At 68.2% G+C, this 56,448-nt stretch carries 54 protein-coding genes and 1 tRNA gene (2 of these 55 running past the window's edge); 46 read left to right on the top strand and 9 right to left on the bottom strand.

Going from position 1 to position 56,448, the window contains the following annotated elements; translation table 11 throughout:
- The 3 genes in view from secF to SNOV_RS09365 are tightly spaced (at most 24 nt apart) and all read left to right on the top strand, a layout consistent with a single transcriptional unit that may run on beyond the window.
- Window positions 1-237, top strand: the 3' portion of a protein-coding gene (gene secF / locus SNOV_RS09375; protein WP_013166681.1) for a protein translocase subunit SecF. 723 nt of this gene lie to the left of the window's left edge; the window shows 237 of its 960 coding nt (coding positions 724-960); the start codon falls outside the window, past its left edge; the stop codon is at window positions 235-237.
- A gap of 10 nt (window positions 238-247) precedes the next feature.
- A complete protein-coding gene (locus SNOV_RS09370; RefSeq protein ID WP_013166680.1) occupies window positions 248-625 on the top strand; it encodes an Mth938-like domain-containing protein in 378 nt (125 codons plus the stop codon).
- Window positions 626-649: 24 nt separating this feature from the next.
- A complete protein-coding gene (locus SNOV_RS09365; RefSeq protein WP_013166679.1) occupies window positions 650-1,510 on the top strand; it encodes a phytoene/squalene synthase family protein in 861 nt (286 codons plus the stop codon).
- Window position 1,511: 1 nt separating this feature from the next.
- Here SNOV_RS09365 and kdsA read toward each other — a convergent pair whose 3' ends face one another.
- Both kdsA and SNOV_RS09355 read right to left on the bottom strand, forming a co-directional pair.
- The gene (gene kdsA, locus SNOV_RS09360; protein ID WP_013166678.1) at window positions 1,512-2,372 is read right to left on the bottom strand and encodes a 3-deoxy-8-phosphooctulonate synthase; all 861 of its coding nucleotides are present in this window, start codon (window positions 2,370-2,372) and stop codon (window positions 1,512-1,514) included.
- A gap of 28 nt (window positions 2,373-2,400) precedes the next feature.
- Complete coding sequence (locus tag SNOV_RS09355; RefSeq protein WP_013166677.1) at window positions 2,401-3,417, bottom strand: KpsF/GutQ family sugar-phosphate isomerase; 1,017 nt, start codon at window positions 3,415-3,417, stop codon at window positions 2,401-2,403.
- Window positions 3,418-3,606: 189 nt separating this feature from the next.
- Between SNOV_RS09355 and SNOV_RS09350 the strand changes: the two genes are divergently transcribed.
- Complete coding sequence (locus SNOV_RS09350) at window positions 3,607-4,737, top strand: AI-2E family transporter (RefSeq protein ID WP_013166676.1); 1,131 nt, start codon at window positions 3,607-3,609, stop codon at window positions 4,735-4,737.
- A gap of 129 nt (window positions 4,738-4,866) precedes the next feature.
- A tRNA-Asp gene (locus tag SNOV_RS09345) sits at window positions 4,867-4,943 on the top strand.
- 132 nt (window positions 4,944-5,075) lie between these two features.
- On the opposite strand, the gene SNOV_RS22565 is transcribed toward SNOV_RS09345, so the two are convergent.
- On the bottom strand, window positions 5,076-5,951 hold the full coding sequence (locus SNOV_RS22565; protein WP_210160648.1) for a methyltransferase domain-containing protein: 876 nt from the start codon (window positions 5,949-5,951) through the stop codon (window positions 5,076-5,078).
- A 369-nt stretch (window positions 5,952-6,320) separates the two neighbouring features.
- Between SNOV_RS22565 and SNOV_RS09335 the strand changes: the two genes are divergently transcribed.
- The 40 genes from SNOV_RS09335 to lpxB all read left to right on the top strand — a co-directional run bounded on the left by SNOV_RS09335 (window position 6,321) and on the right by lpxB (window position 48,277).
- Window positions 6,321-6,590, top strand: a complete 270-nt coding sequence (locus SNOV_RS09335; RefSeq protein WP_244412913.1) for a hypothetical protein — start codon at window positions 6,321-6,323, stop codon at window positions 6,588-6,590.
- A 69-nt stretch (window positions 6,591-6,659) separates the two neighbouring features.
- Window positions 6,660-6,935: a DUF1488 family protein gene (locus tag SNOV_RS09330; RefSeq protein WP_013166673.1), complete on the top strand. Its 276-nt coding sequence runs from the start codon at window positions 6,660-6,662 to the stop codon at window positions 6,933-6,935.
- 351 nt (window positions 6,936-7,286) lie between these two features.
- Window positions 7,287-7,652, top strand: a complete 366-nt coding sequence (locus SNOV_RS09325; protein ID WP_013166671.1) for an NADH-quinone oxidoreductase subunit A — start codon at window positions 7,287-7,289, stop codon at window positions 7,650-7,652.
- On the top strand, window positions 7,643-8,221 hold the full coding sequence (locus SNOV_RS09320; RefSeq protein WP_013166670.1) for a NuoB/complex I 20 kDa subunit family protein: 579 nt from the start codon (window positions 7,643-7,645) through the stop codon (window positions 8,219-8,221). Before SNOV_RS09325 ends, SNOV_RS09320 begins: the two co-directional genes overlap by 10 nt.
- 14 nt (window positions 8,222-8,235) lie before the next feature.
- Window positions 8,236-8,850 carry an NADH-quinone oxidoreductase subunit C gene (locus SNOV_RS09315; protein ID WP_013166669.1) on the top strand — a complete coding sequence of 205 codons (615 nt, stop codon included), beginning with the start codon at window positions 8,236-8,238 and terminating at the stop codon, window positions 8,848-8,850.
- Window positions 8,851-8,865: 15 nt separating this feature from the next.
- The gene (locus SNOV_RS09310; protein WP_013166668.1) at window positions 8,866-10,065 is read left to right on the top strand and encodes an NADH-quinone oxidoreductase subunit D; all 1,200 of its coding nucleotides are present in this window, start codon (window positions 8,866-8,868) and stop codon (window positions 10,063-10,065) included.
- Window positions 10,066-10,101: 36 nt separating this feature from the next.
- The gene (gene nuoE, locus SNOV_RS09305) at window positions 10,102-10,974 is read left to right on the top strand and encodes an NADH-quinone oxidoreductase subunit NuoE (RefSeq protein ID WP_013166667.1); all 873 of its coding nucleotides are present in this window, start codon (window positions 10,102-10,104) and stop codon (window positions 10,972-10,974) included.
- A 10-nt stretch (window positions 10,975-10,984) separates the two neighbouring features.
- On the top strand, window positions 10,985-12,292 hold the full coding sequence (gene nuoF, locus SNOV_RS09300) for an NADH-quinone oxidoreductase subunit NuoF (RefSeq protein ID WP_013166666.1): 1,308 nt from the start codon (window positions 10,985-10,987) through the stop codon (window positions 12,290-12,292).
- 9 nt (window positions 12,293-12,301) lie between these two features.
- A complete protein-coding gene (nuoG, locus tag SNOV_RS09295; protein ID WP_013166665.1) occupies window positions 12,302-14,383 on the top strand; it encodes an NADH-quinone oxidoreductase subunit NuoG in 2,082 nt (693 codons plus the stop codon).
- Between the two features lie 13 nt (window positions 14,384-14,396).
- Window positions 14,397-15,419, top strand: a complete 1,023-nt coding sequence (gene nuoH, locus SNOV_RS09290; protein ID WP_013166664.1) for an NADH-quinone oxidoreductase subunit NuoH — start codon at window positions 14,397-14,399, stop codon at window positions 15,417-15,419.
- Between the two features lies 1 nt (window position 15,420).
- The gene (locus SNOV_RS09285) at window positions 15,421-15,684 is read left to right on the top strand and encodes a hypothetical protein (protein ID WP_013166663.1); all 264 of its coding nucleotides are present in this window, start codon (window positions 15,421-15,423) and stop codon (window positions 15,682-15,684) included.
- Between the two features lie 10 nt (window positions 15,685-15,694).
- Window positions 15,695-16,183: an NADH-quinone oxidoreductase subunit NuoI gene (nuoI, locus tag SNOV_RS09280; protein WP_013166662.1), complete on the top strand. Its 489-nt coding sequence runs from the start codon at window positions 15,695-15,697 to the stop codon at window positions 16,181-16,183.
- Between the two features lie 88 nt (window positions 16,184-16,271).
- Window positions 16,272-16,877, top strand: a complete 606-nt coding sequence (locus SNOV_RS09275) for an NADH-quinone oxidoreductase subunit J (RefSeq protein WP_013166661.1) — start codon at window positions 16,272-16,274, stop codon at window positions 16,875-16,877.
- 2 nt (window positions 16,878-16,879) lie between these two features.
- Window positions 16,880-17,188 (top strand): NADH-quinone oxidoreductase subunit NuoK, encoded by a 309-nt coding sequence (gene nuoK / locus SNOV_RS09270; protein ID WP_013166660.1) that lies wholly within the window; start codon window positions 16,880-16,882, stop codon window positions 17,186-17,188.
- A gap of 10 nt (window positions 17,189-17,198) precedes the next feature.
- On the top strand, window positions 17,199-19,127 hold the full coding sequence (gene nuoL / locus SNOV_RS09265) for an NADH-quinone oxidoreductase subunit L (RefSeq protein ID WP_013166659.1): 1,929 nt from the start codon (window positions 17,199-17,201) through the stop codon (window positions 19,125-19,127).
- Window positions 19,127-20,641 (top strand): NADH-quinone oxidoreductase subunit M, encoded by a 1,515-nt coding sequence (locus SNOV_RS09260; RefSeq protein WP_013166658.1) that lies wholly within the window; start codon window positions 19,127-19,129, stop codon window positions 20,639-20,641. The genes nuoL and SNOV_RS09260 overlap by 1 nt, the downstream gene beginning before the upstream one ends.
- Window positions 20,642-20,672: 31 nt before the next feature.
- A complete protein-coding gene (gene nuoN / locus SNOV_RS09255; protein WP_013166657.1) occupies window positions 20,673-22,100 on the top strand; it encodes an NADH-quinone oxidoreductase subunit NuoN in 1,428 nt (475 codons plus the stop codon).
- 2 nt (window positions 22,101-22,102) lie between these two features.
- Window positions 22,103-22,858, top strand: a complete 756-nt coding sequence (locus SNOV_RS09250; RefSeq protein WP_013166656.1) for a biotin--[acetyl-CoA-carboxylase] ligase — start codon at window positions 22,103-22,105, stop codon at window positions 22,856-22,858.
- A 71-nt stretch (window positions 22,859-22,929) separates the two neighbouring features.
- Window positions 22,930-24,558: a ribonuclease J gene (locus SNOV_RS09245; protein WP_417872111.1), complete on the top strand. Its 1,629-nt coding sequence runs from the start codon at window positions 22,930-22,932 to the stop codon at window positions 24,556-24,558.
- Between the two features lie 32 nt (window positions 24,559-24,590).
- On the top strand, window positions 24,591-24,995 hold the full coding sequence (gene mce, locus SNOV_RS09240) for a methylmalonyl-CoA epimerase (protein WP_013166654.1): 405 nt from the start codon (window positions 24,591-24,593) through the stop codon (window positions 24,993-24,995).
- A gap of 9 nt (window positions 24,996-25,004) precedes the next feature.
- Window positions 25,005-25,271: a DUF1467 family protein gene (locus SNOV_RS09235; RefSeq protein WP_013166653.1), complete on the top strand. Its 267-nt coding sequence runs from the start codon at window positions 25,005-25,007 to the stop codon at window positions 25,269-25,271.
- Window positions 25,272-25,705: 434 nt separating this feature from the next.
- A complete protein-coding gene (proS, locus tag SNOV_RS09230; RefSeq protein WP_013166652.1) occupies window positions 25,706-27,028 on the top strand; it encodes a proline--tRNA ligase in 1,323 nt (440 codons plus the stop codon).
- Between the two features lie 132 nt (window positions 27,029-27,160).
- Window positions 27,161-28,384 (top strand): lipoprotein-releasing ABC transporter permease subunit, encoded by a 1,224-nt coding sequence (locus SNOV_RS09225; protein WP_041783124.1) that lies wholly within the window; start codon window positions 27,161-27,163, stop codon window positions 28,382-28,384.
- Window positions 28,385-28,393: 9 nt separating this feature from the next.
- The gene (locus SNOV_RS09220; protein ID WP_013166650.1) at window positions 28,394-29,083 is read left to right on the top strand and encodes an ABC transporter ATP-binding protein; all 690 of its coding nucleotides are present in this window, start codon (window positions 28,394-28,396) and stop codon (window positions 29,081-29,083) included.
- An 85-nt stretch (window positions 29,084-29,168) separates the two neighbouring features.
- Window positions 29,169-29,624: a hypothetical protein gene (locus SNOV_RS09215; RefSeq protein ID WP_013166649.1), complete on the top strand. Its 456-nt coding sequence runs from the start codon at window positions 29,169-29,171 to the stop codon at window positions 29,622-29,624.
- A gap of 307 nt (window positions 29,625-29,931) precedes the next feature.
- A complete protein-coding gene (dnaE, locus tag SNOV_RS09210; protein WP_013166648.1) occupies window positions 29,932-33,381 on the top strand; it encodes a DNA polymerase III subunit alpha in 3,450 nt (1,149 codons plus the stop codon).
- A gap of 93 nt (window positions 33,382-33,474) precedes the next feature.
- The gene (locus tag SNOV_RS09205) at window positions 33,475-34,320 is read left to right on the top strand and encodes a sulfotransferase family protein (RefSeq protein ID WP_013166647.1); all 846 of its coding nucleotides are present in this window, start codon (window positions 33,475-33,477) and stop codon (window positions 34,318-34,320) included.
- 191 nt (window positions 34,321-34,511) lie between these two features.
- Complete coding sequence (locus SNOV_RS09200; protein WP_013166646.1) at window positions 34,512-35,513, top strand: 30S ribosomal protein S2; 1,002 nt, start codon at window positions 34,512-34,514, stop codon at window positions 35,511-35,513.
- A gap of 123 nt (window positions 35,514-35,636) precedes the next feature.
- Window positions 35,637-36,560 carry a translation elongation factor Ts gene (tsf, locus tag SNOV_RS09195; RefSeq protein WP_013166645.1) on the top strand — a complete coding sequence of 308 codons (924 nt, stop codon included), beginning with the start codon at window positions 35,637-35,639 and terminating at the stop codon, window positions 36,558-36,560.
- Between the two features lie 146 nt (window positions 36,561-36,706).
- Window positions 36,707-37,441, top strand: coding sequence for a UMP kinase (gene pyrH / locus SNOV_RS09190; protein ID WP_013166644.1), 735 nt, complete (start codon window positions 36,707-36,709; stop codon window positions 37,439-37,441).
- A gap of 147 nt (window positions 37,442-37,588) precedes the next feature.
- A complete protein-coding gene (gene frr / locus SNOV_RS09185; protein ID WP_013166643.1) occupies window positions 37,589-38,152 on the top strand; it encodes a ribosome recycling factor in 564 nt (187 codons plus the stop codon).
- A gap of 46 nt (window positions 38,153-38,198) precedes the next feature.
- Window positions 38,199-38,966: an isoprenyl transferase gene (locus SNOV_RS09180; RefSeq protein ID WP_013166642.1), complete on the top strand. Its 768-nt coding sequence runs from the start codon at window positions 38,199-38,201 to the stop codon at window positions 38,964-38,966.
- Window positions 38,967-38,969: 3 nt separating this feature from the next.
- Complete coding sequence (locus SNOV_RS09175; protein ID WP_013166641.1) at window positions 38,970-39,791, top strand: phosphatidate cytidylyltransferase; 822 nt, start codon at window positions 38,970-38,972, stop codon at window positions 39,789-39,791.
- 146 nt (window positions 39,792-39,937) lie between these two features.
- On the top strand, window positions 39,938-41,083 hold the full coding sequence (rseP, locus tag SNOV_RS09170; protein WP_013166640.1) for an RIP metalloprotease RseP: 1,146 nt from the start codon (window positions 39,938-39,940) through the stop codon (window positions 41,081-41,083).
- Window positions 41,084-41,271: 188 nt separating this feature from the next.
- The gene (bamA, locus tag SNOV_RS09165; protein WP_013166639.1) at window positions 41,272-43,740 is read left to right on the top strand and encodes an outer membrane protein assembly factor BamA; all 2,469 of its coding nucleotides are present in this window, start codon (window positions 41,272-41,274) and stop codon (window positions 43,738-43,740) included.
- Between the two features lie 88 nt (window positions 43,741-43,828).
- Entirely contained in the window at window positions 43,829-44,893 is a 1,065-nt protein-coding gene (gene lpxD / locus SNOV_RS09160; RefSeq protein ID WP_013166638.1) for a UDP-3-O-(3-hydroxymyristoyl)glucosamine N-acyltransferase, read from the top strand.
- Between the two features lie 4 nt (window positions 44,894-44,897).
- Window positions 44,898-45,398 (top strand): 3-hydroxyacyl-ACP dehydratase FabZ, encoded by a 501-nt coding sequence (gene fabZ / locus SNOV_RS09155; protein WP_013166637.1) that lies wholly within the window; start codon window positions 44,898-44,900, stop codon window positions 45,396-45,398.
- A complete protein-coding gene (lpxA, locus tag SNOV_RS09150; protein WP_013166636.1) occupies window positions 45,395-46,222 on the top strand; it encodes an acyl-ACP--UDP-N-acetylglucosamine O-acyltransferase in 828 nt (275 codons plus the stop codon). Before fabZ ends, lpxA begins: the two co-directional genes overlap by 4 nt.
- The gene (locus SNOV_RS09145; protein ID WP_013166635.1) at window positions 46,197-47,090 is read left to right on the top strand and encodes an LpxI family protein; all 894 of its coding nucleotides are present in this window, start codon (window positions 46,197-46,199) and stop codon (window positions 47,088-47,090) included. The genes lpxA and SNOV_RS09145 overlap by 26 nt, the downstream gene beginning before the upstream one ends.
- Window positions 47,087-48,277 carry a lipid-A-disaccharide synthase gene (lpxB, locus tag SNOV_RS09140; RefSeq protein ID WP_013166634.1) on the top strand — a complete coding sequence of 397 codons (1,191 nt, stop codon included), beginning with the start codon at window positions 47,087-47,089 and terminating at the stop codon, window positions 48,275-48,277. The genes SNOV_RS09145 and lpxB overlap by 4 nt, the downstream gene beginning before the upstream one ends.
- A gap of 493 nt (window positions 48,278-48,770) precedes the next feature.
- Here lpxB and gltA read toward each other — a convergent pair whose 3' ends face one another.
- Entirely contained in the window at window positions 48,771-50,081 is a 1,311-nt protein-coding gene (gene gltA, locus SNOV_RS09135) for a citrate synthase (protein WP_013166633.1), read from the bottom strand.
- A 237-nt stretch (window positions 50,082-50,318) separates the two neighbouring features.
- Window positions 50,319-51,755: a glutamate--tRNA ligase gene (gltX, locus tag SNOV_RS09130; protein ID WP_013166632.1), complete on the bottom strand. Its 1,437-nt coding sequence runs from the start codon at window positions 51,753-51,755 to the stop codon at window positions 50,319-50,321.
- Window positions 51,756-51,912: 157 nt separating this feature from the next.
- On the opposite strand from gltX, the gene SNOV_RS09125 reads away from it, so the two are divergent.
- Complete coding sequence (locus SNOV_RS09125) at window positions 51,913-54,294, top strand: ComEC/Rec2 family competence protein (protein ID WP_013166631.1); 2,382 nt, start codon at window positions 51,913-51,915, stop codon at window positions 54,292-54,294.
- Here SNOV_RS09125 and lexA read toward each other — a convergent pair.
- The 4 genes from lexA to SNOV_RS09105 all read right to left on the bottom strand — a co-directional run.
- Window positions 54,288-54,986, bottom strand: a complete 699-nt coding sequence (gene lexA / locus SNOV_RS09120) for a transcriptional repressor LexA (RefSeq protein WP_013166630.1) — start codon at window positions 54,984-54,986, stop codon at window positions 54,288-54,290. The two genes, SNOV_RS09125 and lexA, sit on opposite strands and share 7 nt — an antisense overlap.
- A 192-nt stretch (window positions 54,987-55,178) precedes the next feature.
- A complete protein-coding gene (locus SNOV_RS09115; protein ID WP_013166629.1) occupies window positions 55,179-55,877 on the bottom strand; it encodes a GntR family transcriptional regulator in 699 nt (232 codons plus the stop codon).
- An 83-nt stretch (window positions 55,878-55,960) separates the two neighbouring features.
- Window positions 55,961-56,353 carry an oxalurate catabolism protein HpxZ gene (gene hpxZ / locus SNOV_RS09110; protein ID WP_013166628.1) on the bottom strand — a complete coding sequence of 131 codons (393 nt, stop codon included), beginning with the start codon at window positions 56,351-56,353 and terminating at the stop codon, window positions 55,961-55,963.
- 57 nt (window positions 56,354-56,410) lie between these two features.
- Window positions 56,411-56,448 carry the 3' end of a molybdopterin molybdotransferase MoeA gene (locus SNOV_RS09105; RefSeq protein ID WP_013166627.1) on the bottom strand. It continues 1,177 nt past the right edge of the window, so the window shows 38 of its 1,215 coding nt (coding positions 1,178-1,215); its start codon lies beyond the right edge, outside the window; the stop codon is at window positions 56,411-56,413.

The raw sequence follows: 56,448 nt of genomic DNA, 5'->3' as shown, positions 1-56,448 counted from the left end.
TCGGTCATCACCCATGTGACCGTCACCCTGGCGTTGCTGGCGCTGGTGCTGTTCGGCGGGCGGGCGATCCACTCCTTCTCGGTGACGATGATGTTCGGCGTGGTGCTGGTCGGCACCTACACCTCGATCTTCATCGCCTCGCCGCTGCTGATCTATCTCGGCGTCACCACCCGCACCATGGCGGAGAAGGCCGAGGCGGCGGGACCGAACGCCAAGGCCGAGCGCATCACGCCCTGAGGGCGAGCGAATGGCGACACAGGACGCCCATCTGCCGCGCCAGGTGCCCATAGACGGCTATGGGCGCTGGTCGTTCCACTTCGCCGGCATGGCCTCGGATGGGTCAATCCTCGCGCTGCCCTCCGGCATTCATGCCTGGGCGCCGCGCGTGCCGGCGGAGATCGACGCACAGGCGCTGGCGCCCGTCTTTGCTGAAGCGGCGGCCATCGAGCTATTGCTGATCGGCACCGGCGCGGACCCCTGGCCGATCCCGGACGCGCTGCGCTGGCGGCTGCACGATGCCGGCATCGCTACTGACGCCATGCCCACCAGGGCGGCGGCCTCGACCTATAATGTGCTGCTGGCGGAAGGCCGCGCCGTCGCCGCCGCCCTGCTGGCGGTGCCTTGAGCCGGCGCTACGGACACTCTGGCCATGGACTACGCCGACATCGCCCATTGCACCGAGCTGGTGCGCGAGCTCGACCGCGACCGCTACATCGCCGACCTGTTCGCGCCGGCCGACGAGCGGGGCGCGCTGTTCGCGCTGCACGCCTTCAATGTCGAGATCGCGCGGGTGCGCGAGGCGATCACCAATCCCATGGCGGGCGAGGTGCGGCTGCAATGGTGGAGCGAGGCGCTGATCGGCGGCGCGCGCGGCGACGTGCGGGCAAACCCCGTGGCGGCGGCGCTGCTCGACACCATTCACGCCCATCGCCTGCCGCGCGAGACCTTCTTCGCGTTGCTCGATGCACGCATCTTCGACCTTTATGACGACCCGATGCCGACGGTGAACGACCTCGAAGGCTATGCCGGCGAGACCTCCTCGGCGCTGATAAGGCTGGCGACGCTGGTGCTGTCGAACGGCGAGGGCGTCGATTCGGCCGAGGCGGCGGGCCATGCCGGCGTCGCCTATGCGGTCACCGGCCTATTGCGCGCCTTCCCGATCCACGCCCGGCGCGGGCAATGCTACGTGCCGCTCGACCTGTTGAAGAAGCACGGGCTCACCCGCGACAACGCGGTGTCGGGGCGTGCCAGCCCGGCGCTGAAGGCGGCGCTCGCCGACATGCGGGCGCTGGCGCGGCGCCATTACGAGGCGGCGCTTGCCGCGCTCGCCGGCGTCGATCCGGCCGAGCTGCCCGCCTTCCTGCCGCTGATGCTGGTGCCGGGCGATCTCAGGCGCATGGGGCGGCCGCACGACCCGTTCAAGGCCGTACCGGCGATGCCGCCGCTCGCTCGCCTCTGGCGGCTCTGGCGCGGCGCGTCGGTGCTGCGGAAGGCCGTCGCGGCGCTCTAGTTCAGTTCGATCCGCCCTTGGCGACACGGTCGAAAGCCTGGAGCTTGGCCACCAGATCCTCGAACTGATTGAGCGGCACCATGTTCGGGCCGTCGGAGGGCGCCTTGTCGGGATCGGGATGGGTCTCGATGAACACGCCGGCGACGCCGACCGCCACCGCCGCCCGCGCCAGCACCGGCACGAATTCGCGCTGGCCGCCGGAGGAGGTGCCCTGGCCGCCCGGCTGCTGCACCGAATGCGTCGCGTCGAAGATCACCGGCGCGCCCGTCGTCTCCGCCATGATCGGCAGCGCGCGCATGTCGGTGACCAGCGTGTTGTAGCCGAAGGAGACGCCGCGCTCGGTCACCAGCACGTTGGCATTGCCGCTCTCGGTCAGCTTGGCGACGACGTTCTTCATGTCCCACGGCGCGAGGAACTGGCCCTTCTTCACGTTCACCGTGCGCCCCGTCGCGGCGGCGGCGATGAGAAGGTCGGTCTGCCGGCACAGGAAGGCGGGGATCTGGAGAACGTCCACCACCTCGGCGACCGGCGCGCACTGCTCGTGCTCGTGCACGTCGGTCAGCACCGGCATGCCGTACTTCTCGCGGATCTCGGCGAAGACGGGCAGGGCCGCCTTCAGCCCCATGCCGCGCTGGCCCTTGATCGAGGTGCGGTTGGCCTTGTCGAAGGAGGTCTTGAACACCACGCCGGCGCCGCGCCGCTGGGCGATCTCCTTGATCGCGGCGGCGCATTCGAGCGCGTGCTCGCGGCTCTCCATCTGGCAGGGGCCGGCGATCAGCGCCAGCGGCAGGTGATTGCCGAAGCTGACCTGCGCGGAGTTTGCCTCGCCAATGGTGACGATCGGGTTGGCGCTGACGCTCATGGAAATTCCTTAGGTGGCATGCGCGGCGTCAGAGCACGCCGGCGCGCAATATGTCGTGGATGTGCAGGATGCCGACCGGCGCGTCCTCGGCGACCGCGAAGACGACGGTGACGGGGCGGCGGTTCATCAGGCCGAGCGCGGCGCTCGCCAGATCCTCCGGCCGCACCACCAGCGGCGAGCGCGTCATCACCGCCTCGGCGGGCTGCGCCAGCAGGTCGGCGCTCATGTGCCGGCGCAGGTCGCCATCGGTGACGATGCCCGCCAGCCGGCCGGAATCGTCGAGCACGCCGCAGCAGCCGAAGCGCTTGCCGGTGATCTCGATCAGCACGTCACTCATCGGCGTGCCGAACCGTACCAGCGGCATCTCCGTGCCCTGGTGCATGAGGTCGGCGACCTTGAGGAGGCGCGCGCCGAGCTTGCCGCCGGGATGGAAAACGCGAAAATCGGAGGCGGAGAAACCGCGCCGCTCCAGCAGCAGCACCGCCAGCGCATCGCCGAGCGCGAGCTGCAGCAGGGTCGAGGTGGTCGGCGCGAGGCCGTTCGGGCAGGCCTCCTCGGCGCGCGGCAACACCATGCCGACGTCGGCGGCGCGCCCGAGCGTGCTCTCGGCGTTCGAGGTCATGGCCAGCAGCGGCACGGCGAAGCGGCGGGCGTAATGCACGACGTCGCTAAGCTCGGCCGTCTCGCCGGACCAGGAGATGGCGAGCAGCACGTCGTCCGGCGTCACCATGCCGAGGTCGCCATGGCTCGCCTCGGCGGCATGCAGGAACAGGGCAGGTGTGCCGGTGGAGGCGAGGGTGGCGGCGATCTTGCGGCCGATATGGCCGCTCTTGCCCATGCCGGTGACGATGACGCGCCCGCGCGCGCCCTCGATCAGCAGGGTGGCGCGCTCGATAGCGTCGCCGAGGTCGCCGTCGATCAGCGCGCCCAGCGCGGCGAGGCCCTCGGCCTCGATGGACAGCGTGCGGCGCACGCTTTCGCGCAGCGGATCGTCCCGGCGGGTGGTGCCGGCGGCGGGGGATTTCTGGGACTGGGCAATGCCCAAGGCCGTACTCCGTGTTCGTCGGCGCCCCGGCCCCGTGAAGGTGCCGGCGCGCCGGTCAGGGCCACGCCCGTGCGTGAATAAGCGCCAATCGGCCGCGATGCAATGGAAGCCGCCCGCGCGCCCGGGAACCGCGGTGGACGGCGCACGTTCTCACCTCACGCGATATGGCGGCGGGGCGAGGCAATAGACATGGACATGTGGCGGGGCACGGCGGGCCAGACGGTGGAGCGGGTGGCGGACGAGCCGAGGTCGGCCCGCATCGATCCGGCCGAGCACCGCAGCGACCGGCAGTGGCAGCGCGTCACCCAGATCGCCATCATCGCCACCGCCGTCATCGCCCTCGCCGCCGCCATGTTCGTCGCTCGCGCGGTGCTGATACCGATCGTCGCGGCGGTCATCATCGGCAGCGTCATCGGCCCCGCCATCGAGGGGCTGGCGAAGCGCGGCGTGCCTACCGCGCTCGCCTCGCTATTGATCGTGGCGGGCCTCATCGCCGGGCTCTACGGCGCGGCCGTGGCGCTGGCGGGGCCGGTGGCCGACTGGATGGGCCGGGCGCCGGAAGTCGGCGCCATCCTGCAGGAGCGCTTCGCCGCCCTCAAGCCGAGCCTGCAGACCGTCATCTCGCTGATCGAATCGATCCAGTCCATTGGCCGCGTCGCCGAGCCGCCCATGGCGGTGGAGATCGCCAATTCGCGCATGCTGGAGAGCATGGTGACGCTGGTGACCCCGGTGATCGGCGAGTTCATCCTGTTCATCGGCTCGCTGCTGTTCTTCCTGGCGGGGCGGGTGCAGATCAAGCGGCGCGTGGTGCAGGTGATGGGGCCGCGCTCGGCGCGGCTGACGGCGCTGCGCGTGTTCCGCGAGATCGAGGACCGTCTCGGCGCCTATCTCGTCACCGCGACCTTCATCAATATCGGCCTCGGCCTCGCCACCGCGCTGATGACCTGGGCTCTCGGCCTGCCCAACCCGCCGCTCTGGGGCGCGGCGGCCGGCGTGCTGAACTATGTTCCCTATGTCGGGCCGGCGGTGATGACGCTGATCCTGGCGGTCGCCGGCATCGTCACCTTTCCCGGAATCCTCGAGGCAATGCTGCCGGCGGCGTTCTTCCTGATGATCACCAGCATAGAGGGCCAGTTCCTCACCCCGCTCATCATCGGCCGGCGGGTGGCGCTCAATCCTTTCGCGGTCTTCCTGTCCATGGCGTTCTGGACCTGGCTGTGGGGACCGGCGGGCACCTTCCTCTCCGTGCCGCTGCTGATCGCGGCGATGGCGCTTGCCGACGCGCTGCTCATCAAGCGGCGTCCACAGCTCCCTGGCTGAGGTCGGGCCCTGGTGAGTTATGCCTTGGCGAGTTAAGCCTTGGAAAGCCGGCTGGACATGCTTGACACCCGGCGGGGGCTGCCTTAACACCCGCCGCACTCGACGCGCGGCCCGCTGCGGCCCGTCGTTGGGGGTGTAGCTCAGTTGGTTAGAGCGCCGGCCTGTCACGCCGGAGGTCGCGGGTTCGAGCCCCGTCACTCCCGCCATTCATCGCAATGACTTGCGTCGACTTCTACAAAATCCGCGACACTTTTCCGGCCGGCGCCGTGACACTTTTGGCTGCCGTTTGTTCTCTCGTGTGCCGAGCACGGTCGGGACAAAACCTGCAGCGATCCCCGCTAGCCGAACCATCGCAGGACCGGCGCGAGAACCCGCCAGGCGGTGCTCCCCTTGATTTGGGCAAGCTCGCCGTTTGCTCGCGCCAACTCGCCTTCCGCCCGAGCCCGTGCGGTATCCATCTCGATGACCCGCTGATCGAGTGCGTCGATAGCGGCTCTGATCTCTGCCACCTCGGAGCCGGCAGATGCAAGAGCCGCCTTGCTTCGCTCCAGCCGTTCAGCCAGCTCCGCGTTTGCCAACATGTCCCATGTGGCTCCGCTCTCCTTCTCCACGGCCATCGGATCGGCGAGCGCGATGTCGTGGATGTTCGCCGCCATCGTCTGGTCGGCGATACGTCCCTTGCGCTGCAGCGGCGGGCCGCCGGCCTTGCGGAACACCGCGATGAAATCGGCCCATCCCTCGGCCGCGGGGGCGGCGACGAAGGATTCCACCAGCTCGACCTCCATGCCGCGCCGCGTGGCCCACAGGGCCAGGGCGTGGCCGGCGTCGGGATAGAAGCGCCAGCAGTCGACCGGATAGCGGTGGAATGCGTGGTTGCCGGGTGCGTTGACGTAGAGCAGACCGCCCGGCTTCAGCACCCGGACCAGCTCCAGGAAGGTCTCCCAGAAGCACACGTCGTGCTCGAAGGCCGAGCTCGTGACCGCGACGTCGACGCTGCCCGCCTCAATCGGCAAAGGCTCCCCGGCGCCGACCACGAGATCGACGCCCTTTCCCGGCTCCATATCGATCCCGACATAGGTCGCTCCCGCCGGGCAATGGTCGCGGAGCGTGCCGTTCACATCCTGGCTGCCCAGCTCGATGATCTGCGAAAACTCCGGCCGCCAATATAGTTCGAAGAACTGGCGTCCATGCTCATAGGCAGTTCGATGCATCATCCCTCCAGGGGCGAGGTGCAAGACCAAGGATGGTTCCGTGCGGCACGGCAACGGCAGGCGATCCTGCCGCATCGGCGACCGTCATCCAACCGTCGATGGACCCTGCGAGCGGGACTGGTGTGATTGTAGTGCGTGGTCCGTGGCACGGCCAGCAAATGCCGCGCGATCGCCGGGCCGGTCGGGGAGTGATGCTTCAGCACATCGAGTCCGGCGCCGCGACGCGTCTGCCGCTTCACCTGACATCCCGATCTTTTGTTCGCGCCGGCCGCCTGCGCCATCTCGCGGCCCTGCCTGATCTGGCGTAGTTTCGCGCCGTCAACGGGGCCGCGGCCCCTCTGCGATGGCGAGGCGATCATGCGAACGGCTCTGTTGTCCCTCCCACTTGTGCTGGCGGCCATGCCCGCCCTGGCGCAGGACATGCCGAATTCCCTCGACATGACCTGCGCTGCCGCCAGCGCGCTGGTGCAGGAGCGCGGGCAGGTGGTGATGGCCACCGGAAGCGACTTCCAGCGCCTGGTCTCCGGCCCCGGCTATTGCGACGCGGAGCACAGCGCCACGCCGCGTTGGATTCGCACGGCCGACCAGAGCCAGTGCCTCGTCGGCTACTACTGCCGCGATCGCATGGACGACAGCCGCTGAGGCTCGCCCGACGTTGGCGGGTTGAACCTCCCTCGCTCCCGATCGTTGTCGGAAGAGAAGGAGGCGCCGATGCTGCACCATTCCGCCATGCCGCCGGACGACCTGCTGGAGCGCCGGGCCGTCCGCTTCCGCTTCCGGGGCGATCACGACCTCGTCGATTGCCTGGTGAGCTGGGACGCGCTCGACCGGCTGGAGAATCGCCCCGCCGCCGACCGCGCCGAGCGGCTCGCCCGCTTCGAGCAGTACCGCTCCCGCATCGAGGCGGCAGCGCTGCGCAAGCTCGGCGCGGGGCAGGGACCCGTGGCGCTCGATGCCGAGGACGTCCTCAAGACGCCGGACGCCTAGTGGCGTACCGCCGCACCGGGCCGGGTTCTTGCAAGCGGAGGTAATATGATCCGCTCGCGCAGGGGCGTCCGGCTGCCCCGTGCGGTCGTTTTCGTCGATGCCGGGGGCGCCAAAAAATATGCGCCAAATACCGCCAATTGCCTCTATTTCGGGTCGCGCCGGGGCTCCGTGCTCCCGAAAGGGCAGGGCTCGCTTGCACTCTGTGAATTCTGTATGCCAGACATGCCTGAATGGCTTCAGATGCCCTTGCCTCGGCTAGGGTGGTGCGATAAGCCTGCCCGCGTGCTTTGAATATTTCGCAACTGCGATAGCACGATCGATGACGTATGCTGGCACGGGAGGATCCCATCCATGAGCAGCCTGCTGCAGGATTATCTGCCCGTCGTCATTTTTATCGGCATCTCGGCGGTGATCGGCCTGGCTCTCCTCGTCGCGCCGTTCCTGGTCGCCTTCAGCCGGCCCGATCCGGAGAAGATGTCGGCCTATGAATGCGGCTTCAATGCGTTCGACGACGCGCGCATGAAGTTCGACGTCCGCTTCTACCTGGTCTCCATCCTCTTCATCATTTTCGATCTCGAAGTCGCATTCCTGTTTCCGTGGGCGATTACCTTCCGGGAGCTCGGCGGCTTCGGCTTCTGGTCGATGATGGTGTTCCTCGCCGTGCTGACCGTCGGCTTCGTCTATGAGTGGAAGAAGGGAGCGCTCGAATGGGATTGAGCGCGAATAGCCCGCTGGTTGCCCCCGCGGCCCGCGGCATCATCGATCCGAACACCGGCAAGCCGGTCGGTACCACCGATCCGTTCTTCGTCGAGGTGAATGCCGAGCTGGCCGACAAGGGCTTCCTCGTCACCGCGACCGACGAGCTCATCAACTGGGCCCGCACCGGCTCGCTGATGTGGATGACCTTCGGCCTCGCCTGCTGCGCGGTCGAGATGATGCAGACCTCGATGCCGCGCTACGACGTGGAGCGCTTCGGCTTCGCGCCGCGCGCGTCGCCGCGCCAGTCTGACGTCATGATCGTCGCCGGCACGCTGACCAACAAGATGGCCCCGGCCCTGCGCAAGGTCTACGACCAGATGCCGGAGCCGCGTTACGTCATCTCCATGGGCAGCTGCGCCAATGGCGGCGGCTACTACCACTATTCCTATTCGGTCGTGCGCGGCTGCGACCGCATCGTGCCGGTCGACATCTACATTCCCGGCTGCCCGCCCACGGCGGAGGCCCTGCTGTACGGCGTGCTGCTGCTGCAGAAGAAAATCCGCCGCACCGGCACGATCGAGCGCTGAGGGTTCGAAGCGAAATGGACGAGACGCTGACTGAGCTGGGCGCGCATGTGAAGGAAGCCCTGCCGGATGTCGTCGAGGAGGTGGTGGTCGCCTATGGCGAGCTCACTTTGATCGCCGACGCCGCGAAGGTGACCGGCCTGCTCACCTTCCTGCGCGACGACCCGTCCTGCAAGTTCGTCAGCTTCATCGACGTCTGCGGCGTCGACTGGCCGAAGCGCGAGAAGCGCTTCGACGTCGTCTACCACCTGCTGTCGCCGACGCTGAACGCGCGCATCCGCGTGAAGGTCGAGACCGACGAGACCACGCCGGTCGCTTCCGCCACCGCGGTCTTCCCGGGCGCCTTCTGGTTCGAACGCGAGGCGTTCGACATGTACGGCATCATGTTCTCGGGCCATCCCGAGCTGCGCCGGATCCTGACCGACTACGGCTTCGACGGCTATCCGCTGCGCAAGGACTTCCCGACCACGGGCTTCGTCGAGGTGCGCTACGACGACGAGCGCAAGCGCGTGGTCTACGAGCCGGTGAAGCTCGCGCAGGAGTTCCGCAACTTCGACTTCCTGTCGCCGTGGGAGGGGCCGGAATACGTGCTCCCGGGCGACGAGAAGGCCACCGGCCCGAAGGCGGGCTGAGGCGAGGACGAGAAGATGAACATCCCCGCCAAGGTCGATCCCAACGTCCGCAACTTCCAGATCAACTTCGGCCCGCAACACCCTGCGGCGCATGGCGTTTTGCGTCTGATCCTCGAGCTCGACGGCGAAATCGTCGAGCGCGTCGATCCGCATATCGGCTTGCTCCACCGCGGCACCGAGAAGCTGATCGAGGCCAAGACCTATCTCCAGGCCGTGCCCTATTTCGACCGGCTCGACTATGTCGCGCCGATGAACCAGGAGCACGCCTTCTGCCTCGGCATCGAGCGCCTGCTCGACATCGAGGTGCCCAAGCGCGGCCAGCTCATCCGCGTGCTCTATTCCGAGATCGGCCGCATCCTCTCCCACATGCTCAACGTGACCACGCAGGCGCTCGACGTCGGCGCGCTCACGCCGCCGCTGTGGGGCTTCGAGGAACGTGAGAAGCTCATGGTGTTCTATGAGCGCGCCTCCGGCTCGCGCATGCACGCCGCGTATTTCCGGCCGGGCGGCGTCCACCAGGACCTGCCGCGCGCGCTGATCGAGGACATCGCCGCCTGGTGCGACACTTTCGGGCCGTTCATGGACGACCTCGAAGGCCTGCTCACCGACAACCGCATCTTCAAGCAGCGCAATGTCGACATCGGCATCGTTTCGCTCGAAGACGCCTTCGCCTGGGGCTTCTCCGGCGTGATGGTGCGCGGCTCGGGCGCGGCGTGGGACCTGCGCAAGTCGCAGCCCTACGAGTGCTATGACGAGCTCGAATTCGACATCCCGATCGGCAAGAACTGCGACAATTACGATCGGTACTGCATCCGCATGGAGGAGATGCGGCAGTCGGCGAAGATCATGCGCCAGTGCTGCGACCGCCTCCTGAAGGAATCCGGTCCCGTCTCGGCCGTCGACAACAAGATCGTGCCGCCCAAGCGCGGCGAGATGAAGCGCTCGATGGAAGCGCTCATCCACCACTTCAAGCTCTATACGGAAGGCTTCCACGTTCCCGCCGGCGAGGTCTACGCCGCGGTGGAAGCGCCCAAGGGCGAGTTCGGCGTCTATCTCGTCGCCGACGGCACCAACAAACCCTATCGCTGCAAGATCCGCGCACCGGGCTTCGCGCATCTTCAGGCGATGGATTTCCTTTGCCGCGGCTACATGCTCGCGGACGTCTCGGCGATCCTCGGATCGCTGGACATCGTGTTCGGAGAAGTGGACCGCTGAGCCGGGAGGCCGGCGGTTCGATCGGAAGGGTACGGCATGTCTGTCCGTAGGCTTGCGCCAAGAGAGGTTCAGCCCGAGAACTTTGCGTTCACGGACGAGAACCTCGACTGGGCGCAGAAGACCATCGCGAAATATCCGGCGGGCCGGCAGGCCAGCGCGGTGATCCCGTTGCTCATGCGTGCGCAGGAGCAGGCGGGCGGCTGGGTGTCCGAGCCGGCGATGCGCTATGTCGGCGACATGCTCGGCATGGCGCCCATCCGCGTCTACGAGATCGCGACCTTCTACACGCAGTTCCAGCTGAACCCGGTCGGCAAGAAGGCGCACATCCAGGTATGCGGCACCACGCCCTGCATGCTGCGCGGCGCCGGCGAGCTGATGGACGTGTGCAAGCACCGCATCCACGAGGAGCAGTTCCACCTGTCGGAGAACGGCGACTTCTCCTGGGAAGAGGTGGAATGCGCCGGCACCTGCGTGAACGCGCCGATGATCCAGGTGTGGAAGGACGTCTACGAGGACCTCACGCCTGCGGACCTCGAGCGGATTCTCGACGCTTTCGAGCGTGGCGAGAAGCCGGATGCCGGCCCGCAGATCGCGCGCCATAGTTCCGAGCCGGTCACGGGCCTTCGCGTGCTGACCTCGCCGGAACTGTTCGACGGCTCGATGGTCGGGCAGGGCGCCGGCCTCGCGTTGGCCCGCGAGGCGATCGCCGCCCGCGCCAATGCCGAGGCGACCCCAGCCGCCCCGCCGCCGGCGGCTGCCGCTGCGGCTCCGCCGCCTCCGCCCAAGAGCGACCCGGCTCCCGCCGCGCCGCCGCCGGCCAAGGCCGTGGAAGCGGCCGGCAATGCCGACAGCGAGAAGCCCGCGAAGCCGGTCGCGCCGCCTCCGGGTGGCGAGAAGAAGGCGGATTGAGGAGCGAACCATGCTTGCCGACAAGGATCGCATCTTCACCAACATCTACGGCCACCACGACTGGGGGCTGGACGGCGCGCGCAAGCGCGGCTCGTGGGACGGCACCAAGCTGCTGCTCGACGCCGGCCGCGACTTCATCATCGAGCACATGAAGGCCTCGGGCCTGCGCGGGCGCGGCGGCGCCGGCTTCCCGACCGGCCTCAAGTGGTCGTTCATGCCCAAGAACAATGACGGGCGCCCGCACTACCTCGTCGTCAACGCCGACGAATCCGAGCCGGGCACCTGCAAGGATCGCGAGATCCTGCGCCACGACCCGCACCATCTGGTCGAAGGCTGCCTAATCGCCGGCTTCGCCATGGGCGCACACGCCGCCTACATCTATGTGCGCGGCGAGTTCATCGTCGAGCGCGAGCACCTGCAAGCGGCGGTGGACCAGGCCTATGAGGCGGGCCTGATCGGCAAGAACAACGTCCATGGCTGGGACTTCGACATCTATGTCCACCACGGCGCCGGCGCCTATATCTGCGGCGAGGAGACCGCGCTGCTGGAGAGCCTGGAGGGCAAGAAGGGCCAGCCGCGCCTGAAGCCGCCTTTCCCGGCCAATGTCGGCCTCTATGGCTGCCCCACCACGGTCAACAACGTCGAATCCATCGCGGTGGCGCCGACCATCCTGCGCCGCGGGGCGGCGTGGTTCGCCGGCATCGGCCGCGCGAACAATGTCGGCACCAAGCTGTTCGGCATCTCCGGCCATGTGAACACGCCCTGCATCGTCGAAGAGGCGATGGGCATCCCGTTCAAGGAGCTGATCGAGAAGCATGGTGGCGGCGTGCGCGGCGGCTGGGATAACCTGCTCGCCATCATCCCCGGCGGCGCCTCCTGCCCGATCATCCCCGCCGACCAGTGCGACGACCTGATCATGGACTTCGACGGCTGCCGCGCCGTGAAGTCGAGCTTCGGCACAGCCGGCGTGCTGGTGATGGACAAGACCACGGATGTGGTCAAAGCCATCGCCCGCATCTCCTACTTCTTCCGGCACGAGAGCTGCGGCCAGTGCACCCCCTGCCGTGAGGGCACGGGCTGGATGTGGCGGGTGCTCGACCGCATGGTCGCCGGCCGCGCGCAGAAGCGCGAGATCGACCTGCTGCTTCAGGTCACGACGCAGGTCGAGGGTCACACCATCTGCGCCCTCGGCGACGCGGCGGCCTGGCCGGTGCAGGGCCTGATCCGGCACTTCCGCGGCGAGATCGAGCGGCGGATCGACCAATATGCGGCGAACCCGCATTCCGACCCCGTCCCGGTGCCTGTCGCGGCGGAGTGAGAGAACATCATGGCCAAGATCATCGTCGACGACATCGAGCTTGATGTTCCCGCGGAATACACGCTGCTGCAGGCCTGCGAGGCGGCCGGCGCGGAGATCCCGCGCTTCTGCTTCCACGAGCGCCTGTCGATCGCCGGCAATTGCCGCATGTGCCTGGTCGAGGTGAAGGGCGGTCCGCCCAAGCCGACCGCGAGCTGCGCCATGAACGTGCGCGACCTGCGCCCTGGCCCGAATGGCGAGCCGCCCGTGGTGCTCACCAAGAGCCCCATGGTGAAGAAGGCGCGCGAAGGGGTGATGGAGTTCCTGCTCATCAACCACCCGCTCGACTGCCCGATCTGCGACCAGGGCGGCGAGTGCGACCTGCAGGACCAGGCCATGGCCTATGGCGTGGACACGTCCCGCTATGCCGAGAACAAGCGCGCGGTCGAGGACAAGTATATCGGCCCGCTGATCAAGACCTCCATGACGCGGTGCATCCAGTGCACCCGCTGCGTGCGCTTCACCACCGAAGTCGCCGGCGTCGCCGAGCTCGGCGCCATCGGCCGCGGCGAGGACATGGAGATCACCACCTATCTCGAGGCGGCGCTCTCTTCCGAACTGCAGGGCAACGTCGCCGACCTCTGCCCGGTCGGCGCGCTCACCCAGCGCCCCTATGCCTACCACGCCCGCCCGTGGGAGCTGGTGAAGACCGAATCCGTCGACGTGATGGACGCGGTCGGCTCCAACATCCGCGTCGACACCCGCGGCCGCGAGGTCATGCGCGTCCTCCCGCGTCTCAACGAGGACGTGAACGAGGAGTGGATCTCCGACAAGGCCCGCTATATCTGGGACGGGCTGAAGACCCAGCGCCTCGACCGGCCCTATGTGCGCGTCGGCGGCAAGCTGAAGTCGGCGAGTTGGCCGGAGGCCTTCGCCGCCATCGCCGCCAAGGTGAAGGGCGTGCCGGGCAACCGCATCGGCGGGCTGATCGGCGACGTCGCCTCGGTCGAGGAAGCCTTCGCGCTCAAGACGCTGCTCGCCTCCCTCGGCTCGGCCAATATCGACTGCCGGCAGGACGGGGCGAAGCTCGACCCCTCGCTCGGCCGTGCGAGCTATTTGTTCAACAGCTCCATCGCCGGCATCGAGCAGGCGGACGCGCTGCTGATCATCGGCTCCAACCCGCGCCTGGAAGCGAGCGTGCTCAACGCCCGCATCCGCAAGCGCTGGCTGCAGGGTAATTTCCCGATCGGCCTGATCGGCGAGCATGTCGACCTGACCTACCCCTATGACTATCTCGGCGCCGGCTCGGACACGCTGGTCGACCTCGTCGGCAGCGGCACCTTCGCCGACACGCTGAAGAACGCCCAGCGCCCGCTGATCCTGATCGGGCAGGGCGCGCTCGCCCGCCCCGACGGCGCGGCGGTGCTGGCGCTCGCCACCCGCCTCGCGGTCTCCGTCGGTGCGGTCAAGGACGGCTGGAACGGCTTCTCGGTGCTGCACAACGCAGCCTCCCGCGTGGGCGCGCTCGACATCGGCGCGGTGCCGGGCGAGGGCGGCCTCGACGCGGTGGCCATGACCAATCCGGGCGGCGTCGACGTCCTCTTCGCGCTCGGCGCGGACGAGATCGACATCGCCCCCGGCGCCTTCGTGGTCTATCTCGGCACCCACGGCGACCGCGGCGCCCACCGCGCCGACGTCATCCTGCCGGGCGCGGCCTATACGGAGAAGTCCGGCACCTATGTGAACACGGAAGGCCGGGCGCAGCTCGCCAACCGCGCCGCCTTCCCGCCCGGGGAGGCCCGCGAGGACTGGGCGGTGCTGCGTGCGCTCTCCGACGTCATCGGCCACAAGTTGCCCTTCGACAGCCTCGGCGAGCTGCGCTCGAAGCTCTATGCCGCCCATCCGCACCTCGCCCGCCTCGACCATGTCGAGCCGGCCGACCCGGCGGCGCTGATCGCGCTGGCAGGCGCGGGCGGCGGCAATCCGGCGAGCGGGGCGTTCAAGGCCGCCGTCACCGATTTCTACCTCACCAACCCGATCGCCCGCGCCTCCGCCGTGATGGCCGAATGCTCCGCGCTCGCCCACAGCCGCCTCGCGGCGGCGGCCGAGTGAGGGGAGGGAGCACATGAACCAGACCTGGCTCGACACGCTTCTCCAAGTCGTCATCATCGCCGCGCAGAGCCTTGCCCTGCTCGTCGGGCTGCTGATCGTCGTCGCTTATGTGCTGCTCGCCGACCGCAAGATCTGGGCGGCGGTGCAACTGCGCCGCGGCCCGAACGTGGTCGGTCCTTTCGGCCTGTTCCAGTCCTTCGCCGATCTGCTCAAGTTCGTGCTGAAGGAGCCGGTGATCCCGGACGGCTCGAACAAGGGCGTGTTCCTGCTGGCGCCCTTCGTCACCTGCCTGCTGGCGCTCGCCGCCTGGGCGGTGGTGCCGCTCGATGCGGGCTGGGTCGTCGCCGACATCAATGTCGGCGTGCTCTACATCTTCGCCATCTCCTCGCTCGGCGTGTATGGCGTGATCATGGGCGGCTGGGCTTCGAACTCGAAGTACCCGTTCCTCTCGGCGCTGCGCGCGGCGGCGCAGATGGTGTCCTACGAGGTCTCCATCGGCTTCGTCATCGTCACCGTGCTGCTCTGCGCCGGCTCGCTGAACCTCTCCGCCATCGTCGAGGCGCAGGACTCCCAGTGGGGCCTGCTCGGCTGGTACTGGCTGCCGCTGTTCCCGATGTTCGTGATCTTCTTCGTCTCGGCGCTGGCCGAGACGAACCGCCCGCCCTTCGACCTGGGCGAGGCGGAATCCGAACTCGTCGCCGGCTTCATGGTGGAATACGGCTCGACGCCCTACATGATGTTCATGCTCGGCGAATACGTGGCGATCATGACCATGTGTGCGCTTACCACCATCCTGTTCCTCGGCGGCTGGCTGCCGCCGGTTCCGGTTGCGCCCTTCACCTGGGTGCCGGGCATCGTCTGGTTCCTGCTTAAGGTCCTGTTCGTCTTCTTCATGTTCGCCATGGTGAAGGCCATGGTTCCGCGCTACCGCTACGACCAGCTCATGCGTCTCGGCTGGAAGGTGTTCCTGCCGATCTCGCTGGCGATGGTGGTGATCGTGGCGAGTGTGCTGCACTTCACGGGAGTTGGAGGCTGAGATGGATCAGAGCCTCATCACCACCCTCGTCGAAGCCTCGGCCATCGGCTGGATCGGGGCGCTGGCCGGCGGCCTGTTCGGCCTCGTCGAGTGGTACATCCTGCCGGGAATGGTCGAGACGTCGATCCGCAGCTCGAAGGAAGGCCGCAAGCTTAGCGCCACCGAGCTCGATGGCGTGGTTTCGTGGTGGAAGACGGTGATCCGGGTGTTTGCCGTCTCGATGCCGCTGCTGGGCTTCGGCCTCGCCGCGGCCATGGCCGAGTGAGGAGAGCGACATGAGGTTGGATCTGGCCGCACGTCAGCTGCTGCTCACCGAGTTCGTCTCGGCGTTCTTCCTGGCGATGCGCTACTTCTTCAAGCCGAAGGCGACGCTGAACTACCCCTTCGAGAAGGGGCCGGTGAGCCCGCGCTTCCGCGGCGAGCACGCGCTGCGCCGCTACCCGAACGGGGAAGAGCGCTGCATCGCCTGCAAGCTCTGCGAGGCCATCTGCCCGGCGCAGGCCATCACCATCGAGGCCGGCCCGCGCCGCAACGACGGCACCCGCCGCACCACGCGTTACGACATCGACATGGTGAAGTGCATCTACTGCGGCTTCTGCCAGGAAGCCTGCCCGGTGGACGCCATCGTCGAGGGGCCGAACTTCGAGTTCGCCACCGAGACGCGCGAGGAGCTCTATTACGACAAGGCCAAGCTGCTCGCGAACGGCGACCGCTGGGAACGCGAGATCGCGCGCAACATGGCGCTGGACGCGCCGTACCGTTGAGCGCGCTGGGGGTTGGGGACGTGACGAAGATGAATGCCGCAAAGGCACCCGGCGCCGTGCGCCTGGGCGAGACTGAGGGGTGCCGGGCATGAGCCTCGCCGCGCTGTTCTTCTATTTGTTCGCCGGCGTCGCCGTGGCGTCGGCCTTCATGGTCATCGCCTCGCGCAACCCGGTCCACTCGGTCCTGTTCCTGATCCTGACCTTCGTGAACGCCTCGGGCCTGTTCATCCTGATCGGCGCCGAGTACCTCGCCATGCTGCTGGTCGTCGTCTATGTCGGTGCGGTGGCGGTGCTGTTCCTGTTCGTGGTGATGATGCTCGACGTCGACTTCGTCGAGCTGCGCCAGGGCTTCCTGCAGTACCTGCCGGTGGGCGTGCTGGTCGGCCTCGTCTTCCTCGCCGAGCTTGTGCTGGTGCTAGGCACCTGGACCTTCGGCGAGGGCGTCACCGGGGCCGTCGCCTCGGCCGCGCCGGGCGCGTCGAACGCGGTGCAGATCGGCCGGGTGCTCTACACCGACTACGTCTTCTTCTTCCAGGCGGCCGGCCTCATCCTGCTGGTCGCCATGATCGGCGCCATCGTGCTGACGCTCCGCCACAAGGAGAACGTCAAGCGCCAGAGCGTCCCGGTCCAGAACGCGCGCACCAAGGCGATGGCGATCGACGTCGTCAAGGTGCCGTCCGGCAAGGGGCTCTGAGCATGGTGATCGGTCTTCCGCACTACCTGACCGTCGCGGCGATCCTGTTCACGCTCGGCACGCTCGGCATCTTCCTCAATCGGAAGAACGTGATCGTCATCCTGATGTCGGTCGAGCTCATCCTGCTGGCGGTGAACATCAACCTCGTCGCCTTCTCGGTCTTCCTCGGCAACATCGTCGGCCAGGTCTTCGCCCTGTTCGTGCTGACGGCCGCCGCCGCCGAGGCCGCCATCGGCCTCGCCATCCTCGTGGTGTTCTACCGCAACCGCGGTTCGATCGCCGTCGAGGACATCAACACGATGAAGGGCTGAGCGCGCTCCCATGTATCAGGCGATCGTCTTCCTCCCTCTCGTCGGCTTCCTCGTCGCCGGCCTGTTCGGCCGGCTGATCGGCGCGCGGGCCTCCGAGCTCGTCACCACCGGCCTGCTCTTCGTCTCCGCCTTCTTCTCCTGGATCGTCTTCTTCCAGACGGCGTTCGGCGGGCAGGAAGGCACGATTGAGCTGTTCACCTGGATGGCCTCGGGCGACCTCGACGTCACCTGGGCGATCCGCGTCGACACGCTGACCGCGGTGATGCTGGTGCTCGTCACCACCGTCTCCTCGCTCGTGCACCTCTATTCCATGGGGTACATGCACGAGGACCCGAGCCGGCCGCGCTTCTTCGCGTATCTCTCGCTCTTCACCTTCGCCATGCTGATGTTGGTGACCAGCGACAATCTGGTCCAGCTGTTCTTCGGCTGGGAGGGCGTGGGCCTCGCCTCCTATCTGCTGATCGGCTTCTGGTACGACAAGCCGTCGGCCTGCGCCGCGGCGATCAAGGCCTTCGTGGTCAACCGCGTCGGCGATTTCGGCTTCGCGCTCGGCATCTTCGCCGTGTTCCTGATGACCGGCTCGGTCGCCTTCGAGCAGGTCTTCGCCACGGCGCCCTCGCTGATGGACAAGAACATCCTGTTCCTCGGCCATGAGTGGCACGCGCCGACCGTCATCTGCCTGCTGCTGTTCGTCGGCGCCATGGGCAAGTCGGCCCAGCTCGGCCTGCACACCTGGCTGCCGGACGCGATGGAAGGCCCGACCCCGGTCTCCGCGCTCATCCATGCCGCGACCATGGTGACCGCCGGCGTGTTCATGGTGGCGCGCCTGTCGCCGCTGTTCGAGCTGTCGCAGACCGCGCTCAACGTGGTGATGTTCGTCGGCGCCTCGACCGCGATCTTCGCCGCCACCGTCGGCTGCGTGCAGAACGACATCAAGCGCGTCATTGCCTACTCGACCTGCTCGCAGCTCGGCTACATGTTCGTGGCATTGGGCGCCGGCGCCTATTCGGTCGGCATCTTCCACCTGTTCACGCACGGCTTCTTCAAGGCGCTGCTGTTCCTTGCCGCCGGCTCGGTGATCCACGCGATGCACCATGAGCAGGACATGCGGCACATGGGCGGGCTGTGGCGGAAGATCCCCTTCACCTACGCCACCATGCTGATCGGCGGCCTGGCGCTCACCGGCTTCCCCTTCACCGCCGGCTATTTCTCCAAGGACGCGATCATCGAGAGCGCGTTCATGAGCCATAGCCCGGTGTCGAGCTATGCCTTCATCATGACGGTGGCCGCCGCGGCGCTGACCTCGTTCTACACCTGGCGGCAGATGTTCATGACCTTCCATGGCCATCCGCACGACCACCATCACTACGAGCATGCGCATGAATCGCCGCTCACCATGCTGGTGCCGCTCGGCGTGCTGGCCATCGGCGCCGTCTTCGCCGGCATGATCTTCTACCCGTACTTCGTCGGGCACGACGTCGACCACTTCTTCCGCGAGTCCATCTTCATGGGCACGGAGAACAAGATCCTCGAGGAGATCCACCACATCCCGGCTTGGGCCAAGTGGTCGCCGACGGTGATGATGGTGCTCGGCTTCCTGGTCGCCTACTGGATGTACATCGCCGACACCGCGGTGCCGAAGGCGCTCGCGAAGCAGAACGATGTGCTGTACCGCTTCCTGCTCAACAAGTGGTACTTCGACGAGATCTACGACTTCCTGTTCGTGCGCCCGGCCATGTGGCTCGGCACCTTCCTGTGGAAGCAGGGCGACATGCGCGTCATCGACGGCTACGGCCCGAACGGCGTCTCCGCCCGCGTCATCGACGTCACCAACCGGGTGGTGCGGCTGCAGACCGGCTATCTCTACCACTATGCGTTCGTGATGCTGGTGGGCGTCGCGGCCCTCATCACCTGGTTCATGTTCGGGGGCGCGCACTGATGTACGACTGGCCCATCCTTTCCGTCGTCACCTTCCTGCCGCTCGTCGGCGCGCTGCTCATCGTCCTGATGATCCGCGGCGACGACGAGGTCGCGCAGCGCAACGCCCGCTGGGTGGCGCTGTGGGCGACGCTCGTCACCTTCGTTATCTCGCTGCTGCTGCTGGCCGGCTTCGACATGGCCGGCACCGAGTTCCAGTTCGTCGAGCACCGGGCCTGGCTCGGCGACTTCGCCGCCTACCGCATGGGCGTCGACGGCATCTCGCTGCCCTTCCTGCTGCTCACCACGCTCCTGATGCCGATGTGCATCCTGGCGAGCTGGGAATCGATCCATGTGCGCGTCAAGGAGTACATGATCTGCTTCCTGGTGCTCGAGACGCTGATGATCGGCACCTTCGCGTCTCTGGACCTGCTGCAGTTCTACATCTTCTTCGAAGGCGGCCTGATCCCGATGTTCCTCATCATCGGCATCTGGGGCGGCAAGCGGCGCATCTACGCCACCTTCAAGTTCTTCCTCTACACGCTCGCCGGCTCGGTGCTGATGATGCTCGCCATCATGGCCATGTACTGGCAGGCGGGCACGACCGACATCGCGGTGCTGCTCAAGCACGGCTTCCCGTCCCGCATGCAGTACTGGCTGTGGATCGCCTTCTTCGCCTCCTTCGCGGTGAAGATGCCGATGTGGCCGGTGCACACCTGGCTGCCCGACGCCCATGTCGAGGCGCCGACCGCCGGCTCGGTCATCCTGGCGGGCATCCTGCTGAAGATGGGCGGCTACGGCTTCCTGCGCTTCAGCCTGCCCATGTTCCCGGAGGCGTCGGCCTATTTCGCGCCCTTCGTCTTCACGCTCTCGGTGATCGCGATCGTCTACACCTCGCTGGTCGCCCTGATGCAGGAGGACATCAAGAAGCTGATCGCCTACTCCTCGATCGCTCATATGGGCTACGTGACTATGGGCATCTTCACCCTGACCCAAGAGGGTATCCAGGGCGCGGTGTTCCAGATGGTCAGCCACGGCTTCGTGTCGGGCGCGCTGTTCCTGTGCGTCGGCGTGATCTATGACCGCATGCACACCCGCGAGATCGCGGCCTATGGCGGCATCGTCCACCGCATGCCGCTCTACGCAACGGTGTTCATGGTGTTCACCATGGCCAATGTCGGCCTGCCGGGCACCTCGGGCTTCATCGGCGAGTTCCTGACCCTGCTGGCCACCTTCGGCCGCAACACCTGGGTCGCCTTCTTCGCCACCACCGGCGTCATCCTCTCCGCCGCCTATGCGCTCTGGCTCTACCGCCGGGTGATCTTCGGGGCGCTGGAGAAGGAGAGCCTGAAGGGGCTGACCGACCTCAGCGGGCGCGAGATGCTCTCGCTCGTGCCGTTGCTGCTGCTCACTATCCTCTTCGGCGTCTGGCCGCAGCCGATCCTCGACGCCTGCAACGTGGCGGTGGGCGCGATCGTCGCGCGCGCCGACGTCGCCGCCGGCGCCGTCAAGGCCGCCGCGCTGATGCTGCCATGATCCGACACATGACCTTCGCGGAGCCCCTTCGATGACCTTCACCCTCGCTGCGCTCGGCCCCGCGCTGCCGGAACTGCTGCTCGCCGTCTCGGCTATCCTGCTGCTGCTGTTCGGCGCCATCGTCGGCCCGAAGTCGACCGACACGGTGAACGGCCTGACGCTCGCCGCACTGTTCGCGGCGCTGGTGCTCGTGCTGCTCGGCCCGTCCGAGGCGACGCTGTTCGGCGGCTCCTTCCAGGTGGACGAATATTCCCGCTTCCTGAAGGTGCTGGCGCTGCTCGGCGCGGGCGGCACGCTCGCCATGTCGGTGGAGTGGCTGAAGGTCGAGAAGCAGAGCCGTTTCGAGTTCCCGATCCTGGTGCTGCTGTCGACCCTCGGCATGATGATGCTGATCTCGGCCGGCGACCTGATCGCGCTCTATATGGGCCTGGAGCTGATGAGCCTCGCGCTCTACGTGATCGCTGCCAACAACCGCGATTCCGTGCGCTCCACCGAGGCCGGCCTGAAGTACTTCGTGCTCGGCGCGTTGTCGTCCGGCATGCTGCTCTACGGCGCCTCGCTGATCTACGGCTTCACCGGCTCGGTGAATTTCGAGCGCATCGCCGAGGCGGCGCGCGAGCCCTCGCTCGGCCTGATCTTCGGCATCGTCTTCATGTTCGCCGGCCTGTGCTTCAAGGTCTCGGCCGTGCCGTTCCACATGTGGACGCCCGACGTCTATGAGGGCTCGCCGACCCCGGTGACCGCCTTCTTCGCCGCTGCGCCCAAGGTCGCCGCCATGGCGGTGTTCGTGCGCTTCGCCGCCGAGGCGCTGCCCAACGTCACCCATCAGTGGCAGCAGATCGTCGTCTTCGTCGCCATCGCCTCCATGGCGCTCGGCTCCTTCGCCGCCATCGGCCAGCGCAACCTCAAGCGCCTCATGGCCTATTCCTCCATCGGCCATATGGGCTACGCGCTGGTGGGCCTCGCGGCGGGCACCGAGCAGGGCGTGCGCGGCGTGCTGGTCTACATGACCATCTACATGGCGATGACGCTCGGCACCTTTGCCTGCATCCTCTCGATGCGGCGCAAGGACGGGGTGGTGGAGAACTACGAGGACCTTGCCGGCCTCGCCCGCACCCGTCCGCTGATGGCGTTCTTCCTGGCGGCGCTGATGTTCTCGCTGGCCGGCATCCCGCCGCTGGCGGGCTTCCTCGCCAAATACTACATCTTCCTCGCCGCCATCGAGGCGGGGCTGTACACGCTCGCCGTCATCGGCGTGCTCACCAGCGTGGTCGGCGCTTTCTACTATCTGCGTATCGTCAAGGTGATGTACTTCGACGAGCCGGCGCCGGGCTTCGAGCCCATGCCGACCGAGCTGCGCATGGTGCTGGGCGTGTCCGGCCTGTTCACGCTGCTGTTCTTCGTCTATCCGGCGCCGCTGCTGGCGGCGGCGGACGTGGCGGCGCGGGCGCTCTTCTGAGGATGGCAGAGCCGCCCGGCGCGACCCCGGTCGTCCGCTTCGACAGCATCGGCTCCACCAATGCGGAGGCGCTGGCCCGTGCCTCCGGGCCGGCGCCGCGCTGGTTCGTCGCCGAGCGGCAGACCGGCGGGCGCGGCCGGCGCGGCCGTCCGTGGACCTCCGAGTCGGGCAACCTCTACGCCTCGCTGCTGCTCGCCGACCCCGGCCCGGCCGCCCGCCAGGCGGAGCTGTGCTTCGTGGCGGCGCTCGCGCTCTACGACGCGGTGCGGGCGGTGACGGGCATCGACCCGCTGCGTATCGGGCTGAAATGGCCGAACGACGTGCTGATCGACGGCGCCAAGCTCGCCGGCATCCTGCTGGAAGGCGCGGCGCTGCCCGGCGGACACACCGCCACGGTGATCGGCTTCGGCGTCAACTGCGCTCATCATCCCGCCGACACGCCCTATCCCTGCACGGATCTCACCGCGGCCGGCTATCCGACCGACCCGCCCGGCCTGCTCGCCGCGCTCGACGCCGCCATGCGCGCGCGCCTCGCTGAGTGGGCCGGCGGGGAGGGGTTCGCGCGCACCCGCGACGCCTGGGTGCTGCGCGCGGCGGGCCTCGGCAAGCCGGTCACGGTGCGGTTCGGCGAGCGGCAGTCGGAAGGAGTTTTCGAGGCGCTCGACTTTTCGGGTGCTATGGTTCTGCGCCGCCCGGACGGGGTGCGCGAGACGATCAGCGCCGGCGACGTGTTCCCGTCGGCCGGCGCGCAAGCGTGAAAGGCAATTGAGTGAGCAAGTGGCCGGACGAGCTGGTCTTCGCTCCCCTCGGGGGCGTGGGCGAAATCGGCATGAATCTCGGGCTGTATGGCTACGGCCCGCGCAACCGGCGCAAATGGCTCGCGGTCGACCTCGGCATCTCCTTCGCCCCGCCCGAGGTGCCGGGCATCGACATCATCATGCCGGACGTCTCCTTCCTCGCCCATGAGGCCGAGCACGGCAACCTCGCCGGGCTGATCATCACCCACGGCCATGAGGACCATGTCGGCGGGCTGGTCGACCTGTGGCCGCGCCTCGGCTGCCCGGTCTACACGACGCCCTTCACGGCCGCGCTGGCCGAGGCCCGCCGCCTGGGCGAGCCGGGCGCGCCGAAGATCCCGTTCCATGTCGTGCCCTCGGGCGGGCGGGCGAAGATCGGGCCTTTCGAGGTCGAGTTCGTCCCCGTCGCCCATTCCATCCCCGACAGCCACGCGCTCGCCATCCGCACGCCGCTCGGTCTCGTCGTGCACACCGGCGACTGGAAGATCGACCCGACCCCGGTGGTCGGCAACGTCACCGATCCCGCCCGCTTCACCGCGCTGGGCGACGAGGGCGTGCGCGCCGTTGTCTGCGATTCCACCAACGCCTTCCGCGAGGGCATCTCGCCCTCCGAGACCGACGTGCAGCAGGTGCTGGCCGAACTGATAGCCGCCGCGCCCTACCGCGTGGCGGTGACGACCTTCGCCTCCAACGTCGCCCGTGTCCGCTCTATCGCCGAGGCGGCGATAAAGGCGGGCAGGGAAGTGGTGCTCGTCGGCCGCGCCATGGAGCGCGTGGTGACGGTGGCGCGCGAGCAGCATCTGCTCGACGGCCTGCCGCCCTTCCGTCCGGTCGACGCCTATGGCTTCCTGCCGCGCGACAAGGTGGTGGCGATTCTCACCGGCAGCCAGGGCGAGCCGCGCGCGGCCCTCGCCCGCATCGCCGACGACGACCATCCCGAGATCGCGCTCTCGCCCGGCGACCAGGTGATCTTCTCCTCGCGCACCATCCCCGGCAATGAGCGGGCGGTGAACCGAATCATCAATGCGCTGGTGCTGCAGGGGGTGAAAATCATCACCGACCGCGACGCGCTGGTGCACGTCTCCGGCCATCCCCGCCGGGGCGAGCTGGAGCAGATGTACCAGTGGCTGCGCCCGCAGGTGGCGGTGCCGGTGCATGGCGAGCCGCTGCATCTGTCCGAGCATGCCGACCTCGCCCGCCGCATGGGCGCGCGCGAGGTGATCCGCCTCGTCGACGGCGACATGGTGCGCCTCATCTCCTCCGATCCCGCGCTCGGCGCCGAGGTGATCGAGGAAGTGCCCGCTGGCCGGCTCTACAAGGACGGGCAGGTGCTGGTCAGTTCCGACGACCCGGCGGTCGCCGAGCGCCGGCGCATGTCCTTCTCGGGCCTCATCTCCGTCGCCATTGCCATGACCGAGAAGGGCGAGGTGGTGGGCGACCCGATGATTGATCTCTCCGGCCTGCCGCGCCTCGGCCTCGGCGGCAAGCCGCTCGACGAAGTGGTGGAGGAGGCGGTCCTCGATTGTCTCGACGGCCTGCCCAAGCCTCGCCGGCGCGACCCCGACGCGGTCTCCGAATCCGTCACCCGTGCGGTGCGCAGCTCGGTGAACGCAGCCTGGGGCAAGAAACCGCTCTGCCATGTGCTGGTGATCACGGTATGAAGGGCGCCGGATAGTACCCGGAGCGTGCTCGCATGATCGGCCGTCTGAACCATGTCGCCATCGCGGTGCCCGACCTCGATGCGGCCATTGCCACCTATCGCGACACGCTCGGGGCCGAGGTCTCGGCCGTCGAGCCGCAGCCCGAGCACGGCGTGAACACGGTCTTCGTCGTGCTGCCCAATACCAAGGTCGAATTGCTCGGCGCGCTCGGCGAGAACTCGCCCATCGCCAAATTCCTGGAGCGCAACCCGGACGGCGGCATCCACCATCTCTGCTACGAGGTGGAGGACATCCGCGCCGCGCGTGACCGGCTCGTCGCCGCCGGCGCCCGCGTGCTCGGCTCGGGCGAGCCGCGCATCGGCGCGCATGGCAAGCCGGTGCTGTTCCTGCATCCCAAGGACTTTCTCGGCACGCTTGTCGAGATCGAGGAGGCGTGAGGCGAAGCCATGGGCGTCGGTACGTACATCGCCATCTATTTCATTGTCTGGTGGACGGTGATCTTCGCCGTACTGCCCTTCGGCGTGCGCTCGCAGCATGAGGACGGCGCGATCGAGGACGGCACCGAGCCGGGCGCGCCGCAGCGTCCGCTGCTGCTGCGCAAGGCCATCGCCACCACCATCATCGCGGCGGTGATCGTCGGGCTGTTCGCCTGGGGCGTCGAGACCGGGAATCTGCGGCTCGACATGTTCCCGATGCCGGTCAAAACCTACTGAAATACTGCCGCCGGCGAGTTTACCTTGGGTCAAAACTCTTGGCTTGAGGTAAAAAAAGAGGCGGGACCTCGGTCCCGCCTGCTTTGTTTGGCCGCCCACACCCGATTCCGTGCCGTTTCGGCATCTGCCGGGGGGCTTTCTTGCCGTTATTCCTCCCGAGACCTGGACCGACATCGCGCTTCAAGGAGCGATAAGCGGACCTCTTTCTAGAGGAGCGCAGCTTAGAGCAAAGAACGCGGGCTTGTCATCCTTGCGTTGCAATAGATCGATGGTGCATTGCAACAGAATTAGGCTACCATCCGCAGGCGCAGCCTCAAACTGAGGCAGCGTCCCGAACGGAAGGCGCGCGAGGGCTTGTCTTTTCGCGACCGATCCGGTTTCACTCCGCCATCATTGCCGCACTGCTCCCGCGGTCGAATCGCGAGTTTCCGCTTATGCGCCTGTCCCGCTATTTCCTTCCCATTCTCCGCGAAGTTCCGAAGGAAGCGGAAATCGTCTCGCACCGCCTCATGCTGCGCGCCGGCATGATCCGGCAGGAGAGCGCCGGCATCTATGCCTGGCTGCCTCTGGGCAAGCGCGTGCTCGACAAGATCTGCAACGTCGTGCGCGAGGAGCAGAACCGCTCGGGCGCCATCGAGATCCTCATGCCGACCATCCAGTCGGCCGATCTGTGGCGCGAGAGCGGGCGCTACGACGACTACGGCAAGGAGATGCTGCGCATCAAGGACCGGCACGAGCGCGACATGCTGTTCGGGCCGACCAATGAGGAGATGCTCACCGAGATCGTCCGGGCCTATGTGAAGTCCTACAAGGACCTGCCGCTGAACCTCTACCACATCCAGTGGAAGTTCCGGGACGAGGTGCGCCCGCGCTTCGGCGTCATGCGCTCGCGCGAGTTCCTGATGAAGGACGCCTATTCGGTCGACCTCGATTTCGAGAGCGCGGTCGTCGCCTATAACCGCATGTTCGTGGCCTATCTGCGCACCTTCGAGCGGCTCGGCCTCAAGGCGATCCCGATGGTGGCCGACACCGGCCCCATCGGCGGCAATCACAGCCACGAATTCATCATTCTCGCCTCCACCGGCGAGAGCCAGGTGTTCTGCCATTCCGACTATCTCGGCATGGACACGCCCGGCAGCGATGTCGACTTTCAGGATCCGGCGGCTCTGCAAACCATCGTGAACCGCTGGACCAGCCTTTATGCCGCCACGGAGGAGAAGCATGACGAGGCGGCGTTCGAGGCGATTCCGGAAGGACAGCGCCTCTCCGCCCGCGGCATCGAGGTGGGTCACATCTTCTATTTCGGCACCAAATATTCCGAGCCGATGAACGCCACCGTCGCCGGGCCGGACGGCGTGGAGCGGCCCGTGCACATGGGCTCCTACGGCATCGGCCCCTCGCGCCTCGCCGCCGCCATCATCGAGGCCTCGCACGACGAGAACGGCATCATCTGGCCGGAGGCGATCGCGCCGTTCCGTGTCGGCCTCCTGAACCTCAAGGTCGGCGACGCGGCGACGGACGCGGCCTGCGAGGCGATCTATGCCGAGCTCGCCTCGCGCAACATCGACGTGCTGTATGACGACACCGACGAGCGGCCCGGCTCGAAATTTGCCACGGCCGACCTGATCGGTCTGCCCTGGCAGATCATCGTCGGTCCCAAGGGGCTGGCGAACGGCATGGTGGAACTGAAGCGCCGTGCCGACGGCACGCGCGAGACGCTGCCGGTCGCGGCGGCGCTGGCGCGTATCACCGGCTGATCGGCTAAACGGAGCGCGTGGCGGAGCGACATGGCGACGGCGGCACGGAGCGAAGCGCGTGGGGCGAAGTCGGCCAAGGCACACCCCGTCGCGGAGCCAACCGGCTCGCGCCCCTTCAGCGCCTTCGAATGGATGCTGTCGCTGCGCTATCTGCGCGCGCGCCGCAAGGAAGGCTTCATCTCGGTCATCGCCGGCTTCTCCTTCCTCGGCATCATGCTCGGGGTGGCGACGCTGATCATCGTCATGGCGGTGATGAACGGCTTCCGCACCGAGCTCTTGTCGAAGATCCTCGGCCTCAACGGCCACATCCTCGTCCAGCCGATCGACAGCCCGCTCACCGACTATGACGCGGTAGCCAAGCGCATCGCCGGCGTGCCGGGCATCAAGCTCGCCGTGCCGCTGGTGGAAGGGCAGGCGCTCGCCTCCTCGGCCTTCAATGCCGGCGGCGTGCTGGTGCGCGGGCTCTCGGAGGCGAATCTGCGCGCGCTGCCGGCCATCGGCGCCAATATCCGCCAGGGCACGCTGGAAGGCTTCGACGAGGGCTCCGGCATCGCCATTGGCAAGCGCCTCGCCGACCAGCTCTCGCTGCAGGCGGGCGACAACCTCACCCTCGTCGCCCCGCGTGGCGCGGTGACCCCCATGGGCACGACGCCGCGCATCAAGGTCTACAAGATCGCGGCGGTGTTCGAGATCGGCATGTCGGAATATGACAGCGCCTTCGTGTTCATGCCGCTGGCGGAAAGCCAAGCCTATTTCAACAAGGACGGCGACGTCACCGCCATCGAGGTCTACACCGACAATCCCGACAATGTGGAACGCCTGCGCTCGCAGGTGCAGGCGGCGGCGGAGCGGCCGGTCTACATCATCGACTGGCGCCAGCGTAACGCCACCTTCTTCAACGCGTTGCAGGTCGAGCGCAACGTGATGTTCCTCATCCTCACGCTGATCGTGGTGGTGGCGGCCTTCAACATCGTCTCCGGCCTCAACATGCTGGTGAAGGACAAGGGACGCGACATCGGCATCCTGCGCACCATGGGCGCCTCGCGCGGCGCGGTGATGCGCATCTTCCTCGTCACCGGCGCCGCCATCGGCGTTGTGGGCACGCTGGCCGGCTTCCTGCTCGGCCTCGTCGTGTGCCTGAACGTCGAGGAGATTCGCCAGTTCATCTCCTGGCTCACCGCCACCGAGCTGTTCTCGCCCGAGCTCTATTATCTCTCGCGCCTGCCGGCGGAAATGAATGCCGGCGAGACCGCGACCGTCGTCATGATGGCACTGGTGCTGTCCTTCCTCGCTCCGCTCTACCCGTCCTGGCGCGCCGCGCGCCTCGATCCGGTGGAAGCGCTGCGCTACGAATAGGAGGAGCCGGTGCCTCCCGTGAACGCCGTGCTCCGGCTGGAGCGCATCGAGCGCCGCTACGCGCAGGGCGAGGGCACGCTCGACATCCTGCGCGGGGCCGATTTCGTGGTCGGGGAGGGGCAGTCTGTGGCCCTCGTCGCGCCGTCCGGCACCGGCAAGTCGACGCTTCTGCACATCGCCGGCCTTCTGGAGCACCAGGATGCCGGCGAGGTCTATATCGGCGGCGCGGCCACCGCGGGCCTGCCCGACGCCGAGCGCACGCGCATCCGCCGGGTCGAGGTCGGCTTCGTCTACCAGTTCCACCACCTGCTCCCCGAATTCTCGGCGCAGGAGAACGTGATGCTGCCGCAGATGATCCGCGGCCTGTCGAAGCGCGAGGCGGCGGCGCGGGCCAAGGAACTGCTCGGCTATCTGGGCCTCGGCAAGCGTCTCGACCATCGGCCGGGCGAGCTCTCCGGCGGCGAGCAGCAGCGCGTCGCCATCGCCCGCGCCGTGGCCAACGCGCCGCGCGTGCTTCTCGCCGACGAGCCGACCGGCAATCTCGACCCGCACACGGCGGACCATGTGTTCCACGCGCTGTCGCAGCTCGTGGAGGCGACCGGCCTCGCCGCGGTCATCGCCACGCACAATCTCGAGCTCGCCAGCCGCATGCACCGCCGCGTCACCCTGCACGAAGGGCAGGTCGTCGAGCTCGACTGAGCGATTGCCCGCGCCACGGGAACCCTTCTGCGGCGGTAGTCTTATGCTATCGTCGCCTAAGGCGCGTAGGCCGCGAGTCGCTGAGATGCTCGACCATTTCCTGCAGGATCACATGACGCTGCTGGCGGGCGGCGTCGCCGTCGCCATCGCCCTCATCATTCTCCTGCGCTGGACCGGCCAGCGCGTGGTCGTTCCACAGGCGAGGGCGGCGCTGAAGGGCGACGGTTCCTTCGACTACGACGTCGCCGGCACCTCGGCGCACCAGCCGGTGCTCGCCCGCATCGCCGGGCGCAGCAGCTCGGCCGGCGAGGAGCGGGTCGCCGAACTGACGCCGCTGCCGAGCCAGGCCGGCGAATCCACCGCCATCTGGGTGCATGTGGAGGGTGCCCGCGTCGGCGAGATCGCCGCGCGCGACGTCGAGGCCTTCCATGCCGTGCTGGCGGGAAGGCCGGCACGCTGCGACGCGGTGGTGATCGACGACGAGCTGGCCGGCGGCCTCGTCGTCAAGCTCGACCTCATCTGGCCGCCGCGACTGCGATAATCCGGTGAGCGCTTCCATTCGTTACCGACTCGTCAACCATGAGTCGGAACGAAAGAAGAACATGGGTTGATTCTGTGGATTGCGGGAGTCATGTTCTCCATATGTTCCATGGAGGTCGACATGATCCGCATTCTGCTTCAGGAAGTCGCCGCCCTTGCCTCCCTCGGTCTGTTCGTCGCCATGATCGGCATCTGGGCCGGGGTCATCACCGGGGTCTGAGGACAACGGGGAGGAGCGAACAAGGCTGGTGGACGCGGCCCCGCCCAGCGCCCACCATTCCGCTCTACCGAGTCGCGAGAGGTGAGAAATGGCGCAGCAGGACATGACGCAGGCCGATGCCGGGTTCGTCCATCTGCACGTCCATTCCTCCTTCTCGCTGCTGGAAGGCGCGCTCACCATCGGCAAGCTGGCCGAGCTCGCCAAGAAGGACCGCCAGCCCGCCATCGCGCTGACCGACACCGGCAATCTGTTTGGCGCGCTGGAATTCTCAGAGAAGATGGCCGGCAGCGGCATCCAGCCGATCCTCGGCTGCGCGCTCAGCGTGGATTTCCCCGGCCCGGCGCCGCGCGGCCCCGCCGGCCAGCAGCGCCCGCGCGTCGTCCTGCTGGCGATGAGCGAGGAGGGCTGGAAGAACCTGATGGAGCTGGTCTCCCGCTCCTTCCTCGACACCGCCTCCGACGGCGCGCCGCACATCAAGCTCGACTGGCTGGAAGGCCGCACCGGCGGGCTCATCGCCCTGACTGGCGGCCCTTCCGGGCCCATCGACCGCGCGCTCGCCGCCGGCAGCCACGACCAGGCCGAGCAGCGGCTGCACACGCTTGCCGAACTCTTCGGCGACCGGCTCTATGTCGAGATCCAGCGCCACGGCGTCGCCGAGGAGCGGCGCGTCGAGACGGCGCTGATCGAACTCGCCTACAGGCTCGATCTGCCGCTGGTGGCGACCAACGAGCCGTTCTTCGCCGGCCAGGACGACTACGAGGCGCATGACGCGCTGATCTGCATCGCCGAGGGCCGGCTGGTGGCGGAAGGCGACCGGCGCCAGCTCACCCCCGAGCACCGCTTCCGCACCCGCGCCGAGATGATGGCGTTGTTCGCCGACCTGCCGGAGGCGCTCGCCAACACCGTCGAGATCGCCCGGCGCTGCGCCTATCGCCCGCGCACGGTGAAGCCGATCCTGCCGCGCTTCACCATGGAGCGCGACGAGGCCGAGGAACTGCGGGTGCAGGCGGAGGAGGGCCTTCGCAAGCGCCTCGCCGTCCATGGGCCGGCGCCGGGGCTCGCCGAGAAGGACTATGAGGACCGGCTGGCCTTCGAACTCTCGATCATCGAGAAGATGAAATTTCCCGGCTATTTCCTTATCGTGTCTGACTTTATCAAATGGGCGAAGGCTCAGGGCATTCCTGTCGGTCCGGGCCGCGGCTCGGGCGCCGGCTCGCTGGTCGCCTATTCGCTGACCATCACCGACCTCGACCCGCTGCGCTTCGGCCTGCTGTTCGAGCGTTTCCTGAACCCCGAGCGCGTGTCGATGCCGGACTTCGACATCGACTTCTGCCAGGAACGCCGTGACGAGGTGATCCGCTACGTGCAGCAGCGCTACGGGCGCGATCAGGTGGCGCAGATCATCACCTTCGGTACGCTCCAGGCGCGCGGCGTGCTGCGCGACGTCGGCCGCGTGCTGGAGATGCCCTACGGCCAGGTCGACAAGCTCTGCAAGCTGGTGCCGCAGAACCCGGCCAACCCGGTGACGCTGACGCAGGCCATCGAGGGCGAGCCGCGCCTCCAGGCCGAGAGCGAGCAAAACCCGGTGGTGAAGCGCGCCTTCGACATCGCCACCAAGCTCGAAGGGCTGAACCGCCACGCCTCGACCCACGCCGCCGGCATCGTCATCGGCGACCGCAAGCTCTCCAACCTCGTCCCGCTCTACCGCGATCCGCGCTCCGACATGCCGGTCACGCAGTACAACATGAAGTGGGTCGAGCAGGCCGGGCTGGTGAAGTTCGACTTCCTCGGCCTGAAGACGCTGACCGTCTTGCAGACGGCGGTGCGCCTCGTCGCGCAGCTCGGCATCCAGCTCGATTTGTCGACCATCCCCCTGAACGACGAGAAGACCTACGCCATGCTGACCCGCGGCGAGACGGTCGGCGTGTTCCAGGTGGAAAGCTCAGGGATGCGGCGCGCGCTGGTCGACATGAAGCCCGACCGGCTGGAGGATATCATCGCCCTCGTCGCGCTCTACCGGCCGGGCCCGATGGCCAACATCCCGGTCTATTGCGCGGTGAAGAACGGCCATGAGCAGGCGGTCTACGCGCATCCCGCGCTGGAGAGCAGCCTCAAGGAGACCTACGGCGTCATCATCTACCAGGAACAGGTGATGCAGATCGCGCAGACACTGTCGGGCTATTCGCTCGGCGAAGCCGACTTGCTGCGCCGCGCCATGGGCAAGAAGATCCGCGCCGAGATGGACAAGCAGCGCGAGCGCTTCGTCTCCGGCGCGGTGGAGCGCGGCGTTGCCAAGGCCAAGGCCTCGGAGATCTTCGACCTGCTGGCGAAGTTCGCCGACTACGGCTTCAACAAAAGCCACGCGGCGGCCTATGCGCTGGTCTCGTACCAGACCGCCTATATGAAGGCGAACTACGCCACCGAATTCCTCGCCGCCTCGATGACGCTCGACATGGGCAACACCGACAAGCTGGCGGAATTCCGCCAGGAGGCGCAGCGGCTCGGCATCGAGGTGGTGCCGCCCTCGGTCAACCATTCCGGCCGCGAGTTCGCGGTGAAGGAGGGGCGCATCCTCTACGCGCTCGCCGCCATCAAGGGCGTCGGCGTGCATGCGGTGGAGGCCATCGTCGAGGCCCGTGGCGACCGGCCCTTCGCCAGCCTTTCGGACTTCGCCGCGCGCATCAACGCCAAGGCGCTGAACAAGCGCACCATGGAGAGCCTGGTGAATGCCGGCGCCTTCGACGCGCTGGAGCCGAACCGGGCCCGCGCGGCGGCGGCGATCGATTCCATCCTCGCCCATGCGGCCTCGGTCGGGGCGGAGGCGGCGATCGGCCAGGGCAACATGTTCGGCGGGCCCGCCGCGGCGACGGAATTGCCGATCCCCAACGCCACGCCCTGGCTGCCGGCGGAGAAGCTCCAGCGCGAATATGACGCCATCGGCTTCTTCCTCACCGGCCATCCGCTCGACGAGTACGGCAAGGCGCTGGACCGGCTGCGGGTGCAGCGCTGGAGCGACTTCACCCGCTCGGTGCGTGCCGGCTCCATCGCCGGGCGCCTCGCGGCCACGGTGGTGAGCCGGCAGGAGCGGCGCACCAAGACCGGCAACAAGATGGGCATCGTCGGCCTGTCCGACCCTTCGGGCCAGTTCGAGGCGGTGCTGTTCTCCGAGACGCTGGCGCAGTTCCGCGAGCTGCTGGAGCCCGGCAAGGCGCTGCTGTTGCAGGTCTCCGCCGAGATGCAGGGCGAGGATGTGCGCGCCCGCATCCAGACCGCCGAGCCGCTCGACGAGGCGGCCTCCAAGATGCAGAAGGGCATGCGCATCTTCCTGCGCTCGCCCGATCCGCTCGACAGCGTCGCCTCGCGCCTCGGCTCGCTCGCCGGCGGGCGAGGGGACGGGGAGGTGGCCCTCGTGCTGCTGCTCGGCGAGAGCGGGGCGACCGAGGTGGAGCTGAAGCTGCCCGGCCGCTACAGCCTCTCGCCCCAGATCGCCGGTGCGCTCAAGGCGGTGCCGGGCGTGGTGCAGGTCGAGATGGCCTAGCCGCCCGCCGGCCCGCGCATCTTTGTTCTTGCCTTTCCCGGTGAAACGCGGAATTGCCAGACCCTCTGGAAGGGTTCGGGAGCGGCGTGGCTGATGGCAGGTGGGAACGGCGGGCAGGGCGCCTCGAAGCGCGCCATCCTCGTCCTGGGGATGCACCGCAGCGGCACCTCGGCGCTGACGCGGACCATCAACCTGCTGGGCGCCGCCGCGCCGCAGACGCTGCTTGACGCCAGTGCCGGCAATGAACGCGGCCACTGGGAATCCAAGCCCATTGTCGACCTGAACGACGAGATCCTCGCCGCCTGCGGGCAGGTGTGGTTCTCGCGCCAGCGCATGAAGGTGCCGCCGGCGGAGGTCGTGCGGGCGAAGGGCCTGTGGCGCAAGCTGCACGACACGCTGGAGAGCGAGTTCGGCGGCGCGTCGACCATCGTCCTGAAGGACCCGCGCATCAGCCGGCTGGTGCCACTCTATGCGCAGGCGCTCGGCGAGGCCGGATACGACGTCGCGGCGGTGCTCACCCTGCGCAATCCGCTGGAGGTGGCGCGCTCGCTGGCGGCGCGCAATTCCATGCCGCTGCGCAAGGCGCTCGGCCTCTGGCTGCGCTACACGCTCGACGCCGAGCACGACACCCGCGGCATGGCCCGCGCCGTGGTGGCCTATGAGGCGCTGCTCGACGACTGGCGGGAGACGACCGGCCGCATGAAGCGCCATATGGGCGGCGACTGGCCGGACCCGACGCGGGAGACCGAGGCGGAGATCGACGCCTTCCTCTCGCCCGAGCTGCGCCACCACGAGCTCGCCATGCCGGGCGGCGGCCTGAACCGCGCCGCCGCGGCCGGACGCCTCTACCGCGAGTTGGCGCGGCTGTCGGACCGGCCCTCGGCCACCCCCTCCGCCGTGGTGACGGGGCTCGCCGAGCTGAGCCTGGCGGTCGGCTGACCTGTCCGCTCCATCGGGCTTGCCACCAGGGTCCCGCTCGCTTATAAGCCGCGCCATTCCACACGCGGACTCGCGGCCGGGGTTGCTTTGTCGTGGCTTCACGACGGCCCCAATCGGTCGCTCCGGTGCCGTTCGCCGAAATCCATCGGCGCGGCCATGTCCGCGGAGGCCTAACCGGACGAGACACGACAATGGCACTCCCTGATTACTCCATGCGCCAGCTCCTGGAAGCTGGCGTGCACTTCGGCCACCAGTCCCACCGCTGGAACCCGAAGATGGCGCCGTTCATCTTCGGCACCCGCAACAACATCCACATCATCGACCTGGCCCAGACCGTGCCGGCGCTGCATCGCGCGCTGCAGGCGGTGTCCGACACCGTGGCCCGCGGCGGCCGCGTGCTGTTCGTCGGCACCAAGCGTCAGGCGGCCGATGCCGTGGCCGATGCGGCCAAGCGCTCGGCGCAGTACTACGTCAATTCCCGCTGGCTCGGCGGCATGCTGACCAACTGGAAGACCATCTCGCACTCCATCGCCCGCCTGAAGAAGCTCGAAGAGCTGCTCAACGCCGGCGAGGGTGTCGGCTACACCAAGAAGGAGCGCCTGACGCTCCAGCGCGAGAAGGAGAAGCTCGATCGCGCTCTGGGCGGCATCCGCGACATGGGCGGCATTCCCGACCTGCTCTTCGTGATCGACACCAACAAGGAAGACCTCGCGGTCGCCGAGGCCCGCCGCCTCGGCATCCCGGTCGCGGCCATCCTCGACACCAACTCCGATCCGGACGGCATCGCCTTCCCGGTGCCGGGCAATGACGACGCCGGCCGCGCGATCAACCTCTATTGCGACCTCGTCGCCCGCGCCGCCATCGACGGCATCGGCCGCGCTCAGGGCGATCTCGGCATCGACGTCGGCGCCGCCGAGGCCCCGCTGGTCGAGGAACTGCCGGCCGAGACCTCCGGCTGGACCAGCTTCGAGCCGCTCTCCGGTCCGCGCGGCATCGCCGACGACCTGAAGAAGCTCACCGGCGTGTCGCCGGAGATCGAGAAGAAGCTGACCGACCTCGGCTTCTTCCACTTCTCGCAGATCGCCGGCCTGAGCGCCGATGACGCGCATCACCTCGGCGAGGAAGTCGGCCTGCCGGGCCGCGTCGACGGCTGGATCGCGCAGGCCAAGGAGCTGACCGCCGAGGTCGAGTGACCTCGGGCGCCAGCTTCGCGACGGCGTCACATGAGGGCGCCAGACATTGCATCGCACGGCCGGCCCGGATTCCCTCCGGCCGGCCGTGTCGTCGAATGACACAGGATCGTTGAGGAACCGAACATGGCCAACATCACCGCGGGCATGGTGAAGGAGCTGCGCGAGAAGACCGGCGCCGGCATGATGGACTGCAAGGCCGCGCTGACCGAGGTCGACGGCGACATCGAGGCCGCCATCGACTGGCTGCGCAAGAAGGGCCTCGCCAAGGCCGCCAAGAAGGCCGGCCGCGTCGCCGCCGAGGGTCTCATCGGCCTCGCCGTCGCCGGCAATGAGGGCGTCGTGGTCGAGGTGAACTCCGAGACCGACTTCGTCGCCCGCAACGACCAGTTCCAGCAACTGGTGCGCGACATCGCCACCGTCGCCCTGGGCGCGGCCGACGACGTCGAGGCGGTCAAGACCGCGGCCTATCCGGCCGGCGGCACCGTCGCCGACGCCATCAACAGCGCGGTCGCCACCATCGGCGAGCACATGAACCTGCGCCGCTCGAAGAAGCTGTCCGTCTCGGCCGGCGTCGTCGGCTCCTATGTGCACGGTTCGGTTGGCGAAGGCCTCGGCAAGATCGGCGTGCTGGTCGCGCTCGAATCGACCGGCAAGCAGGACGAGCTCGCCGCGCTCGGCCGCCAGATCGCCATGCACGTCGCCGCCGCCAACCCGCAGGCGCTCGATGCCGCCGGCATCGACGCCGAGACGATTGCCCGCGAGCGCGCCGTTCTGGCCGAGAAGGCCAAGGCCTCCGGCAAGCCGGACAACGTCGTCGAGAAGATCGTCGAGAGCGGCCTGAAGACCTTCTACAAGGAAGTCACGCTGCTCGAGCAGGCCTTCATCCACGAGCCCTCCAAGACCGTCGCCCAGGCGGTGAAGGAGAGCGAGGGCAAGGTCGGCGCGCCGGTCAAGGTCGTCGCCTTCGTGCGCTTCGGCCTCGGCGAGGGCGTCGAGAAGCAGGAGAGCGACTTCGCCGCCGAAGTCGCCGCTGCGGCGGGCGTCTGAGTCTGTTCTTGCGTTGATAAGTCACGCCGGGCCGCCCAAGGGCTGTCCGGCGTGTTTTACTGTGCGCGCCGCGCGCGAATCGCATCAGGGCTCCCAAGCACCTCGTGCCTCGCGCTGAGCCGGATGCGCCAAGCTCGAGGTGCCCCATGTCGATCCCGTCGGACCGCAACGAACTCGCCTTCGGGCGCGTATTGGTGAAGGTGTCCGGCGAGGCGTTGATGGGGAGCGAAGCGTTCGGCCTGCACTGGCCGACCATCGAGCGCATCGCCCAGGATCTTGTCGAGGCCCGACACACGGGCGCCGAGGTCGCGGTGGTGGTCGGCGGCGGCAACATCCTGCGCGGGGCGAGCGTGGCCGGGCAGGGGCTCGACCGCGCCACCGCCGATCACATGGGCATGCTGGCGACGGTGATGAACGCGCTGGCGCTGGAGAAGGCAGTCGAGCAGGCCGGCAGCCCGGCGCGCACGCTCTCCGCCATTCCCATGCCGACCATCTGCGAGCCCTATGCGCGCCAGACGGCGGCGCGGCACCTGTCGCGCGGGCGGGTGGTGCTGCTCGCCGGCGGCACCGGCAACCCCTACTTCACCACCGACACCGGCGCCGTGCTGCGCGCCGCCGAGCTCGACTGCGACGCGGTGATGAAAGCGACCAATGTCGACGGCGTCTACACCGCCGATCCCAAGCTCGACCCGACGGCGCGGCGCTATGAGCGCCTGACGCATGACGAGGCGCTGGCCAAGGATCTCAAGGTGATGGACGCCGCCGCCTTCGCGCTGGCGCGCGAGGCGAAGCTCCCGATCATCGTGTTTTCCATCCGCGATCCCGGGGCGATCGCCGCGGCGATCCGCGGCGAGGGACGGGGAACGACCGTGGCGCCCTAGGCGCTGTCCCTGCGTGAACGTGCGTGACGCCTGCGCGCCTCAAGGCGTGCGAAACGCTTGCCTTGCGTGTCTTTAGGTTGGATATAGCCGCCAACCGGGCGGCGACGGCCGGCCACGCGCCGGACAGAAAAGTGAACGAGGTCCGTTATGAGCACTCTGCCGATCGACATTGCCGATTTGAAGCGCCGCATGCAGGGCGCCATTGCGGTTCTCAAGCAGGAACTGTCCGGCCTTCGCACCGGCCGCGCCTCGGCGAGCCTGCTCGAGCCGATCCAGGTCGACGCCTATGGCAGCCACATGCCGCTCAACCAGGTCGCCTCGGTGAACGTGCCGGAGCCGCGCCTGCTGTCGGTGCAGGTATGGGACCGCGGCATGGTCGCGGCGGTGGAGAAGGCGATCCGCGAATCCAATCTCGGCCTCAACCCGCAGACCGAGGGCCAGGTGCTGCGCGTGCGCATTCCCGAGCTCACGCAGGATCGCCGTCAGGAATTGGTCAAGGTCGCGCATAAATATGCCGAGGCGGCGCGCGTCTCCGTGCGCCATGTCCGCCGCGACGGGCTCGATGCGCTGAAGAAGGCCGAGAAGGACGGGGAGATGAGCTCCGACGATCTGGACCGCCTCGCTGATCAGGTGCAGAAGGCGACGGACCAGTCCATCACCGAGATCGACCAGACCCTGTCCACGAAGGAAAAGGAAATTCTGGCGGTCTAGCGCCCGGGCGCCGAAGGGGGGCTCCGTGAACATTGCGAGGCTCGGGGTGCCTTCGGGCACCGTCATCGAGACGGAAGCGCGGGACGCGGCGGCAGCCGACGCCGTGCGGCCGCGGCACGTCGCGATCATCATGGACGGCAATGGCCGCTGGGCCACCAGCCACGGCCTGCCCCGCTTCGAAGGCCACCGGCGCGGCGCCGAGGCGGTGCGACGCACCGTCACCGCCGCCCGCGAACTCGGCATCGAGGCGCTGACCATCTACAGCTTCTCCAGCGAGAACTGGTCGCGCCCCGAGGAGGAGATCGGGCAGCTCATGGGGCTGCTCAAGCGCTTCATCCGCTCCGACCTCAAGGAGCTGCACGCCAATAATGTGCGCCTGCGCATCATCGGCGAAGGCCACCCGACCGATCCCGAGGTGCAGGGCCTGCTCGACGAGGCCGAGACGCTCACCCGCGCCAATACCGGCGTCACGCTCACCGTCGCCTTCAACTACGGCTCGCGCAACGAGATCGCCCGCGCGGCCCAGAGCTTCGCCCGGCAGGTCGCGGCCGGCACGCTGCGGCCGGAGGACATCACGCCCGAACGCTTCGACGAGGCGCTCGACACGGCGGGACTGCCGCCGCTCGACCTCGTCATCCGCACCAGTGGCGAGCAGCGGCTGTCGAATTTCCTGCTCTGGCAAGCCGCCTATGCCGAGCTGGTGTTCCTACCGGTGTTCTGGCCGGATTTCGACCGCGCCTGGCTGGAGCGGGCCCTGGCGGAGTACGGGCGGCGGGAACGCCGCTTCGGCGGCGTCGACGCGAACGGGCGCTGACACTTGCGTATCGGGGCGGATTTCCTGCCGCGCCTCGGCTCGGCGCTGGTTCTCGCGCCCCTGGCGGTGATTGCCGCCTGCTGGGGCGGCTGGCCCTTCACCCTCCTCGTCACATGCGCGGCGGTGATCGTCCTGTGGGAATGGGTGCGCATGGTCGCGGCGGTGCCGCGCACCGCCCTGCTCACGGTCGGCGGGGTCGCGATCGTCGCGGCGATGCTGGTGCTCGCCGTGCGTCCGATTCCCGTCGCCATGGCGATCATCGTGCTGGGCGGCATCGCTTCGGCACTGGTGGCGCGCGGCGGGCGGCAGAGGCGCATCTGGGCGCCATTCGGCGTGCTCTATGCCGGGGCGCTGGCGCTGCCGCCGGTGGTCCTGCGCCAAGAAGGCAGCCTGGGGCTGATCAGCCTCATCTGGCTGTTGGCCGTGGTGTGGTCGACAGACATCGCCGCCTATTTCTGCGGCCGGCTGATCGGCGGGCCGAAGCTGTGGCCGCGCGTCAGCCCCAACAAGACGTGGTCGGGCTCCATCGGCGGCACCCTCTTCGCCATGCTCGGCGGCATGGCGACGCTGCACGTCGCCGGCGTGCACGCGCCGCTGCTGGCGGCGCCGGTGGCGGTGCTGGTCAGCATCGCCAGCCAGGGCGGCGACCTGTTCGAATCGGCGATGAAGCGGCGCTTCGGCGTGAAGGATTCGAGCACGCTCATCCCCGGCCATGGCGGGCTGATGGACCGGCTCGACGGCTTCATCGCCGCGGCGGCGCTGGCGCTGCTGATCGGGCTTCTGCGCGATCCCTCCGCCCTCGCACGCGGCCTGCTGATGTGGTGAGACGAGGGGAGGCCGGGCTGCGACCGAATCTCCCCCTGTCCTTGTGTCATCTTGCGGATTCGCCTTCGCTCTGCCCAAGTTCGCCGTAAAGCCACCCTATGCATCACGGGTCGCGCCTCCCGGCGCGCCCCTCTAGGAACCTTCCGATGGAACTTCTCGCCTCGATGGGCGGCAATGCGAGCTGGCTTCTCGGCTACGTCGTGCCGTTCCTGTTCGTGCTGACGATCGTCGTCTTCTTCCACGAGCTCGGCCATTTCTGGGTGGCGCGCCGCGCCGGGGTGAAGGTGGTGGCCTTCTCCGTCGGCTTCGGCCCGGAGATCGTCGGCTTCAACGATCGCCACGGCACGCGCTGGAAGCTCTCGGCGATCCCGCTCGGCGGCTATGTGAAGTTCCTCGGCGACGAGAGCGCCGCCAGCACCCCCGACCGCGGCGCGCTCGACACGATGAGTGAGGAGGACCGGCGCGGCAGCTTCTTCCACAAGCCGGTCGGCGCCCGCGCCGCCATCGTCGCCGCCGGCCCCATCGCCAATTTCATCCTGGCGATCGTCATCTTCGCCGGGCTGTTCATGACGGTCGGCCGGCAGGTGACGACGCCGCAGGTCGATTCCGTGCAGGCCGGCAGCGCCGCCGAGCGGGCGGGCTTCCTGCCCAACGATGTGATCCTGTCGATCGACGGCGAGAAGATCGATTCCTTCGGCGACATGCGGCGCGTCGTCAGTGCGAGCGCCGACCAGAAGCTCAGCATCGTGGTCGAGCGCGGCGGCCAGCAGGTGACGCTCGACGCGACGCCAGACCGGCGCGAGATCACCGACAGCTTCGGCAACGTCCACCGCATCGGCGTGCTCGGCATCTCCCGCAACACCGCCGGCGGCCAGGTGAAGACCGAGCGATTCGGCCCGGTCGAGGCGGTGACCATGGCCGGGCGCGAGGTGTGGTTCATCGTCGACCGCACCTTCAGCTATCTCGGAGGGGTGGTGACGGGGCGGGAATCCGCCGACCAGCTCGGCGGTCCGATCCGCATCGCCCAGGTCTCCGGGCAGGTCGCCACCTTCGGTATCGCCGCCCTGCTGCAGCTTGCCGCGGTGCTGTCGGTGTCGATCGGACTTCTTAACCTATTTCCGGTACCTCTCCTCGATGGTGGGCACCTGCTTTTCTACGCCATCGAAGCGCTGCGCGGACGTCCGCTCAGCGAGCGGGCGCAGGAGGTCGGATTCCGCATCGGTTTGGCGCTGGTTTTGATGCTGATGCTGTTTGCGACCTGGAACGATATCCTTAGCATATCAAAATCTTGAGCCGGATTTCCGGCCGGCGTTGCCGAGGTGCCACGCCGGCCGGAAAAGGCGTGTATGACAGCCCGTTCGGTTTGCAGGCTTGGCAAAAGTCTGTATCAAACGGGGTGCAGGGTGGAGATCGCCGCCGGTGCGTGCCTATAGGTGCGTCGTCCGGCCGGTTTCGAAACAACGGTAAGGTTGAGCACCAAATGGCTCGTATCCGGTTCGTGCGTAAGTTGGCCTCGGTAGTTGGTATTGTCGCGCTGATGGCCGTCGCGAGCGTTGCTGGATCAGTCGCCGTGCCGACAAGCGCCATGGCGCAGTCGGCGAGCTCCATCATCGTCGAGGGCAACCGCCGCGTCGACGCCGACACCATCCGCTCCTATTTCCAGACCGGTCCGGGCGAATCGCTCACCCCCGCCAAGATCGACGAGGGCCTGAAGGCGCTCTACGCCACCGGCCTGTTCTCCGACGTCACCATCAGCAATCGCGGCGGCCGGCTGGTCGTGCGAGTGGCCGAGAACGAGGTGATCAACCGCGTTGCCTTCGAGGGCAACAAGAAGGTCAAGGACGAGCAGCTCTCCGTCGAGGTGCAGTCCAAGGCGCGCAGCCCGCTGTCCAAGACCACGGTGCAGGCCGACACGCAGCGCATCATCGAGGTCTATCACCGCGCCGGCCGCTACGACGTGCGCGTCACGCCGAAGACCATCGACCGCGGCCAGGGCCGCGTGGACCTCGTGTTCGAGATCACCGAGGGCGACAAGCTCGGCATCTCCGAGATCCGTTTCGTCGGCAACAAGGCGTTCTCGGCCTACAAGCTGAAGGACGAGATCACCACGACCGAGTCGAACTGGCTCTCCTGGCTGAAGAACACCGACATCTATGACGTCGACCGCATCAACACCGACCAGGAGCTGCTGCGTCGCTTCTATCTGAAGCACGGCTATGCCGACTTCCGCATCATCTCGGTGACGGCTGATCTCGACCGCAAGAGCGGCGGCTTCATCCTCACCTACACCTTCGAGGAAGGCCCGCAGTACCGCGTCGGTACCGTGGAGGTCGCCTCGGGCATCAAGGACGTGGACGTCAACCGGCTGCGCTCCGCGCTGCGCGTCGCGCCGGGCCAGGTCTACAACGCCGAGCTGGTCGAGAAGTCGGTCGAGAACGCGACCATCGAGGTGTCGAAGAGCGGCTACGCCTTCGCCCAGGTCCGCCCGCGCGGTGACCGCAATGTCGAGGCCCGCACCATCTCGCTGGTGTTCGCGGTCGAGGAAGGCCCGCGCGTCTACATCGAGCGCATCGACATCCGCGGCAACACCCGCACCCGCGACTGGGTCATCCGCCGCGAGTTCGATCTCGCCGAGGGCGACGCCTATAACCGCGTGCTGGTCGATCGCGCCGAGCGTCGGCTGAACAATCTCGGCTACTTCAAGACGGTGAAGATCACCAACGAGCCGGGCACGGCGCCGGACCGCATCGTCCTCGTCGTGACGGTCGAGGACCAGCCGACGGGCGAGTTCTCGGTCTCCGGCGGCTATTCGACCGCCGACGGCTTCATCGGCGAAGTCGCGGTCTCCGAGAAGAACTTCCTCGGCCGCGGCCAGTATGTGCGCCTTGCCGGCCAGCTCGGCGAGAACGTGCAGGGCGTCGATTTCAGCTTCACCGAACCGTATTTCCTCGACTACCGCGTCGCGGCGGGCTTCGACCTGTTCTGGAAGGAGACCAGCGCGACCGACTACAGCCCGTATGACACGGAGACGGCCGGCGGCACGCTGCGCGTCGCCCTGCCGCTGACCGACGAGCTGACCCTCGGCCTGCGCTACACGCTGTCGCAGAAGGAGATCACGGTCGACCAGGAGTGCCCGTACACCTGGAGCGTGGCGACCTGTAACGCCTATTGGGGCGACATCTCCTGGGCGATCCTCGAGGTCAACGGCGTGTCGGCCATCACCTCGGCCGTCGGTTACACGCTGAGCTATAACATGCTCGACAACAACAAGGATCCGACGAACGGCTACCTGGTCGAGCTGAAGCAGGACCTCGCGGGTCTGGGCGGCGACGTGAACTTCATCCGCTCGACCTTCGATGCCCGCTGGTACATGCCTGTCGTCGGCGACTTCGTCCTCATGCTGCGCGGCCAGGCCGGTAACGTCACCTCCTGGGGCGGCGAGAACCTGCGCATCCTCGACAACTTCTTCAAGGGTCCCGACCTCGTCCGCGGCTTCGCCCCGAACGGCATCGGTCCGCGCGACCTTGCCTCGGGCAACCCGCTGCTGGGCGAGGAGCCGGACGCGCTCGGCGGCACGCTCTACTGGGGCACCACTGCCGAGGTGCAGTTCCCGCTGTCCTTCCTGCCGAAGGACTTCGGCCTGAAGGCGGCCGTGTTCGCCGACGCTGGTTCGCTGTGGGATTACCAGGGCGACACCATCTTCCCGAACATCGCGGGTTGGAACGACCCAGGCAATCTCGTGAACTGCAGTGCCATACCGGGTTCGTCGACCAAGGGCCTCGCCAATGTCTGCGTCGCCGACAGCGACCTGATCCGCTCCTCGGTCGGCGTCAGCCTGATCTGGAGCTCGCCCTTCGGCCCGCTGCGCTTCGACTACGCCTGGGCGCTCACGAAGGAATACTACGACCAGGTCCAGGAGTTCCGCTTCAGCGGCGGCACGCGCTTCTGATAGACTGCTATACTCGGGCGTGAGGGGGCGGTCCGGTCATCCGGGCCGCCCCTTCGTTTAGAGGATGAGGCGGCAGCCGTACGAGACGATGAGCGATCCCTTCTTCCATCCGGCGCCGGCGCCCCTGACGATCGGCGAGATCTGCGCTCTCATAGGCGGCTCGCCGGGCGAGGGCGTCGATCCGGCCTGGACCATCGCCAATGTCGCCTCGCTGGAGGAGGCGGGGCCGTCCGACCTCGCTTACATGGACGGAGCGCGCCATGTCGGCGACCTGCGCCGTACCCATGCCGGCGCCTGCCTCGTCAGCGAGCGCTTCGCTGCGCATGTGCCGGAGGGCACCGCGGTGCTCGTCGTCGCCCGGCCCTATGCCGCCTTCGTCACCGTCGCCCGCCGTTTCCATGAGGCGAGCCTGCGTCCCGGCGCCGTGTTCGGCCAGCCCGGCGTCGCCGCCGGGGCCATGGTGCATCCGCAGGCGCGGCTCGAAGCCGAGGTGACGGTCGATCCCGGCGCGGTGGTCGGCCCCGGCGCGGAGATCGGTGCCGGCACCATCGTCGCCTCCGGCGCTGTCATCGGTCCGGGGGTGCGCATCGGGCGCGCCTGCTCCATCGGCGCGGGGGCGAGCCTGCTGCATGCGCTGCTCGGCGACCGGGTGATCGTGCATCCCGGCGCGCGCATCGGCCAGGACGGGTTCGGCTATCTCGGCGGTGCCCGGGGCCACGCCAAGGTGCCGCAGATCGGCCGCGTCATCCTGCAGGACGACGTGGAGATCGGCGCCGGCACGACGATCGACCGCGGCGGCCTGCGCGACACGGTGATCGGCGAGGGCACCAAGATCGACAATCTGGTGCAGATCGCGCACAACGTGGTCATCGGCCGCCACTGCATCGTTGTCTCGCAGACCGGCATCGCCGGCAGCGCGACGCTGGGCGATTTCGTCATGCTGGGCGGGCAGGTGGGCGTGATCGGCCATGTGCATATCGGCGACGGGGCGCGCATCGCCGCCACCAGCAATGTGAAGGACGACGTGCCGCCCGGCGTGGAGTGGGGCGGCTCGCCCGCCAAGCCCATGCGCGAATGGTTCCGCGAAGTGATGGCGGTGCAGCGGCTGGCGCGCGGCGAACGGCCGGCGGGCGGCCGGCAAGAGGAACGATAGGGACATGGACGTGCAGGCCGAAGAGAAGAACGAGGCCGCCGGCGGGACCGCCGCGCTCGGCACCGCCGACATCCACCGCATCCTGGAGGCGCTGCCGCACCGCTACCCCTTCCTGATGGTCGACAAGATCGTCGGCATCGAGGGCGACAAGCGGGCGGTCGGCATAAAGAACGTCTCGGCCAACGAGCCGCATTTCCAGGGCCATTTCCCCAACAATCCGGTGATGCCCGGCGTGCTCATCCTCGAAGGCATGGCGCAGACCGCCGGCACCATCTGCCTGCTGGGTCGGCCGGACGACGGCCCGCCGTCGATCGTCTATTTCATGACCATCGACAAGGCGAAGTTCCGCAGGCCGGTGGTACCGGGCGACGTGCTCGAATACCACATGACGCAGATCTCCAAGCGGCGGAACATGTGGTGGTTCCGCGGCGAGGCCAAGGTCGACGGCCAGCTCGTCGCCGAAGCCGAGGTCGGCGCGATGATCGGGCAGGGGGATCGCAAGTGAGCGCCGCCCGCATCGATCCGACGGCACGCATCGAGGATGGTGCGACGCTGGGCGAGGGGGTCGAGATCGGCGCCTTCTGCACGGTCGGGCCGCATGTCGTGCTCGAAGCCGGGGTGAAGCTGATCTCGCACGTCGCCGTGGCGGGTCACACCACCATCGGCGCGAACAGCGTGGTCTATCCCTTCGCCTCGCTCGGCTTCCCGCCGCAGTCCTACCACTACAAGGGCGAGCCGAGCCGGCTCGCCATCGGCCGCGACTGCATCATCCGCGAGCATGTGACGATGAACATCGGCACCGCCGGCGGCCACATGGAGACGGTGGTCGGCGAGGGCGGCATGTTCATGGTCGGCAGCCATATCGCCCATGACTGCGTCGTCGGCGCCCGCGCGGTGTTCGCCAACAACGCCACGCTCGCCGGTCACGTCACCGTGGGCGAGAACGTGTTCATCGGCGGGCTCTCGGCGGTGCACCAGTTCGTGCGCATCGGCGATGGCTGCATCATCGGCGGCATGTGCGGCGTGCGCCACGACCTCATCCCCTTCGGCGCCATGGTCGAAGGCCGGCCGGGACTCGGCGGGCTGAACATCATCGGGCTGAAGCGCCGCGGCTTCTCGCGGCCGCAGATCCATGCGCTGCGCGCCGCCTATCGCGAGCTGTTCTACAGCGCGGGCACGCTCGGCGAGCGCACCGACCGCGTGGCCGCGCGCTTCGCGGACGATGCCAACGTCATGCACCTGATCGAGTTCGTCCGCAGCGCCGGCAAGCGCCGCCTGACCGTTCCCGTCGACGCGGCCGACCATGTCGCCGAGCCCGAAGCCGCCTGAGGCGGGCGCGGCGCCGGCGCGGGGCCGGCTCGCCATCATCTGCGGCGGCGGCGCCTTCCCTCTGGCGGTGGCCGAGGCGGCGCGCCGCGCCGGCCGCGAGGTGGTGCTGTTCCCGGTGCGCGGCTTCGCCGACATGGCGGTCGAGAGCTGGCCGCATGTGTGGATCCCCATCGGCCGCTTCGGCCTGTTGAAGCGCGAGATGCGCCGTCACGGTTGCACCGAGGTGGTGTTCATCGGCACGGCGCTGCGCCCGCGCATCCGCGACATACGCCTGGACTGGACGACGCTCACGCTGCTGCCGCGCGTGCTCCGCATGCTGCGCGGGGGCGACGACCATCTGCTCACCAGCCTCGGGCGGCTGTTCGAGGAGTCCGGCTTCCGCCTCGTCGGTGCGCATGAGGTCGCCCCGGAAATCCTTATCCCCGCCGGGCAGCTCGGCGGCGTCGCGCCGAGCGCGGAGGAGATGGACGACGTCGCCGTCGGCCGCCATGCGCTCGGCGTCACCGGCCCGCTCGACATCGGCCAGGGGCTGGTGGTGATGAACCGCCACGTCGTGGCGCTGGAAGCGGCGGAGGGGACCGACCTCATGCTGGCGCGCGTCGCCGAACTGCGCGGCAATGGCCGCATCAAGGCGCCCGCCCGCTGCGGCGTGCTGGTGAAGCGGCCGAAGGAGGGGCAGGACCGCCGGCTCGACCTGCCCTCGCTCGGCACGCGCACGGTGGAGGGCGCCGCCCGCGCCGGCCTCGCCGGCATCGCGGTGGAAGCCGGCGGCGTCATCGTCACCGATGTCGCCGCGCTGGTGCGCGCCGCCGACCGCGCCGGCCTGTTCATCTACGCCTTCGGGCAGGACGAGGCGCCGGCGCCATGACGGCGGAAAACGAGGCCGACAAACCGCTCGACGTCTTCATCATCGCCGGCGAGGAATCGGGCGACGCCCTTGCCGAGGGGCTGATGGCCGAGCTCACGGCGCTACATCCCGCCGGGGTGCGCTTCCGCGGCGTCGGCGGCGCGCGCATGCAGGCGCAGGGGCTCCAGAGCCTCTTCCCGATGGAAGATATCACCGCCATGGGCTTCGCCCAGGTGATCGGCGGCCTGCCGCGCATCCTCAAGCGCATGCGCGAGGCGGCGCAGGCGATCATCGCCCATCCGCCCGACATCCTCGTCATGGTCGACGCGCCCGACTTCACCCATCGCGTCGCGCACAAGGTGCGCGCCCGGCTGCGCGACCTGCCGATCGTCAAATATGTCGCCCCGACCGTCTGGGTCTGGCGGCCCGGCCGGGCGAAGACCATGGCGCCGGATTTCGACCGCGTGCTGGCGCTGCTGCCCTTCGAGCCCGAAGCGATGCACGAACTCGGCGGCCCGCCGACGACCTATGTCGGCCATCCGCTGTTCAATGAGCTGGATCGGCTGCGCCCGAACGCCCAGGAGGCCGGCCGCCGCGGAGCCAAGCCGCCGGTGCTCTTGGTGCTGCCCGGCAGCCGGCGCGCCGAGCTGGCCCGCCTCGGCGCCACCTTCGGCGAGGTGCTGGGCCTGCTGCGCACCCATGTGCCGGAAGTCGAGCTGGTGCTGCCGACCCTGCCGCGCCGGCTGGCGCAGGTCGAGGCGATGGTCGCGACCTGGCCGGTGAAGCCGCGCATCGTGGTCGAGGAGGCGGAGAAGCTCGCTGCCTTCCGCGTCGCCCGCGCCGCGCTAGCCGCCTCCGGCACGGTGACGCTGGAGCTGGCGCTTGCCGGCATCCCCACCGTCGCCGCCTACCGCGTGCCGTGGCTGGAAGGCCGCATCGCGCCCTACATCATCCGGGTGAAGACGGCGATCCTGCCGAACCTCATCCTCGGGGAATCGGCGGTGCCGGAATATCTGCAATGGTACATCGACCCGCCGGCCATGGCGTCGCGGCTCGCCCGGCTGCTCGACGGTGGCGAGGAACGCGAGGCGCAGCTTGCCGCCTTCGCCCGGCTCGATCAGGTGATGGGGGTGGGCGACGACCCGCCCAGCCGCCGCGCCGCCCGTGCCGTGCTGGAGACGCTGGCGGAGAAGCGCGGGCAGGCGTGAGGGCCCGGCCGATACTGGCTGCCAACCGACCCTTTTCAACTATAGGTCGTCATCCCCGGGCTTGACTCGGGGACGAGGGAAAGGGGCGGGGCCTGAAGGCCTGATCCCGGGAAACGACCTCATCCTGAGGTGCGAGCGGAGCGAGCCTCGAAGGATGGTCGCTCAAGCGCACCCGGACGAGCATCCTTCGAGGCCGGCCTTTGGCCGGCACCTCAGGATGAGGTTCGTCGTGGATCGCCTCGGATTGAGGAAGCCTCTTTCCCTCATCCCCGGGCTTGACCCGGGGATCCAGAGGACCGGGTGCGCCCGGTCACGGGGTGGCCGGATCAAGCCCGGCCATGAGGGCGTGCGGATGGGATCGTCGAGCCAAATAGAAGCGTGCCTCAGCCTCTCAGGATGAGGTTCATCCGCAAAAGGAAAGCCCCGCCCTCCGATCCCGGAAGGCGGGGCTTTCACATTCAACCCGATCAGGCGGCGCTAGCCGCCAGGCCGCTCACTTGCGGCGGGCGATCGGCACGTAGTCGCGGCGGACGGCGCCGGTGTAGAGCTGGCGCGGACGGCCGATGCGCTGGCCGGGGTCCTCGATCATTTCCTTCCACTGGCCGATCCAGCCCACGGTGCGGGCGAGGGCGAACAGCACGGTGAACATGGAGACCGGGAAGCCGAGCGCGCGCAGCGTGATGCCCGAATAGAAGTCGATGTTCGGGTAGAGCTTGCGCTCGATGAAATACTCGTCCTGCAGCGCGATGCGCTCCAGCTCCAGGGCGATGTCGAGCAGCGGATCGTCCTTGATACCGAGCTCCTTCAGCACCTCGTGCGTGGTGTGCTGCATGATCTTGGCGCGCGGGTCGTAGTTCTTGTAGACCCGGTGGCCGAAGCCCATCAGGCGGAACGGATCGTTCTTGTCCTTGGCGCGGTTGATGAATTCCGGAATGCGCTCCGGCCGGCCGATCTCGCCGAGCATCTTCAGCGCGGCCTCGTTGGCGCCGCCATGCGCGGGCCCCCACAGGCAGGCGATGCCCGCGGCGATACAGGCGAAGGGATTGGCGCCGGAGGAGCCGGCGAGGCGCACCGTCGAGGTCGAGGCGTTCTGCTCGTGGTCGGCGTGCAGGATGAAGATGCGGTCGATGGCGCGCGAAAGGATCGGGTTGGCCTTGTATTCCTCGCACGGTACCGAGAAGCACATGCGCAGGAAGTTCGACGTGTAGTCGAGGTCGTTCTTCGGGTACACGAAGGGCTGGCCGATATTGTACTTGTAGGCCATGGCCGCCAGCGTCGGCATCTTCGCGATCATGCGGATCGAGGCGATCATCCGCTGCTGCGGATCCGAGATGTCGGTGCTGTCGTGATAGAAGGCCGACAGCGCGCCGACCGAGGCGACCATCACCGCCATCGGGTGGGCATCGCGGCGGAAGCCATGGAAGAAGCGGCTCATCTGCTCATGCACCATGGTGTGGCGCGTGACGCGGTAGTCGAAATCCGCCTTCTGTTCGGCGGTCGGCAGCTCGCCATAGAGCAGCAGGTAGCAGGTCTCCAGGAAGTCGCCGCTCTCCGCCAGCTGGTCGATCGGGTAGCCGCGATAGAGCAGCACGCCCTCGTCGCCGTCGATGTAGGTGATCTCGCTCTCGCAGGCAGCGGTCGAGGTGAAGCCGGGGTCGTAGGTGAACCGGCCGGTCTGGCCGTAGAGCTTGCCGATATCGATGACGTCCGGCCCGATGGTGCCCTTGAGGATCGGAAGATCCCAGCTCTCGTTACCGATGGTCAGAGTTGCTGATTTCGCCGAAGTGCCTTCGCTGGCGTCCATGCGGGGTCTCCCGAATTTGTGGAACCGAGTGATCGGAGCGCGTGTTGCGGGTGCTGCGCCGAGCCTTGCGGCAATATGCGCCGGAGACGGGGGAATGTCTCGGTTGCTGCCCGATAAGAAAGTCGTAGCGGTTTCGCTCCTTGCTCGCAAGCGCAGCGAAGACGGTATCGCGATGCGGCCGAAATCGACCAATGAATCGATTTCACATTCGCAGCCGCATCATGCTAGACGGGCGGTTCACGCCCGTGCCGGCATGCCCGTCTGGTCGGCGATGCGGGCGAGCGATTCCTCACGCCCCAGCACCGCCAGCACATCGAAGATGCCCGGCGAGGTGGTGCGGCCGGTCATCGCCGCGCGCAGCGGCTGGGCGATGGCGCCGAGCTTCACGCCCTTCTCCTCCGCCACGGCGCGCACCGCGGCCTCGGTCTCGGCGGCGTTCCAGTCCGGCACCGAGATGAGCTTCTCGGCGGCGGCGGCGAGCAGCGCGCGCGCCTCGTCGGTGAGCAGGGCCTGCGCCTTGTCCTCCATGTCGAAGGGGCGCGATTTCCAGATATATGAAGCACTGTCAATAAGTTCGACGAGTGTCTTCGCGCGCTCCTTCAGCCCCGGCATGGCCGCGAGCAGCTGCGCGCGGCGCTCCGGGGTCAGTGCGGCCGCGATCTCGGCGCCGTTCGGGATATGCGGCAGAAGCTGGTCGATCGCCGCCAGCAGCTCCCCGTCGGGCGTCGCCCGCATATAGAGGCCGTTGATGCTCTCCAGCTTGGCGAAGTCGAAGCGGGCGGCGGAGCGGCCGACCCTGTCGAGGTCGAACAGGGTGCTCATCTCCTCGGTGGAGAAGATCTCCTGGTCGCCATGGCTCCAGCCGAGGCGGACGAGGTAGTTGCGCAGCGCCGCCGGCAGGTAGCCCATGGCCCGGTAGGCGTCGACGCCGAGCGCGCCGTGGCGCTTGGAGAGCTTGGCGCCGTCCGGCCCGTGGATGAGCGGGATGTGCGCCATGCGCGGTACCTCCCAGCCCAGCGCATGGTAGATCTGCGTCTGGCGCGCGGCATTGGTGAGGTGGTCGTCGCCGCGGATGATGTGGGTGACGCTCATGTCGTGGTCGTCGACCACCACGGAGAGCATGTAGGTCGGCGTACCGTCCGAGCGCAGCAGCACGAGATCGTCGAGTTCCTTGTTCTGGAATACGACACGGCCCTGCACGAGGTCGTCGATGATGGTCTCGCCCTCGATGGGCGCCCTCAGGCGGATCGCAGGCTTGCGGTCGGTCGGGTAGTCGGCGGCATCGCGGTCGCGCCAGCGCCCGTCATAGCGCGGCGGGCGGCCCTCCTTGCGGGCGGTCTCGCGCATTTCCTCCAGCTCCGCCGCCGTGGCGTAGCAGGGATAGGCGCGTCCGGCCGCGATCATCTGCTCCACCGCCTCGCGGTGACGCGCGGCGCGGGCGAACTGGTAGATGACGTCGCCCGACCAGTCGATGCCGAGCCATTTCAGCCCGTCGATGATGGCGTCGATCGCCTCCGGCGTGGAACGCTGGCGGTCGGTGTCCTCGATGCGCAGCAGCATTTTCCCGCCCTTGGCGCGGGCGTAGAGCCAGTTGAACAGCGCGGTGCGCGCCCCGCCGATGTGCAGGAAGCCGGTGGGCGAGGGGGCGAAGCGGGTGACGACGGTCTCGGACATTTCTCTTCCGTCTCGCGCCGCGAAGGGCTGCGGCGTCAAAGCGTGGCGGGCGCGGACGGTGCGTGTACCATAGGTGCGCAACACCGCGAAAGCCGCGCCGTCGCCTGCTTTTGCCGGGCGATGGCGGCGTGGATGGGGCAGGGCGTCGGGGGACGACGTGCAGGGGGGCGAGGAGCCGTCAAAGTCGCGGCCGGAGGAGGCGCTCCCGCGTGCCCGGGCGCGGGCGGCGGCGCTCGCCCTCGGCGGCGCGCGCCGCGCGGCCGGGCAGGGCTGGCCGCTGCCCTCGCTCGGCGCGCTGGCAGGACGTCTCGCCGCGGCGCTGGCGCGCGAGCTGGACGACCGGCGCGGCTTCCTGTTCCTGCCGATCGGCGTCTCCGCCGGCGCGGGGCTCTATTTCGGCGCGCCGCACGAGCCATTGCCCTATGTCGCCTTGCTGCCGGCGGCGGTGTTGATCGGCATCGCCGTGTGGGCGCGGGAAAAACCCTTCGCCTTCCATCTCTTCGCGCTGCTCGCCGCCATCACCGCCGGCTTCGCGCTGGCGAGCCTGCAGGTGCAGCGCATGGCGCATCCGGTGCTCGGCGAGCAGCTCAATGCGGCCGAGATCACCGGCTTCGTCGAGGCCACCGAGCACCGCCCGCGCGGCAGCCGTGTCACCGTTTTGGTCACCACCTTTCCGCGCCCGCTGGTCGATGCGCCGCGGCGCGTGCGCGTGACGCTGGCGGGGCGTGATCCGCCGGCGGTCGGCAGCCATGTGCGGCTGCGCGCCAGCCTCGGGCCGCCGCCGGGGCCGGCCTATCCCGGCGGCTTCGATTTCGGCCGCGCGGTCTGGTTCGACGGCATCGGCGCCACCGGCTATGCGCTCGGCCGCCCGCAAATCGTTCCGGCGCCTGTGATCGCGCCGGCCGGTCTGGCGTTGACGACCTGGCTCGACGGCACGCGGCACGCTATCGCCGCGCGCATCCGCGCCGCCTTGCCGGGCGAGGAGGGCGGGGTGGCGGTGGCGCTGGTCACCGGGCTGCGCGACGCGGTGGCGGAGCCGATCGAGGAGAGCATGCGCGTCGCCGGCTTGTCGCACATCCTCTCCATTTCCGGCCTGCACATGGCACTGGTTGCGACCACCGTGTTCTTCCTAGCTCGGGCCCTGCTGGCGCTGTTTCCCGATCTCGCGCTGCGCTATCCGATCAAGGCCTGGGCGGCGGTGCCGGCGGCGCTGTCGGCGACGTTCTATCTGCTGCTCTCCGGCGCCGAACTGGCCACCCAGCGCGCCTATGTGATGACGCTGATCGTGCTCGCCGGCATCGTGCTCGGCCGTCCGGCGCTCACCTTGCGCACGCTGGCGGTGGCGGCGCTTGCGGTGCTGGCGCTCACCCCTTGGGCGGTGCTCGATCCCGGCGCGCAGATGTCCTTCGCCGCCACGCTGGCGCTCATCGCCGCCTATGAGCGGTACGGCCATTTCGTGACCACGCCGCCGGGCACGGCGGAGGACGCCGTCTGGCTGCGTCGGCCGGCCCGCTATGTCGCGGCGCTGGTGCTGGCTTCGCTCGCCGCCGGTCTCGCCACCGCGCCCTATGCGGCGTTCCATTTCCAACGGCTGGCGCCGCTGAGCCTGATCGCCAACCTCGCCGCCATGCCGGCCGTCTCCTTCATCGTCATGCCCGCGGGCCTGGTCGGCGCGGTGCTGATGCCGTTCGGCTGGGACGATCGGGCCTGGCGGCTGATGGGCTGGGGCATCGACCTGATGCGCGACATCGCCGATTTCGTCGCACGTATCCCTGGAGCGGATCGCGGCGTATCCGCCATGCCGATGGCGAGCCTCGTGCTGCTCAGCCTCGCCTTGATGGCGCTCTGCCTCTCCCGCACGCGGCTGATCCTGCTGGCTCCGGTGCTTGCCATCCTCGCGCTGTGGATCGCCGCGCGCGAGCCGCGGCCCGACCTATTCGTCGATGGCGAAGCGCGCACCGTCGCCGTGCGTGGGCCGGACGGCGCGCTCGCCGTCATGGGTGACCGCACGAGCGGTCTTGCCGACCGCTTCGCGGTGGAGCAGTGGCTGAGCGCCGACGGCGACCGCGCGCGCGCCGGCTCGAAAGAGCTGATACAGGCGGCTGCCTGCGATCCGCTCGGCTGCACACTGCCGCTCGTCGGCGGCGCGCTCGTTGCCCTGTCGCGGCATCCGGATTCGCTGGAGGACGATTGCCGCCTTGCCCGCGTGCTGGTGACGCCCTTCACGGCGCCTTCCGAATGCGCGGCGACGGTCATCCATCTCGATCCGCGCAAGGCGGGCGGCGGGGTGGCCGGCTATCGGACGGAGGAGGGCGAACTGCGGCTCGTCTCGGCCAACGCGCCCTATGGCGGCCGGCCCTGGCAGGCTGCCCCGCCGCGAGTTGCGACGACCAATGCTGCCGCGAGACTGCAGCCCATCACCGGCGCGGCTCAAGCCGGCAAACCGGCCGTCGCGCGCGCAACGGCAAGGTCGCGCGATCCGCTCGACGACATGGTTGGCGAAAGTGCCTCGGAGCGGCCGGCGAACGCTCCTCAGTAGCGCCGGAACAGGCCGACCAGCTTGCCCTGGATGCGCACGCGGTCGGGGCCGAAGATGCGGGTCTCATAGGCCGGGTTCGCCGCCTCCAGCGCCACCGAGGCGCCCTTGCGGCGCAGGCGCTTGAGAGTGGCTTCCTCGTCGTCGATCAGCGCCACCACGATCTCGCCGGTGTTGGCGGAATCAGTCTTGCGGATCAGCGCCAGGTCGCCGTCGAGGATACCGGCCTCGACCATGGAATCGCCGCGCACTTCCAGCGCGAAATGCTCGCCGCCAGCCAGCATTTCCGGCGGCATGCTGATGGTGTGGTCGCGCGACTGGATGGCCGAGATCGGCGTGCCGGCGGCGATGCGGCCCATGACAGGGATCGGCACCGAGCGGCGCACATCCTCGCTGTCTTCGGAGGGGCGCACGCGGCCGAGATTGCCCTCGATGACGTTGGGGGCGAAGGGGCGAGCGGCAGGCTTGGGCGGCTGCGCGTCCTCGGGGAGGCGGATCACCTCCAGCGCCCGCGCCCGGTTCGGCAGGCGGCGGATGAAGCCGCGCTCCTCCAGCGCCGTGATCAGCCGGTGGATGCCGGACTTCGACCTGAGGTCGAGCGCCTCCTTCATCTCCTCGAAGGAAGGCGGCACGCCGTCCTTCTGCAGACGCTCGTTGATGAACAGGAGCAGCTCATGCTGTTTGCGGGTGAGCATCCTGAGAATCCCGTCTGGCCGGCGTCGCCGGAATGAAACAAATCGCGAACAAAGACTATACGTTCTTATTGTGTTCCACAATGGGTAAAGGGATCGCTAAACGCGTGTAAAAGCGGTGAAATCGGCCATTGAGCGGCTGAATTCGCCCGGCGAGCGCCTCTTTGGCCTCCAAACAGGGGCGCCGGGGCCGAATCAGATCGTCTGCGCGTATTGCTCGTAGGCGTCGTGGACGATGGCGATATGGCTGCGCATGGCCGCAGCGGCGCCGTCGCGGTCGCCGCGCAGGATCGCCGTCACCACCTGATCGTGCTCGGTGTGGGAGAGGGCGAGGCGCCCGAGCGCGCGGAACTGCGCCCGGCGGAAGGGCGAGAGCCGCCGGCGCGTGCCGATCGTGATCTCGATCAGGTACTCGTTGTGGCTGCCGGCATAGATCGAGTTGTGGAACTGTTCGTTCGCCTCGCGATAGGCGGTGAACTCGCCCTGCCGCATGAAGTCGCTCATGTCGGCGTGCAGCTGTTCGAGCTGGCGGCGCTCCGGCGGCGTCATGTTGAGTGCGGAGAGGCCGGCGCAGAGCGCCTCGAGTTCGGCCATCACGTCGAACATGTTCTGCAGCCGCTCGACGCTCGGACGGGCCACCACCGCGCCGCGATGCGGACGGGCGTCGACCAGGCCGGAGGCGGTGAGCTCGCGCAGCGCCTCGCGGACCGGCGTGCGCGACACGCCGAAGCGGGCGGCGAGCGCAGTCTCGTCCAGCGCAGTGCCCGGTGGCAGCGTGCCGCGGGTGATCTCGTCGGCGAGTTGAATGCGCAACTCCTCCGCGCGCGTCACGCGGCCCCGCCGGCCGGCGCCGGCGGGCGGTTCGAGCGGGAAGCGGACAGGCAGCACGGACATGCGCGAACTGACGACCTGGAGACGGCCGAAAGCCGGACCGCCTCACGCATCAATAGCGGGCATGCCGGGCTTCACCAAGTGTTTCATTTGGCGGCGGGATCGTCGATGACGCTGACATGGGCGGCGACCACCTTCCAGCCTTCCGGCGTGCGCATCCAGGTCTGCATCTGCCGACCGACGCGGCCGGGTGCGCTGTTCCGGCGGAACAGGGTGGAGGCCACCGCCATGTCGCGGCCATAGGAGGTGAGGACGGTGCCTTCGAGCGTGCGCTGCAGCCCGACCGGCGAGCGGGCGGCGCGGAAGGCGCGGATTTCCTCTATGCCGTAGAGGTTTTCGCCGCCGCCATAGCGGATGGTGGTGAGGGCCTCGAAGAACAGCGCATCGAGCGCCTCGACGTCGTTGCCGACCAGCGCCTTCTCGTAACGCTCGAAGGCGGCCGTCACCTCGGCCAGCACCTCGGGAATGTTGATCTCCATCCGCCCTGTTCCCCGCGATAAATCGATAAGCGAGCACACAGGCAGCGGGCGGCGGGGTCAATCCTCGAGCGGCAGAATCTCGCAGGGTTCCCCGG

Origin of the sequence: Ancylobacter novellus DSM 506 (assembly GCF_000092925.1) — a bacterium.
Taxonomy (GTDB): Bacteria; Pseudomonadota; Alphaproteobacteria; order Rhizobiales; family Xanthobacteraceae; genus Ancylobacter; species Ancylobacter novellus.
Note: the sequence above shows the minus strand (reverse complement) of the source record. Positions and strands in the feature narration are given on the sequence as shown.

Bases quoted from the DNA above. Each gene is read 5' to 3' on its own strand.
- SNOV_RS09370 (WP_013166680.1), top strand. From the start codon at position 248: ATGGCGACACAGGACGCCCATCTGCCGCGCCAGGTGCCCATAGACGGC.
- SNOV_RS09365 (WP_013166679.1), top strand. From the start codon at position 650: ATGGACTACGCCGACATCGCCCATTGCACCGAGCTGGTGCGCGAGCTC.
- kdsA (WP_013166678.1), bottom strand. From the start codon at position 2,372: ATGAGCGTCAGCGCCAACCCGATCGTCACCATTGGCGAGGCAAACTCC.
- SNOV_RS09350 (WP_013166676.1), top strand. From the start codon at position 3,607: ATGGACATGTGGCGGGGCACGGCGGGCCAGACGGTGGAGCGGGTGGCG.
- SNOV_RS22565 (WP_210160648.1), bottom strand. From the start codon at position 5,951: ATGATGCATCGAACTGCCTATGAGCATGGACGCCAGTTCTTCGAACTA.
- SNOV_RS09330 (WP_013166673.1), top strand. From the start codon at position 6,660: ATGCTGCACCATTCCGCCATGCCGCCGGACGACCTGCTGGAGCGCCGG.
- SNOV_RS09325 (WP_013166671.1), top strand. From the start codon at position 7,287: ATGAGCAGCCTGCTGCAGGATTATCTGCCCGTCGTCATTTTTATCGGC.
- SNOV_RS09320 (WP_013166670.1), top strand. From the start codon at position 7,643: ATGGGATTGAGCGCGAATAGCCCGCTGGTTGCCCCCGCGGCCCGCGGC.
- SNOV_RS09315 (WP_013166669.1), top strand. From the start codon at position 8,236: ATGGACGAGACGCTGACTGAGCTGGGCGCGCATGTGAAGGAAGCCCTG.
- SNOV_RS09310 (WP_013166668.1), top strand. From the start codon at position 8,866: ATGAACATCCCCGCCAAGGTCGATCCCAACGTCCGCAACTTCCAGATC.
- nuoE (WP_013166667.1), top strand. From the start codon at position 10,102: ATGTCTGTCCGTAGGCTTGCGCCAAGAGAGGTTCAGCCCGAGAACTTT.
- nuoF (WP_013166666.1), top strand. From the start codon at position 10,985: ATGCTTGCCGACAAGGATCGCATCTTCACCAACATCTACGGCCACCAC.
- nuoG (WP_013166665.1), top strand. From the start codon at position 12,302: ATGGCCAAGATCATCGTCGACGACATCGAGCTTGATGTTCCCGCGGAA.
- nuoH (WP_013166664.1), top strand. From the start codon at position 14,397: ATGAACCAGACCTGGCTCGACACGCTTCTCCAAGTCGTCATCATCGCC.
- SNOV_RS09285 (WP_013166663.1), top strand. From the start codon at position 15,421: ATGGATCAGAGCCTCATCACCACCCTCGTCGAAGCCTCGGCCATCGGC.
- nuoI (WP_013166662.1), top strand. From the start codon at position 15,695: ATGAGGTTGGATCTGGCCGCACGTCAGCTGCTGCTCACCGAGTTCGTC.
- SNOV_RS09275 (WP_013166661.1), top strand. From the start codon at position 16,272: ATGAGCCTCGCCGCGCTGTTCTTCTATTTGTTCGCCGGCGTCGCCGTG.
- nuoK (WP_013166660.1), top strand. From the start codon at position 16,880: ATGGTGATCGGTCTTCCGCACTACCTGACCGTCGCGGCGATCCTGTTC.
- nuoL (WP_013166659.1), top strand. From the start codon at position 17,199: ATGTATCAGGCGATCGTCTTCCTCCCTCTCGTCGGCTTCCTCGTCGCC.
- SNOV_RS09260 (WP_013166658.1), top strand. From the start codon at position 19,127: ATGTACGACTGGCCCATCCTTTCCGTCGTCACCTTCCTGCCGCTCGTC.
- nuoN (WP_013166657.1), top strand. From the start codon at position 20,673: ATGACCTTCACCCTCGCTGCGCTCGGCCCCGCGCTGCCGGAACTGCTG.
- SNOV_RS09250 (WP_013166656.1), top strand. From the start codon at position 22,103: ATGGCAGAGCCGCCCGGCGCGACCCCGGTCGTCCGCTTCGACAGCATC.
- SNOV_RS09245 (WP_417872111.1), top strand. From the start codon at position 22,930: ATGAATCTCGGGCTGTATGGCTACGGCCCGCGCAACCGGCGCAAATGG.
- mce (WP_013166654.1), top strand. From the start codon at position 24,591: ATGATCGGCCGTCTGAACCATGTCGCCATCGCGGTGCCCGACCTCGAT.
- SNOV_RS09235 (WP_013166653.1), top strand. From the start codon at position 25,005: ATGGGCGTCGGTACGTACATCGCCATCTATTTCATTGTCTGGTGGACG.
- proS (WP_013166652.1), top strand. From the start codon at position 25,706: ATGCGCCTGTCCCGCTATTTCCTTCCCATTCTCCGCGAAGTTCCGAAG.
- SNOV_RS09225 (WP_041783124.1), top strand. From the start codon at position 27,161: ATGCTGTCGCTGCGCTATCTGCGCGCGCGCCGCAAGGAAGGCTTCATC.
- SNOV_RS09215 (WP_013166649.1), top strand. From the start codon at position 29,169: ATGCTCGACCATTTCCTGCAGGATCACATGACGCTGCTGGCGGGCGGC.
- dnaE (WP_013166648.1), top strand. From the start codon at position 29,932: ATGGCGCAGCAGGACATGACGCAGGCCGATGCCGGGTTCGTCCATCTG.
- SNOV_RS09205 (WP_013166647.1), top strand. From the start codon at position 33,475: ATGGCAGGTGGGAACGGCGGGCAGGGCGCCTCGAAGCGCGCCATCCTC.
- SNOV_RS09200 (WP_013166646.1), top strand. From the start codon at position 34,512: ATGGCACTCCCTGATTACTCCATGCGCCAGCTCCTGGAAGCTGGCGTG.
- tsf (WP_013166645.1), top strand. From the start codon at position 35,637: ATGGCCAACATCACCGCGGGCATGGTGAAGGAGCTGCGCGAGAAGACC.
- pyrH (WP_013166644.1), top strand. From the start codon at position 36,707: ATGTCGATCCCGTCGGACCGCAACGAACTCGCCTTCGGGCGCGTATTG.
- frr (WP_013166643.1), top strand. From the start codon at position 37,589: ATGAGCACTCTGCCGATCGACATTGCCGATTTGAAGCGCCGCATGCAG.
- rseP (WP_013166640.1), top strand. From the start codon at position 39,938: ATGGAACTTCTCGCCTCGATGGGCGGCAATGCGAGCTGGCTTCTCGGC.
- bamA (WP_013166639.1), top strand. From the start codon at position 41,272: ATGGCTCGTATCCGGTTCGTGCGTAAGTTGGCCTCGGTAGTTGGTATT.
- lpxD (WP_013166638.1), top strand. From the start codon at position 43,829: ATGAGCGATCCCTTCTTCCATCCGGCGCCGGCGCCCCTGACGATCGGC.
- fabZ (WP_013166637.1), top strand. From the start codon at position 44,898: ATGGACGTGCAGGCCGAAGAGAAGAACGAGGCCGCCGGCGGGACCGCC.
- SNOV_RS09145 (WP_013166635.1), top strand. From the start codon at position 46,197: ATGTCGCCGAGCCCGAAGCCGCCTGAGGCGGGCGCGGCGCCGGCGCGG.
- lpxB (WP_013166634.1), top strand. From the start codon at position 47,087: ATGACGGCGGAAAACGAGGCCGACAAACCGCTCGACGTCTTCATCATC.
- gltA (WP_013166633.1), bottom strand. From the start codon at position 50,081: ATGGACGCCAGCGAAGGCACTTCGGCGAAATCAGCAACTCTGACCATC.
- gltX (WP_013166632.1), bottom strand. From the start codon at position 51,755: ATGTCCGAGACCGTCGTCACCCGCTTCGCCCCCTCGCCCACCGGCTTC.
- lexA (WP_013166630.1), bottom strand. From the start codon at position 54,986: ATGCTCACCCGCAAACAGCATGAGCTGCTCCTGTTCATCAACGAGCGT.
- SNOV_RS09115 (WP_013166629.1), bottom strand. From the start codon at position 55,877: ATGTCCGTGCTGCCTGTCCGCTTCCCGCTCGAACCGCCCGCCGGCGCC.
- hpxZ (WP_013166628.1), bottom strand. From the start codon at position 56,353: ATGGAGATCAACATTCCCGAGGTGCTGGCCGAGGTGACGGCCGCCTTC.